This is a genomic window from Amycolatopsis bullii, from assembly GCF_014654205.1.
GTDB classification, from domain to species: domain Bacteria; phylum Actinomycetota; class Actinomycetes; order Mycobacteriales; family Pseudonocardiaceae; genus Amycolatopsis; species Amycolatopsis plumensis.
Genome location: NZ_BNAW01000058.1, coordinates 1 through 56,255 on the forward strand (window position 1 = coordinate 1; position 56,255 = coordinate 56,255).

Here is a 56,255-nt window from a genome sequence, read left to right on the forward strand (position 1 = left end):
GCAGGCCACCGCACAGCTCGACCAGCTCCACCGCGTCCGACAGCTCCGCGGTCACACGGTCCTCGCCGACGAGCGCGGACAGCAGCTCGACGCCCTCCGCCCCGTCCAGGACGTCGAGCTCGGCCACCGCCACCCCCGGCAGCGACGGCACGCGGGCGTGGGTGGTGACGAGCAGCCGGCAGCCCCGGGCATCCGCGACGAAGGGCGTGACGCGCGCCAGGCTCGCCGCGTCCTCCAGCACGGTCAGCACCCGGCGCCCGGCGAGCACGCTGCGGTACAGCGCCGCACGGCCGTCCAGATCCTCGGGGATCTCTCCCGCGGGCACGCCGAGTGCGTGCAGGAACCGCGCCAGGACCTCGGCGGCGTCCTCGTCGGCGAGCCGCGCGTAGAGCACGCCGTCGGGGAACGCCGGCGCGGCACGGTGCGCGGCCTCCGCCGCCACGGCGGACTTGCCCGCCCCGCCGCGTCCGGTGAGAACGGTGACCACGGCAGCGCCGGGCCCGTCGTCGGTGAGGCCGCGCCGCAGTCCCGCCAGCAGGCGCTCGCGTCCGGTGAAGTACGGCAGGCGCGCGGGCAGCATCCGCGGGACCGCGCGGCCGCTCGCGGGCGCCTCGCTCGAACCGGCGAGGATGTCCTGGTGCAGCTCGCGCAGCGCGGCGCCGGGCTCCAGGCCCAGTTCGTCGACGAAGCGGCGGCGCACGGCCCGGTAGGCGGCGAGCGCCTCGACCCGGCGGCCGCACCGGTGCAGCGCGGTCATCAGCTGCAGCACGAACCGCTCGCGCAGCGGGTACTCCTCGGTCAGCACCGAGATCTCGCCGACGACCTCCCGGTGCAGGCCCAGCTCGAGCTCGGCGTCGAGGCAGTCTTCGAGCACCTCCACCCGGCGCTGCGCGATGCGGACCTGGTGGGCGCGCACGACACCGCTGTCGATCCCGGTGAGCGGTTCCCCGCGCCACAGCGCCAGCGCCTCGCGGAACGCCGCGCGAGCCTCCTCCGGCCGCCGCGCCGCCCGCCCCCGCGCCACCAGCGTCTCGAACTCGTGCAGGTCCAGTTCCCCGGGTGCGAGGTCGAGGCAGTAGCCGCTGCCGCGCGCGGAGATCCGATCGCCCAGCCCGGCTTTGGCCAGCGCCCGGCGCAGCGCCGACACGCAGGTCTGAACCTGTGCCCGGGCCGTCGCGGGCGGCTCGGCGCCCCACAGCGCGTCGAGCAGCACTTCCAGGGGCACCACGCGGTTGCCGTTGAGCAGCAGCAGGGCGAGCACCACCTGCTGGCGGCGCGCGGTGACGGCCACCGGCTCGCGGCCGCGGACCTGGAGCAGGCCGAGGACGCGGAACCCGGGTTCGGGCACCTGGTCGGGGACGGCGTGGAGCACGGGGGTTCCGGGTGTCGGCACGGTGGTCTGCACGGTGTTCCCTCCGGGGTCAGACGAGGACTTCGGGCGGCGCCGGGTGCCCGAGGAAGGCGGTGGGACTGGCGGTCAGGCCGTAGGCGCCGGCCTGGAAGATCGCGATCAGGTCGCCGATCGCCGCGCCGGGCAGGGAAACCCGGTCGCCGAGGAGGTCGAGCGGGGTGCACAGGCAGCCGACCACCGTCACCGTCTCTTCGGGACCGCGAGGGGCGGACGCGAGTTCCAGGGGGTAGTTGCGGCGGATGGCCTGGCCGAAGTTGCCGGACGCGGCCAGCTGGTGGTGGAGGCCGCCGTCGACGACGAGGAACGTGGTGCCGCGCGAGACCTTCCGGTCGACCACGCGGGTGAGGTAGACCCCGGCCTCCCCCACCAGGTAGCGGCCGAGCTCGATCACCACGCGTGCCTCGGGCAGCGCGGGCCGCAGCGAGACGTCGAGGAGCTTCGCCAGGTTCTCGCCGACCTCGTCGAGGTCCAGGGCCGTGTCGCGGGCGGTGTAGGGGATGCCGAAGCCGCCGCCGAGGTTCACCGACCGCACCGGGCCGGGCGCCGCCTCGGCGAGCTGCAGCACCAGGTCGACCGTCGCGCGCTGGGCTTCGCACAGGCTTTCCGCGCGCAGGTTCTGGGAGCCGGCGAAGACGTGGAAGCCCTGGAAGTCCAGGCCCGCGGCGCCGACCTCGGTCAGCACCGCGGGGACGCGCTCGGCGTCGATGCCGAACTGCTGCGGGCCGCCGCCCAGCCGCATGCCGGACCCGCGCACCGCGAAGTCCGGGTTTACCCGCAGCGCCACGCGCGGGGTGAGGCCGAGGCGGTCGCCTGCCTCCCGGACGCGGGTGAGCTCGGTGGTGGATTCCAGTTCGACGGTGACGCCGGCGGCGACCGCGCGGGCCAGCTCGGCGGCGGTCTTGCCGGGCCCGGCGAAGCTGATCCGTTCGGGCGGGACGGTCGTGTCGAGCGCCTGCCGCAGTTCCCCGGCGGAGGCGACGTCGAGGCCGTCGACGAGGCCGCTGAGGTGGTGCAGCAGGGCGGGCATCGGGTTGGCCTTGACCGCGTAGCTCAGCTCGACGTCGCCGGGCAGCGCGGCCCGCACCCGCTCGACGCGCGAGGTGACGAGCGAGCGGTCGTAGGCGAAGAAGGGGGTGGTGCCGACCCGCGCTGCGAGCCGGTCCACGGGCACGCCGCCCACGGTGAGCACACCGCCGGCACGGCCGAACGGCGCCGCCGCGGCTTCCGTCGTGTTCGCCATCGCTTTCCTTTTCTTCGAGCACGGGGAAATGGCTATCGGAAAAGCACCACCGGCAGTTCCCGGCGGCACGGGGACCACTGAAGCAACTACCCACCCACCCGGACATGGGTAGTCCTCACCCAGATTCGGTACCCACCTGGGGAAGGGGGCACCCAGGTGTACCTGCTGTGTCCGCGCGGTCACTCCGGTGACACATCCACATCGGACTGGACGGTCATTTCCGCAGGTCAGGGCGATTGACCACACCGTTCGGCGCAGTCACCCGCCGGCGCTGCTCCAGCCGGGTGGCGCGCCGCGGTGGCAGCTTCCTGCCGTCGCCTGCCTGCCACCGCCGGCGCCGGGAACACCCCTTGACGAACGGGGTGCGCAGCCCGCACGATCGGAATCCACCGGCGCCACCCGGAAATTCCCGGGAACCGGTGCCATTCGGTCAGCACCACCGTTTTTCCCGATTTCCGCGCCCCTTCCGACGATGGGTGAACTATGTCTTCCCTGCCTGCTCCCGGTGAGCCGATCGCGGTGGTCGGCATGTCCTGCCGGCTGCCCGGCGCCGCCGGTCCGGCGCGCCTGCGCCGGTTGCTGGCCGAGGGCCGCGAGGCCGTCGGCGAGGTCCCGCCGGGCCGGTGGCCGGACGGCGACGGCACGGGGCGCGGCGGCTTCGTGTCCGATGTGGACGGATTCGACGCGGCCTTCTTCGGCGTCTCCCCGCGCGAGGCCGCGGCGATGGACCCGCAGCAGCGGCTGGTGCTGGAGCTGGCCTGGGAGGCCTGCGAGGACGCCCGGATCGCGCCCGGCACCCTGCGCGGCAGCGGCACCGCCGTCGTGGTCGGCGCGATCAACGGCGACTACGCGCTGCTGCACGACCGCCTCGGCGCCGGGCCGCACACGCTCACCGGCACCCACCGCAGCCTCATCGCCAACCGCGTCTCCTACGTGCTCGGCCTGCGCGGTCCGAGCCTGACCGTCGACTCGGGACAGTCGTCCTCGCTGGTCGCGGTGCACCTGGCGGCCGAGCAGCTGCGCCGCGGGACCGCGGCCGTCGCGCTCGCCGGCGGGGTGAACCTCAACCTCCTGGCCGCGGGCACCGAGACCGTGGATCGCTTCGGCGCGCTGTCCCCGCAGGGCCGCTGCCACACCTTCGACAGCCGCGCCGACGGGTACGTCCGCGGCGAGGGCGGTGGCCTGGTCGTCCTCAAGCCGCTGAGCGCCGCGCTCGCGGACGGCGACCGCGTCCACGCCGTGCTGCTGGGCGGCGCGGTGAACAACGACGGCGGCGGCGCGGGTCTCACCGTCCCGCGGGCGGAGGCCCAGACCGAGGTGATCCGGCTGGCCTGCGCCGACGCCGGAGTCGCGCCGTCCGACGTCCAGTACGTCGAGCTGCACGGCACCGGTACGCCGGTCGGCGACCCGATCGAGGCGGAAGCACTGGGCGCCGCGTTCGCCGGCGAGCGCCCGGAGCCGCTGCCGGTCGGTTCGGTGAAGACCGTGGTCGGCCACCTCGAAGGCGCCGCCGGCGTCGCCGGGCTGCTCAAGGTGCTGGTGTGCCTGTCCGAGCGCCGCCTGAGCCCGAGCCTGAACTTCGCGACGCCGAACCCGGCCATCCCGTTCGAGTCGCTGAACCTCGAACTCGTGCGGGAGGCCCGGGACTGGCCGCGGCCGCAGGACCGGCTCGTCGCCGGCGTCAGCTCGTTCGGCGTCGGCGGCACCAACTGCCACCTCGTCCTGGCCGAAGCCCCGGCTTGCGCGCCGCCCGAAGACGTCGCCGCCGAGGACGTCCCGCTGGTGCTCTCGGCCCGGTCGGCCGCCGCCCTGCCCGCCCAGGCCCGGGCGCTCGCCGGCCACCTGGCCGAGCACCCGGACCTCGCCCACGGCGATGTCGCCCGGTCGCTGCTGCGCACCCGTGAGCTCTTCGAGCACCGCGCGGTCGTGTTCGACGACCTCGCGTCGCTGGCCGCCGGCACGCCGTCGGAGAACGTCGTGACCGGGCGGACCGTCGACGGCACCGACGTGCTCGTGTTCCCCGGACAGGGTTCGCAGTGGCCGGCCATGGCCCGCGCGCTGCTGCGCGACTCGTCCGTGTTCGCCCGCCGGCTGGCGGAATGCTCGGCCGCGCTGGCGGAGTTCGTGGACTACGACCTGTTCGGCGGCCTGCGCGCGGGGACCGCCGACCTCGACCGCGTCGACGTCGTGCAGCCCGCGCTGTGGGCGGTGATGGTGTCGCTGGCCGAGGTCTGGCGCGACGCGGGTCTCACGCCGTCGGTCGTCGTCGGGCACTCCCAGGGCGAGATCGCCGCCGCCACCGCGATCGGCGCGCTGTCCCTCTCCGACGGCGCCCGCGTGGTCGCCTTGCGCAGCCGGGCGATCGCCGGGATGTCGCGCGGCGGCGGGATGATGTCGGTCGGCGCGCCCGAGGACACCGTCGTTCCGCTGCTGCCGGCCGGGGTGTCGGTGGCCGCGGTGAACGGCACCCGGTCGGTGGTGCTGTCCGGGCCGTCCGACGCGCTGGCGGCGTTGCACACCACGCTCACCGGCGACGGCCATCGCGCGAAGATCCTGCCGGTCGGCTACGCGTCGCACTCGGCGGCGGTCGACCCGCTGCGGGCGGAGATCCTGCGGCTGCTGGCCCCGGTGCGGCCGGTGTCCACTTCGGTCACTTTCGTTTCGGCGCTCACCGGGGAGCCGTTCGACACCGCGGGCCTTGACGCCGAGTACTGGTTCGAAAGCCTGCGCCGCCCGGTGCGGTTCGCTTCGGCGACGGCCGGGGCCCTCGCGGCCGGGGGCGCGCGGTTCGTCGAGTGCAGCCCGCACCCGGTGCTGCTGGGCAGCATCGAGGAGACCGCCGAAGCCGAGGACCGCGCGGTGGCCGTCGTCGGGACGCTGCGGCGTGACGACGGTGGCGGCGATCGTCTGCGGCACAGCCTGGCCGAGGCGTTCGCCGCCGGAGCCGGCGTGCGGTGGGAGGTGCCCGGCTCGCGCCTGGTGGACCTGCCGACGTATGCGTTCCGGCGGACCCGCTACTGGCTCGGCGAAGAGGTGGCGGCCGCCCCGGTGGCCGTCGATCCCGCGCAGGTCGCCGACCTGGTCCTCGCCACGGCCGCGGCCGTCCTGGGCCACGCCGACGCCGACGGCATCGATCCCGCGGCGACGTTCAAGGACCTCGGCTTCGACTCGGTGAGCGTGGTGGAGCTGCGCACCCGGCTGCAGGCCGCCACCGGGCGCAAGCTGCCGACCACGCTGCTGTTCGACTTCCCCTCCCCGGCCCACCTGATCACGCACCTGCGGGCGCAGCCGGACGACGTCGCTCCTCCGGAGGAAGTGGAGCCGCGGCAGGACGACCCGATCGCGATCGTCGCCATGGGCTGCCGCTTCCCCGGCGGCATCACCACCCCGGCCGAGCTGTGGGACCTGGTGGCCGCCGGCGGCGAGGCCGTCACGGAGCTGCCCGCGAACCGCGGCTGGGACCTCGACACGCTCCTCGGCGACGCCGGGCCCGGCTCGTGCGCCACCCGTTTCGGGGGCTTCCTCCACGACGCCGACCGGTTCGACCCGGCGTTCTTCGGCCTGAGCCCGCGCGAAGCCCTGGCCATGGACCCGCAGCAGCGGGTGCTGCTGGAGATCAGCCACGAAGCGATCGAGCGCGCCGGGCTCGACTCGCTCGAGGGGACCGACACCGGCGTGTTCGTCGGCGCGATGGCCATGGACTACGGCCCGCGCCTGCACGAACCGACCGGGCTGGTCGACGGCCACCGCCTCACCGGCACCTCCCCGAGCGTGGCGTCGGGCCGGATCGCGTACACGTACGGGCTGCGCGGGCCCGCGTTGACGGTGGACACGGCGTGCTCGTCGTCGCTGGTCGCGATCCAGCTGGCCGCCGACGCGCTGCACCGCGGCGATTGCTCGCTGGCCCTCGCGGGCGGCGTCACCGTGATGGCGGCCCCGGGCAACCTGGTGGACTTCACGCGTCAGAACGGCCTTTCCGCCGACGGCCGCGCGAAGGCGTTCTCCGCGGACGCCGACGGCACGGCGTTCGCGGAGGGCGCGGGCATGCTCGTGCTGGAGCGCCTGTCGGACGCCCGCCGCCACGGCCACCCGGTGCTCGCGCTCCTGCGCGGCGGCGCGACCGGCTCCGACGGTGCCAGCAACGGCCTCACGGCACCCAACGGCCAGGCGCAGCAGCAGGTGATCCGCCGGGCACTGGCCGCCGCCGGACTGTCCACAGCGGACGTGGACGTGGTCGAAGCCCACGGCACGGGAACGGCGCTGGGCGATCCGATCGAGGCGCACGCGCTGCTGGCCACCTACGGACAGGACCGCGAGACGCCGCTGTGGCTGGGGTCCCTGAAGTCCAACATCGGCCACACCCAGGCGGCGGCCGGCGTGGCGGGGGTGATCAAGATGGTCGAGGCACTGCGCCACGACACGCTCCCGCGGACGTTGCACGCCGAGGTGCCGAGCCCGCACGTGGACTGGGCGAGCGGCCGGGTCGAGGTCCTGTCGGAGGCCCAGGCGTGGCCCGACCACGGCCGTCCGAGGCGGGCGGCGGTGTCGAGCTTCGGCATCAGCGGGACGAATGCGCACGTGGTGCTGGAGGCCGCACCGGCCGAAGAGCTCGCGCAGGCCGAGGGGTTGCGAGCTCAGGCACCCGCCACCCCGCCGGCGCCCGCCGGACCGCTGCCCGCCGAGGCCGGAACCGAAGCCGCGGGCTCCGCAGCGCCGGCCGGACCGCCGGCCGCCCAAGCCGGAATCGAAGCCGCCGCTCCCGCAGCGCCGGCGCCCGCCGAGCCGATCGTCTGGCCCCTGCAGGCCCACACCGACGCCGCCCTCCGCACCCACGCCACCCGGCTGCGGGCCTACGCCGAAACCGCCACCGACCACGACATCGCCGCCACCGGAGCGATCCTCGCCCGGCGCCGTCCCGGGGCCTGCCGCGCGGTCGTCGTCGCCGAAGACAGGGCAGAACTGGCAGCTGCCCTCCAATCCCTCGCCGAGGGTGCCCCGCACCCCGCGCTCGTCACCGGCACCGCCGGGGGCGACGCCAACCCCGTCTTCGTCTTCCCCGGCCAGGGCGCCCAGTGGCCGGGCATGGCCGCCGAACTTCTCGCCGCGGACGCCACCTTCGCGCGGCTGCTCACCGAGGCCGCCGAGGCACTGCGCCCGCACACCGGCTGGTCCGTTCTCGACGTGCTCACCGGCGCCGACGGCACGCCGGACCTGGAGGGGACCGAGGTCGTGCAGCCGGTGCTGTTCGCCGTCATGGTCGCCCTCGCCGGACTGTGGCAGGCTGCCGGGGTCGCTCCGGCCGCGGTGGTCGGCCACTCCCAGGGCGAGCTGGCCGCGGCCGTCGTGGCCGGGGCACTGCCGCTCGCCGATGCCGCCCGGATCATCGCCGTCCGGAGCCGGCTGCTCACCGCCGAGCTGGACGGGACGGGCGGCATCCTCGCCGTCGGCCTGCCCGTCGCGCAGGTGCGGGAGCGCCTGGCACCGTGGGCCGGGCGCCTGTGGCCGGCCGTGGACAACGGCCCGGCCGGCACCGTGGTCGGCGGCGAGCTGGCCGCGATCGAGGAGTTCGCGGCCGCCTGCGCGGACGTCCAGATCCGGCGCACGCCGGTGGCGTACGCGGCGCACACCCCGCACGTCGAAGCGGTCCGCGACGCCCTGCTCCAGGAGATCGGCGAACTCTCCCCCGCCGATACCGCGACCACGATCTGCTCCTCCTGCACCGGCGGCTTCGTCCCGGGCTCCGAGCTGACCGCGGACTACTGGTACCGCAACCTCGCCGAGCCGGTGCGGTTCGACGCCGCCGTCCGCGCCTTCGCCGGCTACCGGCGGCCGCTGTTCGTCGAGGTCAGCCCGCACCCCATCCTCGCGGGCGCGGTGCAGGAGATCCTGGCCGACGCGGCCGTCGACGGCACCGCCGTGGGCACCCTGCGCCGCGGGGAAGGCGGGCGCCGCCGGTTCCTGCTCGCCCTGGCCGCGGCGCACGTGCGGGGCGCGGGAGTCGACTGGCCGCGGCTGCTCGGCCCGGTCACCCGCCACCCGGACGTGCCGACCTCGGCGTTCGATCGACAGCGCTATTGGCTCACCGACGGCGAAAGCGGCCTGCTCGGCGCCCCCACCCCGGTCGCCGACGGCGACGGCCTGGTCGCCACCGGAAAGCTGTCCCTCACCTCGCTGCCCTGGTTGGCGGGGCACGCGGTCCGCGGCACGGTCCTGTTCCCGGGCACCGGGTTCGCCGAGCTGGCCCTCGAAGCGGCCGGCGGCGGGAGCGTCGAGGACCTGACGCTCGAAGCGCCGCTGGCGCTGCCCGCGTCGGGCGCGGTCGAAGTCCAGGTCGGTCTCGGCGGCGCGGACGACCACGGCCGCCGCCCGCTGACCGTCCACTCGCGACTCGGCGGCGGACCGTGGACGCGGCACGCGACCGGCACGGTGAGCCCGGCGCAGGCACCCGGCACTCCCCTGCCCGTCTGGCCTCCGCTCGGCGCGGAACCGGTCGACCTCGACGGCGCCTACGCACGGCTCGCCGACCGCGGCTACGGGTACGGTCCCGCGTTCCAGGGGCTCACCGCGTTGTGGCGTGACGGCGACGACCGGTACGTCGAGGTGGACCTCCCGGCCGACGGGGAGTTCACCGCCCACCCCGCGGTGCTCGACGCGGTGCTGCACGCGCTGGTGCTCGACGGCACCGAGCTGCTCCTCCCGTTCTCCTTCGGCGGCTTGCGGGTCACCTCGCCCCTGCCGGGCTCGGTGCGGGCCAGGCTGTCCGGCTCGGCGACCACCGGCGTCGAAGTCGCCCTCTACGACACCGCGGGCACCCCGCTCGGCGGCGTCGAGTCGCTGCTGCTGCGGCCCGCCGCCGAGGCGAAAGCCGCCGCGGAGCTGTACCGCGTCGAATGGACGCCGGCCGCGGTGGGCGGCGGTGCCGATCGCGAGTGGACGGTGATCGGCACCGAGCTGCCCGAAGTCGTGCCGCCGATCGTGCTCACCACCGCGCACGAGCTGCCCGCCGTCCTCGACCTGCTGCAGCGCTGGCTGCTCGACGAGCGCTGCGACGGCTCGAAGCTGGTGTTCCTGCAGGACCCGGGCTCGCCCGAAGGCGCGCCGGTGTGGGGCCTGGTGCGCTCGGCCATCGCCGAGCACCCCGGCCGCTTCGCTCTCGCCGGCGCCCGGCCCGGTGCGTCCCTCGCGGCCGCACTGGAGGCGGGCGAGCCGCAGTTCGCCGTCCGCGACGGCGCGGTGCTGGTGCCCCGGCTGGCGCGGTACGCCACCGATCCCTCCACAGTGGACTTCGGGAGTGGCACGGTCCTGGTCACCGGCGGCACGGGCGGGCTCGGCGCCCTGGTCGCCGAGCGGCTGGTGACCACGCACGGCGTCCGGGACCTGCTGCTGGTCTCGCGCCGCGGCGGCGACGTCCCGGCGCGGCTGGCCGGGCTGGACGCCCGCGTCCGCGTGGTGGCGGCCGACGTCGCCGACCGCAGTGCGCTGGAAGCGGTCCTGGTCGGCGAGACGCTCACCGGAGTGGTCCACGCGGCCGGGGTCCTCGACGACTCGACCGTCACCGGGCTCACGAAGGCACAGCTGGAGACCGTCCTGCGGCCCAAGCGTGACGCCGCCTGGCTGCTGCACGAGCTGACCGAAGGCCAGCCCCTCGCCGCGTTCGTGCTGTTCTCCTCGATCGCCGGGGTGCTCGGCAACCGCGGTCAGGCGAACTACGCCGCCGCCAACGCCGCCCTCGACGCGCTGGCGGAGTACCGGGCGGCCCGCGGGCTGCCGGGCGTGTCGATCGCGTGGGGCCTGTGGGACACGGCCACCGGCATGACCACCGGGATGACCGCCACGGACCGCTCGCGGCTGATCGGCGTCCGGCCGATCACCGAGGCGCAGGGACTCGCCGCGTTCGACGCCGCACTCGGCCTCTCCGGCACGGTGGTGGCGTCCACTTGGGACACCGCGGCCCTGCGGGCGGCCGACGACGTCCCCGCGGTGCTGCGGAGTCTCGTGCCGGTGCGCCGCGCCGTCGCGGCCGCGCCGGTCCCGGGCGGGTTGCCCGGGCAGCTCGCCGGGCTGGACCGCGAAACCGCGGCCGCGACGGTGACCGGCTTCGTCCGGACGGAGGTCGCCACGGCGCTGGGGCACCGGTCGCCGGCGTCGGTCGAGGTGGCGAAGCCGTTCAGCGAACTCGGGATCGACTCGCTGACGTCGGTGGAGCTGCGCAACCGCATCGGCGCCGGGACCGGGCTGCGGCTGCCCGCGTCGCTGCTGTTCAACCACCCGACCGTCGAGCTGCTGGCCGCGCACCTGCTCGGCGAGCTGCTCCCGCCGCCGCCGGACCCCGCGCAGCGGCTGCGCGACACGCTCGGCGAAGTCCTGGCCGACGCCGGCGCCGAGGACCGCGCCCGGCTGGCGGACGTGCTGCGGGAGGCCTTGGACGGGCTCGGCGCGGAGCCCGCGCTCGACCTCGCCTCGGACGACGAGCTCTTCGCCTTCATCGACAAGCTGTGACGTTTTGCGAACGGATAGGGGTTCGATCATGACCGGCGAAGACAAGCTTCGCGACTACCTGAAGCGGGCGACGGTCGAGCTCGCGGGCGCGCGCCGCCGGCTGGCCGAGTACGAGGCCCGCGAGAGCGAGCCGATCGCCGTGATCGGCATGTCCTGCCGGTTCCCGGGCGCTCCCGACGTCGAGGCGTACTGGAAGCTGCTGCGCGAAGGCCGGGCCGCCGAGGTCGGGCCCGTCCCCGGCGGCCGGTTCGACCACGCGCCGGACACCGGCCGCCGCGGCGCTTTCCTGTCCGAAGTGGACGGCTGGGACGCCGGCTTCTTCGGCTACGCCCCGCAGGAAGCACTGCGGCTGGACCCGCAGCAGCGGCTGCTGATGGAGCTGGCGTGGGAGGCGATGGACGACGCCGGCACTCCGGCGCCGCGCTTGCGGGGCAGCCGCACCGGCGTGCTGCTCGGGTTTTCCGACAGTTTCCAGTACGGTCAGGTGGAAGCCGAGCGCGAAGGCACCGGCGTCTACGCGGACCCGTACATGGGCCAGGGCAGCCTCGCCAGCGTCGTCGCCGGACGGCTGGCCTACCACTTCGACCTGCGCGGGCCGGCGTTCTCGCTGGACACGGCGTGCTCGTCGACGCTGGTCGCGGTGCACCTCGCGGCCCGCGCACTGCGGGCGGGCGAGTGCGACTACGCGCTGGCCGGCGGCGGGTTCCTGGCGCTGCACCCGTTCCTGTACGTGTACAGCAGCCGCAACGCGCTGCTGTCGCCGACCGACCGCTGCCACACGTTCGACACGAGTGCCGACGGCTACATGATGGGCGAGGGCGGCGGGATGGTGGTGCTGGCCCGGCTGTCCGACGCCCTGCGCGACGGCCACCGTATCCGCGCGGTGATCCGGGGTTCGGCGGTGAACCAGGACGGCCGCAGCAACGGCCTGACGGCCCCCAACCGCAGCGCGCAGGTCGACGTGATCCGCCGGGCGCTCGCGGACGCTTCGGCCGAACCGGGTGACGTCGACTTCCTGGAGGCGCACGGTTCGGGAACACCGCTGGGTGACGAGATCGAGCTGGGTGCGCTCGGCGACGTGTTCGGCGCGCGCCCCGGTTCCCGCCCGCTGACGGTCGGAGCGGTGAAGACGAACATCGGCCACACCCACACGGCGGCGGGGATCGCCGGGCTGATCAAGACGGTCCTGGTGCTGGAAAACGGTGAGGTGCCGCCGAACCTGCACATGGACGACCCGGCCGAGCAGGTGCTGGCGAGCGCGTCGGTCCGGCCCGCGACGGAACTGGCACCCCTGCCGGACCACGGCCGCCCGGCGGTGGCGGGGGTCAGTTCGTTCGGCTGGTCGGGAACGAACGCCCACCTGGTCCTGGAGGCCGCGCCGGCCACCGACCTGCCGCACCCGGTCGTGAGTGAAAAAGCGGGTTCCAACCCTCCTTCCCACTCACGACCAGGAGTGGTGCCGCCGGTCGCCGAGTTGATCCCCGTCTCGGCCGCGTCGGAAGCCGCGCTCCGCGCCCACCTCACCCGCCTCGGCCGGCTCGCCGCTGATGCCGCTCCAATCACGCGTGATGCCCTTCCAATCACGCGTGATGCCCCTCCGATCACGCGAGATGCCCCGGCGATCACGCGAGATGCCCCGAACGCGGGCCTCACACTCGCCGATCTTGCGCACACCCTTCGGGAGGGGCGGGCGCACCTCGAGCACCGGCGGGCCGTCGTGGCCACCGGCCTCGACGACGCCGCCCGGCAGCTGGCCGCCGCCGCGCAGGCTCCCGGCGTTCACCGCAAGCCGTGCGCTCCGAAGGTCGCCTTCCTGCTCCCCGGTGTCGGGGACCTCTACCGCGGCCTGGCCACGCAGCTCTACCGCGATGAGCCCGTCTTCGCCCACGCCGTCGACGAGTGCTGCGCCATCGCCGCCGAGCGGTGCGGGGTCGACCTCGAAGCCGCCTTCTTCGCGGAACCCCGAGCCATCGAGGCGTCCTTCTTCGCAGCCGCCCCGGAAGACGACCTCCTCGACCGCGCCGAGGTCGCGCACCCGCTCCTCTTCACCGTCGAGTACGCGCTCGCCCGGCTCCTCGCCCACCGGGGCGTCCGGCCGGACCTGCTCGTCGGCTACAGCCTCGGCGAGTACGTCGCCGCCTGCCTCGCCGGCGTCTTCACCCTCGCCGACGCCCTGCACGTCGTCACCGGGCGGGCCCGGCTGATCGGGCAGGCGCCGGCCGGGCGGATGCTCGCCGTCGCCGCTTCCGCGGACCAGGTCTCCGCGGCCGTCCGGGACACGGAGGTCGACGTCGCCGCGCTCAACGGCCCGCAGATGACCGTCCTCAGTGGAGCCCCCGAAGCCGTCGAAACCGCGGCCGGGCAACTCAAGGCGGCCGGGCTCGCGGCGCGGACCCTGCGCTCGGCCCACCCGTTCCACTCCACGCTGCTGGAACCCGCCCTCACCGAACTGGCCGAGCTGGTCGCCTCGGTGCCCAGGCAGGCACCCCGGATCCCCATCGTGTCGAACGCGACCGGCACCGTCCTCACCGACGCCGAAGCCATCGACCCGCAGTACTGGGCCGGCCACCTGTGCCACCCCGTCCGGTTCGCCGACGGCGTCCGGCACTGCGCGGGCGAGAACGTCGACGCCTACGTCGAGCTCGGCCCCGGCCAGACCCTCGGCGGCCTCGTCCGCCAGAACCTCACCGACGCCCGGCCCGCCGTGCTCGGCACCCTGCCCGCGCCCTGGCCCGTCGAGAACCGCCCGGCCGAAGGCACCGCGCTGCTGGACACCCTCGCCCGCCTGTGGGAACTCGGCGCGGACATCGACTTCACCGCGCTGCGCAACGGCGGCCGGACCGTGTCCCTGCCCGGTTACCCCTTCCAGCGCACGAAGTTCTGGCCGCAGGCGACCCGCACGCCGGCCGAACCCGCCGCGGAAACCGGCCGGCTCTACGCCCCGGTCTGGCGCCTCGACCCCACCCGGCCCACGGCCCCGCCCCACGGCTCGCTGATCACCACGAACGACGAACTCGCCACGCTGGCCACGCAGGCGGGGATGACCGTCGGCACCGACCCCGCGAACCTCCCCCAGCCCGTGCACGTCGTCCACGACGGCGGCTTCGACGACCTCCTGCGGACCGTCCAGGCCCTCGACGGCCACGACGTCCGCCTGCTCACCGTCACCACCGGCGCGGCCGAGATCACCGGCGGCGACCTCACCGACCCGGACGCCGCCCTGGTGCACGGCGTCGGCCGCGGTGTCCGGGCCGAGTACCCGGGCCTGCGGTGGCGCGGTGTCGACGTCGAACCCGGCACCCCGGCCGGGCACCTCCTGGCCGAACTGGCCCGGCCGTGGACCGACGACGCCGCCGCCGAACCGGTGCTCGCCGGCTGGCGCGGCGGCCGCCGCCGCGTCCAGGAGTACACCGAGCTCACCCTCGACGACGTCGCGCCGGACTGGGGCGGCACGCACGTGATCACCGGCGGCACCCGCGGCCTCGGCATGATCGTGGCCAAGCACCTCGTCCGCCACGGCGCCCGCAAGCTGGTGCTGATCAGCCGCACGGGCGAGGCCGACCGGAACGACCTCGCGGAACTCCAGGCCGACGTGCTGGTGCTCAAGGCCGACGCGGGTGTCCCGGAGCAACTGGCCGAAGCCCTGACCGAAGCCAAGGCCCGCTTCGGCGAGCTCGACTCCATCGTGCACGCCGCGGGCCTGCCCGGTGGCGGGCTCGCCCAGCGCCGCACCGCCGAGGACATGCACCGCACGCTCGCCCCGAAGGTGAACGCGGTCGGGCCGCTCCTCGACGCCCGGCCCCGGCGGCTGGTCCTGTTCTCTTCGATCGTCACCGTCGTCGGCGGTATCGGCGAAGCCGACTACTGCGCGGCCAACAGCGTCCTCGACGCCCACGGTGCCGCACTGTCCACGGCGGCCACCCAGGTGGTGACCGTCGCCTGGGGCCACTGGCAGCACGACGCCTGGGCCGACGCGGCGACCGGCGAAGCCCGCCTCGCCTACCGCCGCCGCTACGGCTTCACCGCCGAAGCCGGGTGCGCGCTCCTCGACAAGCTGGCCGGTCACGGCTTCCGCGGCACGGTCGTGGCCCTGCGCCAGGACCTGCCCACGGCCCGCCGCGAGCTGGCCGCGCTCAACGACCTCGGCGGGCTGCTCGAAGCCGCACCGGCCCCGAAGGCCCGCTATCCACGGCCGCCGCTGCGCACCGAGTACGCCGCCCCGCGCGGCGAGCTCGAGACCGACATCGCCGGTGTCTGGGGCGAGTTCCTCGGCATCGACGCCGTCGGCGTGCACGACCCGTTCTTCGACCTCGGCGGCAACTCGCTGGTCGGCATGGCCATGGTGGCGGCGCTGGAGAAGCGCCTCGCCCGCCGGATCGCGCCGGCTGTGCTTTTTGGCCACCCCACCGTGGCCGCGTTCGCCGCCGCACTGACCGACACCGACGCCCCCGCCCCGCGGGCGGCCACCACCGGATCCGCGCGGGGCCAGCGCCGCCGCCTGGCCGGCACCCGGAAATGAGGGACACCGTGACCGACCCCAGCAGCAGCGAGATCTCCCCCACGGACATCGCCGTGGTCGGCATGGCCGGCCGCTTCCCGGGCGCCGACGACGTCGGCGCGCTCTGGGAGACCGTCCGCGCCGGCCGCTCCGGCATCACCCGTTTCACCGACGAAGAGCTCCTGGCCGCGGGCGTCCCCGCCGACCGGCTCGGCGACCCCGCCTACGTCAAGGCGGGCGCCGTCGTGCGCGGCGTCGAGGACTTCGACGCGGGCTTCTTCGGCATCAACCCGAAGGAAGCCCAGATCCTCGACCCGCAGCACCGGCTCTTCCTGGAGCACAGCCAGCACGCGCTGGAGGACGCGGCCTGCGACCCGGCGCGGTTCGACGGCGCGATCGGCGTGTTCGCCGGCTGCGCGTGGAGCACCTACCTGACCCACAACCTCACGCCGGCGAACGCGGCCGGGGAGATGGGCGAGATCGCCATCGCCCTCGGCAACGACAAGGACACCCTGGCCACCCGGGTTTCGCACACCCTCGGCCTGTCCGGTCCCGCCTTCAGCATCCAGAGCGCCTGCTCGACGTCGCTGGTCGCGGTGTGCGTCGCGGCGAGCAGCCTGGCCAACTTCGAATGCGACGTCGCCCTGGCCGGCGGCGTGTCGATCGGGGTACCGCACCGCGTCGGCTACCTCTACCAGCAGGGCGGCATCGCGCCGCCGGACGGCGAGTGCCGCGCGTTCGACGCGGCAGGCCTGGGCGCCCCGCTCGGCGGCGGCGTCGGCGTGGTCGCGCTGCGCCGGCTGGAGGACGCGCTCGCCGACGGCGACCGGGTGTACGCGGTCCTGCGCGGCTGGGCGGTCAACAACGACGCCGGCCGCAAGGTCGGCTTCACCGCGCCCGGTGTCGAGGGCCAGGCCACGGTGATCGCCGAGGCCCTCGCCGCCGCCGGACTGGAGCCCGCGGACATCGGGTACGTCGAGGCGCACGGCACCGGCACCGCCCTGGGTGACGCGGCCGAGATCGCCGCGCTGCAGCAGGTGTTCGCGGGCCGGTCGCTGCGGATCGGGTCGGTCAAGACGAACGTCGGGCACCTCGACCGCGCCGCCGGCGTGACGAACCTGATCAAGGCCGCGCTGGCGCTGCACCACGAGGAGATCCCGCCGACGCGCAACCTGGGCACGCCGAACCCGCAGCTCACCGCCGGGGACGCCGAGCTGAGCGTGGTCACCGAGCGCACGCCGTGGCCGCGCACGGACACCCCGCGCCGGGCCGGGGTCAGCGCGTTCGGCATCGGCGGCACGAACGCCCACGTCGTGCTGGAAGAAGCCCCCCTCCCCGTGCCCACCGAAGCGACCGGGCCGGAGCTGCTCGTGTGGTCGGCCCGGTCGGCCGCCGCCGCCGACGCGGCCACCGCGAACCTCGCCGCCCACCTCTCGGGCTCGGGCGACGCGCTCGCCGACGTCGCCCACACGCTCCAATGTGGACGCACGACGTTCGGGCACCGGCGGATGCTGGTCGCCGGCTCGGCAGCCGAGGCCGCGGAATCGCTGCGCGAGGGAGTCGTGTCGGCGTCGAGCGACGCGGGCACCGGCCGCCGCGTCGGGTTCCTCATCGCGGGCACCGGCGAGCAGTACCCGGGCCTGGCCGCGGAGCTGTACGAGACGGCGCCGGTGTTCCGGGCCGAGCTCGACCGCTGCCGCGCGCTGCTGGGGACGTCCGTTCTGGACGAGATGCTCGGCTCGCGCGAAGGCTCCGGCGGGCTGGCCGCGTTGCTGGGCCGCACGGATGGCGGTTCGCGTGCGGGCGACCGCACGGAGGTGCTGCACCCGGCGCTGTTCGCCGTCGAGTACGCGCTGGCGCAGCTCGTGCGCTCGTGGGGTGTCGAGCCGTCGGTGCTGGTCGGGTACAGCCTCGGCGAGTACGTGGCCGCGTGCCTGGCCGGGGTGCTTTCGCTCTCCGACGCCCTCGCGCTGGTGAGCCACCGGGCCGGACTGATCGCCGCGCTGCCCGGCGGCGCCATGGCCGCCGTGCCGCTGCCGGCCGACGACGTGCGGGCCCGGATCGACGGCCTGGACCTCGACATCGCCGCGGTGAACGGGCCGCAGCTGACGGTCGTGTCCGGGACTCCGGCGGCGATCGAGGCGCTGCGCGGGTCACTGGGTGACGTGCCGTGCCGGCCGCTGGCGACGACGCACGCCTTCCACTCGCGGCAGCTCGCCTCGCTGCGGGAGGAGCTGACCGCGTGGGTCGCCGCGAACGTCACGCTGTCCGCGCCCACGATCCCCTACGTCTCCAACGTGACCGGTGAGCTGGTCACCGTCGCACCGGAGCCCGGGTACTGGGCCGAGCACATGTGCGCGCCCGTCCGGTTCGACGACGCGCTGGCCACCCTGCTGGCCGACGAGGACACCGTGCTGCTGGAGCTCGGCCCGGGCCGGTCGCTGGGTGCGATGGTGCGCGGGCACCGGGCGTGCGCGCCTTCGCGCTGGGCCTCGGTGGTCCCGACGCTGCCGGGCGCCGACGACCCGGCCACCGCGACGGTCGCGCTAACCGAGGCGGCCGGGCGGCTGTGGCTGGCCGGGGTGGACCTCGACTGGACGGGGGTCCGTGGCGGCCGCGGGGCCCGGCGCGTGGGCCTGCCGGGCTACCCGTTCCAGCGTTCGCGGTACTGGATCGAGGCGCCGGGGACGGTGACGCCTTCGGTTCCGCAGCTCACTGCGGAGCCCGACGAGCACGTGCAGCTGCTGACCCCGACGTGGCGGCCCGAGCCGGCGGCCGCGGGCGGGACGACGGGTCGCGTGGCGATCCTGCCGGATTCCGGTGGGGTGGCCGAGGCGCTGACCGCGCTGCTCGGTGCCGTGGTGGACGCGGCCGAGGCGGACACGGTGGTCGACCTGTCGGTCCTCGACCTGGACGATGACGTGGCCGCGGTGCACGCGGTGTCCCGCACCCTGGCCGCGGCGGCGGGTGACGGGTCGCGGGCGGTCCGGGTGGTCGTGGCCACCCGCGCAGGCCAGGCGGCCGGAGCGATGCCGCCAGTCGGCCCGGGCCAGGCGGCCGCATCCGCCCCTGCCCACCCCGCAGGCCCGGCCACCCACGCGGGCGTGCCCCGCCCGGCGCAGGCGGCCGTCGCCGTGTTGCCGGTTGTCGCGAACCAGGAGCACCTCAACCTCCACGCGGGGACCGTCGACCTCGACCCCGCGCACACCCCCGCCGAAGCCGCCGCCGTCCTGGCCGCCGAACTGCGCGCGCCCGGCCCCCCGCTCGTCGCCTACCGCGGGGACCAGCGGCTCGTCCCGGACTACCGGCCCGCGGAACCCGGCGGCGCGCCCGCCATCCGCGAAGGCGGCAGGTACCTCATCACCGGCGGCTTCGGCGGCGTCGGGCTCACCGTGGCCGAGCACCTGGTCACCCAAGGCGCGCGACGGCTGGTCCTGGCCGGCCGCAGCGGGGGCAGCGACGCGGCCGTGGCCCGGCTGCGCGCGCTGGGCGCCGACGTGCACGCCCCTCGCGTGGACGTCGGCGACCCGGCCGCGGTGCGGGCGCTGCTCAGCGAACGGTTCGACGGCATCGTGCACGCCGCCGCCGACTCCGACCCGGCCGGGTTCCGCCCGCTGTCCGAAGTGGACGCGTCCGACATCGCCCGGCACTTCGCCGCCAAGGTCGGCGGCGCCCGGAACATCGCCGCGGCCATTCAAACCCTCCCCGAGTCCGACCGTCCCGAGTGGACACTCCTGTTCTCCTCCACCTCGGCGCTGCTCGGCGGCGTCACCTTCGGCAGCTACGCCGCCGCCAACGCCGCCCTGCTCGCCGAGGCCCACGGCCGTCCCGGCTGGATCGCCGCCGCCTGGGACACCTGGCCCGGCACCCTCGACCGGCTCGACGCCAGGCTCGGCGCGTCCATGGCCCAGCACTCGATGACCCGGGCCCAGGCACTGGCCGCGTTCGACCGCCTCACCGGCCCGGCCGTGGTGGTCGCCGCCGGCGGGCTCGACGACCGGCTCCCCGGCACCACGCAACACACGAAGACGACCACCGCGGACCGCTTCCCGCGGCCCGACCTGCCCCAGCCCTACACCCCGCCGATGACCGCGACCGAACGTGGGCTGGCCGAGGTCTGGTCGTCGGTGCTGGGCGTCGAACCGGTCGGCACCCGGGACAACTTCTTCGACCTCAACGGCAACTCGCTGCTCGCCCTGCAGATGCTCGCCCTGGTCAAGGAACGCTTCGGCGTCGCCATCCCCACCGTCACCCTGTTCGAGCTGCCCACCGTCCAGGCCCTCGCCGCCACCCTCGACGACCAAGCACCGGCACCCGCGAAAGCTCCGGCGGTCCAGGAAGCCGATCCCGACGACGACGAGCTCGACCGGCACATCGCCATCGTCGGCATGGCCGGGCGGTTCCCCGGCGCGGGCACGGTCGACGAGTTCTGGCGCAACCTCTGCGACGGCGTCGAGTCGATCACCTTCTTCAGCCCCGACGAGCTCATCGCCGCCGGGGTCGACCCGGCGCAGGTCCGCGACCCGGCGTACGTGCCGGCGCGGCCGGTGCTCGACGACGTCACCGGCTTCGACGCCGCGTTCTTCGGCCTCAGCCCGCGTATGGCGGCGCTGACCGACCCGCAGCAGCGGCTGTTCCTCGAGGTCTGCTGGGAAGCCCTGGAGGGGGCCGGGTACGCGCGGCCCGGCGACGAGCGCGGCCGGGTCGGCGTCTTCGGCGGCTGCAACCTCTCGACGTACCTGCTCGGTATCGCCGGCCAATTCACCTCCGACGCCGACGCCAGCATCTACGAGCTGGTGATGGGCAACGACAAGGACGCGCTGACCACCACCGTGTCCTACCTGTTCGACCTGCGCGGCCCGAGCATGGCGGTACAGACGTTCTGCTCGACGTCGCTGGTCGCGGTGCACACCGCGATGCGCAGCCTGCGGGCCGGGGACTGCGAGATGGCCCTCGCGGGCGGCGTCTCGGTCCGCGTGCCGGACCGGATCGGGCACCTGCACTCCCCCGGCGGCCAGGAGTCGCCGGACGGCCACGTGCGCACCTTCGACGCCCAGGCCCACGGCAGCATGTTCGGCGACGGCGCCACCGTCGTCGTCCTGAAGAAGCTCGGCGCCGCCCTGCGCGACGGCGACCACATCTGGTCGGTGATCCGCGGCTCGGCGATGAACAACGACGGTGCCCACAAGGTCGGCTACACCGCGCCGAGCGTCGGCGGGCAGTCGCGGGTGATCGCCGACGCGATGGCCGACGCGCGGGTCGCCGCCGAGGACGTCGGGTACGTCGAGGCCCACGGCACCGCGACCGAGCTGGGCGACCCGATCGAGGTCGCCGCGCTGACCCGGGCGTTCGGGGACACCGCCGAGAAGCAGTACTGCGCGCTGGGCTCGGTGAAGCCGAACGTCGGGCACCTCGACCGCGCGGCGGGCACGGCCGGGCTGATCAAGGCGTCGCTGGTCGTCCGCGAGGGCCTGATCCCGCCGACGCTGCACTACACCGCGCCGAACCCGGAAATCGACTTCGAGCACAGCCCGTTCCGGGTGGCCGCCGAGCTCGCGCCGTGGAACACCGACGGCGGCCGTCCCCGGATCGCCGGGCTCAACTCGCTGGGCATGGGAGGCACCAACGTGCACGTCGTCGTCGAACAGCCGCCGGACCGGCCCGCACCGCCTCCGGGCGACCCGGACACCGAGCGCCGCTACCAGGTGCTGCCCGTCTCGGCCCGCACCGCGGACGCGGCCGATGCCGCGGCCCGGCGGCTCGGCGAGCACCTCGCCGGGACTCCGGACGCGCGGCTGGCCGACGTCGCGTTCACGCTGCAGGAGGGCCGCAAGACCTTCGAACACCGGCGGGCCGCCGTCGCGTCCGATGTGGACAGTGCGGTCGCCGCACTGGACGCGCCCGCGACCCGGGTGGAACCGGTGCAGGACCGGCCGGTGGCGTTCCTCTTCGCCGGCGTCGGCGAGCAGTACCCCGGTCTCGTGGGCGAGCTGTACCGGCGCGAGCCGGTGTTCCGCGCCCACCTCGACGAGTGCCTGGCCCACCTCGACGCCGACGGCGACCTCGTCACCGGCGCCCGCGGCGGCGGGCCGAGCCTGGCCGCGCTGCTCGGCCGCACCGGTCAGGAGGACCCGCGCGCCGAACGGCTCCAGCGGACGGAACTGGCGCAGCCGCTCATGTTCGCCGTCGACTACGCCCTGGCTCGGACGCTGATGGACTGGGGACTGCGGCCCACCGCGATGCTCGGCTACAGCCTCGGCGAGTACGTCGCCGCCTGCCTGGCCGGGGTGCTCTCCCTCCCCGACGCCCTCGCGCTGGTCGCCAAGCGCGCGGAGCTGATCGCCGCCCTGCCGGGCGGGTCGATGGCCGCGGTGCCGCTGTCCGGCACCGAGCTGGCGGCACGCTTCGACCTCGCGGGCATCGACATCGCCGCGGTGAACGGCCCCGAGCTGGTCGTGGTGGCCGGGGAGACGACCGCTGTCGACCGGCTCGCGCGGGACCTGCGGGCCGCGGATCTCCCGTGCCGTCCGCTGCGCACCAGCCACGCGTTCCACTCGCGGATGCTGACGCCGGCCGCGGCCGGGCTGACCGCGTGGATCGCCGCGAACGTCACGCTCACCGCCCCCGAGCTGCCCTACCTGTCCAACGTCACCGGCGGCCCCGCGACCGCCGAGTTGGTCACCGACCCCGGCTACTGGGCCCGGCACATGTGCGAGACCGTCCGGTTCGCCGACGCGGCCACCGAGCTGCTGGCCGACGAGCACCTCGCGGTCGTCGAGATCGGCCCCGGCCCGTCGCTCGGTGCGCTGCTGCGCGGGCTGAGCCCGGCCAGCCGGTGGCCGATGATCACCGCCACGCTCCCCGCCGCGGACGACCCGCGGCCCGCCGACGCAGTCCTCACCGACGGCCTGGCCCGGCTGTGGCTGCTCGGCGCGGACCTCGACTGGTCGGCCTACCACGGCCGCGGCCCGGCGACGCCGGTCTACCGCGGCACCGCCCCCGGCCGCGTCCCGCTGCCGACCTACCCCTTCCAGCGCCAGCGCTACTGGATCGAGGCGAAGCCGGCCACCGGGACGACCCGGGTCGAGACCCCCGCGGAGGGGCCTCTGGAGGAGTTCGACCGGATCCCGCTGCTGCCGGAGGAGCAGTGGATCAGCCTGCCCACCTGGCGCCAGACCTCCGCCGCGCCCGCCGCACCGCAGCCCGCGTCCTGGCTCGTGTTCGCCCGGCCCGGCCTGGCCGAGGACGTCCTCGACGGGATCCGCCGCACCGGCGACCCGGTGACCGTGGTCCGGCCGGGCGCGGGGTACCGGCCGGGCCCGGACGCCACCGTCCGCCCCGGCGACGTCGACGACCTGCTGCACCTGCTGCGCGACCTCAAGCGCGGCGGGACCCGGCTCGACCGCGTGGTGCACCTGTGGAACCTCGACGACGACTCCCTGCTGCTCGGCCTCCACACGCTCGTCGCGCTGGCCCGCGCCGCCGGTGAGCTCGGCCTGGGCGGCTGGACGCTCGACCTCGCCGCGACCGGCACCCAGCGCGTCCTGCACGACGGCGAGCTCCGGCCCGACGCGGCCACGCTCACCGGCCCCAACCTGGTCATCCCGATGGAGTACCCGGGTGTGCAGACGCGGCTGATCGACGTCGACGCGGCCGCCGGGGCCGCCGCGGTGGTGGCCGAGCTGCACCGCCCGGCGCCGGGCAGGACGGTCGCGCTGCGCGGGTCGCGGCGCTGGCTGCCCGGCTACGAAGTCCTGGCGCCGCAGCCGATCGAGCAGGCGGCGAGCGTGCTGCGCGAGGACGGCGTCTATCTGATCACCGGCGGCCTCGGCGGGATCGGGCTGGCCATGGCCGAGCGGCTGGCCCGCGACAGCCACGCGAAACTCGTCCTGTTCGGCCGCCGCGGCCTGCCGCCGCGCGAGCGCTGGGCCGGGATCGCCGACGGCACCGACGAGGTGCCCGGCACGGTCCGCGACCGCGTCGACCGCGTCCGGGAGATCGAGGCGCTCGGCGGTGAAGTGGTGGTCGTCGAAGGCGACGTCGCCGAAGAGGCCGACGTCCGGCACGCGGTCGCCGTCGCGGTCGAGCGGTTCGGGGCGCTGCACGGCATCCTGCACACCGCCGGGGTGCCGGGCACCGGGCTGATGCAGTTCAAGCAGGCCGGCGACGCCGACCAGGTCCTCGCGCCCAAGCTGCCCGGCTCGCGGGCGCTCAGCGCGGCCACCGAGGGCCTGGGCCTCGACTTCGTCGCGTTGTTCTCCTCGATCACGTCGGTCACCGGCGGTGGTCCCGGCCAGGTCGACTACTGCGCCGGCAACGCGTGGCTCGACGCCTACGCCGCCTCCCATGGCGGCCGCACGGTGTCGATCTCGTGGGGCGAGTGGACCTGGAACGCCTGGGACGACGGCCTTTCCGGCTACGAGGAGGACATCCAGACCTACTTCCGCGAGCACCGCGTCAAGTTCGGCATCGACTTCGAGCAGGGCTGGCGCACGCTGCTGCGGGCACTGGCCTCGGGCGAACCGCACGTCGTGGTGTCCACGCAGGACTTGGACGCGGTGACGGCCGTGGCGGCCCGGTTCAGCGTCGACGCGGTCACCTCGGCCGCGCACGGCGGCTCGACGGCCGACCGGCACCCGCGGCCGGACCTGGTGACGCCGTTCCAGGAACCCGAAAGCGACACCGAACGGGCCGTCGCGGAGGCGTGGTGCGAAATGCTGCGCCTGGACCGGGTCGGCGCGTCCGACAACTTCTTCGAACTCGGCGGCACGTCGCTGCTCGGCATCTCGCTGCTGGCGACGCTGCGCACGGTGTTCCCGGACGCCGAGCTGCCGCCGCACATCATCCACGAGGCCCCGACCGTCGCCGCGCTCGCGAAGATCGCCGCCGGCGGCCCGGAGATCCCCGAACCCGCACCCGACAGCAGCGCGCAGGGACAGCTGCGCCGCTCCGGCATCAAGGCCGCGGCCGCCCGACGGCGCCGGGCCTGAACGACAACTCCGCACAGCAGAAAGGGAACAGTCATGGCAGTCACGGGAGTGGTGGGCGCCGGCGTCATGGGCATCGGCGTCGCCCAGGACTTCGCCGCCGCCGGCCACGAGGTCGTGCTGGTCGACAAGGACGAGCGGATCCTCGAGGAGGCGCGGGCCGCGATCACGCGCAACTGCCGGCTCAGCCGGCTGATGGGCGGCCCCGCGCTCGACGCCGACGAGATCCTCGCCCGGATCACCACCGCGGTCGGCCTGGCCGCGCTGGACAAGACCGAGATCCTCGTCGAGAACGTCACCGAGGACTGGGACATCAAGGCCGCCGTGCACGCCGAGCTCGACGAGGTCTGCGGCCCCGGCACGGTGATCATCGCCAACACTTCGGCCGTGCCGATCACGCGGATCGCGTCGGTCGGCAAGAACCCGGGCCGCGTCATCGGCGTGCACTTCATGAACCCGGTGCCGCAGAAGCCGGTCGTCGAGCTGATCCCCGGCTTCCACACCACGCCGGAGACCATCCTGCGCACCCGCGAGCTGCTGACCAGCATCGGCAAGCGCTGGGTCGACGTGAAGGACGCTTCGGGCTTCGTGTCCAACCGCGTGCTCATGCTGACCGTCAACGAGGCCGCCTACCTGGTGCACGAGGGCGTCGCCACCGCGGAGTCGGTCGACGAGGTGTTCCGCGGCTGCTTCGGCCACCCGATGGGCCCGCTGGAGACCGCCGACCTGATCGGCGTCGACACGATCCTCTACAGCGTCGAGGTGCTCTACGAGCACTACGCCGACTCGAAGTACCGCCCCTGCCCGCTGCTCAAGCAGATGACCGACGCCGGCCTGCACGGCCGCAAGTCCGGCCGCGGCTTCTACACCTACAGCTGAATCCCCTTACCGAGAAGGAGAACCTGCCATGTCCGAGACCACCGGCGACATCCTCGCCTTCATCACCGGCCGCTTCCCGCAGGCCGAGATCACCGCGACCGAGGACATCTTCTCGCTCGGCTACATCAACTCCCTGTTCGCCATGGAGCTGGTGATGCACCTGGAGAAGACCTTCGCCGTCACCATCCCGAACGAGGAGCTGCGGATCGACAACTTCCGCACCGCGGCGGCGATGACCGAGCTGGTCGGCCGCCTGCGCCCGGCCGCGACGGTGGGCTGACCCGTGCCGGAGGTACTCACCGCGGTCCGCGCGCCCGGCCGCGAGGCCGCGCGGGCCTTCGTGGACGAGCACGTCGTCCCCTTCGCCGACGCGTGGGACAAAGCCGGGCGGATCCCCGAGGACCTGCTGAACAAGATCGCCGAGGCCGGGCTGTGGGCGCCGTTCCTGCCGCCCGAGCTCGGCGGGTTCGGCCTCGACATGGTCACCCTCGGCGAGATCCACGAAGAGGTCGGCCGCGGCTGCTCGTCGGTCCGCAGCCTGCTGACCGTGCACACCATGCTCTCCTGGGCGTTGCTGCGCTTCGGCACCGAGGCGCAGCAGCACCGCTGGGGGCCGGAGTTGGCGAGCGGACGCGTCCTCGGCGCGTTCTGCCTGTCCGAGCCCGGCGCGGGCAGCGACACGGCCGCGATCACCACGACCGCGACCCCGGACGGGGACGGCTGGCGGCTCGACGGCCTCAAGAAGTGGACCACCAACGGGCAGCGCGCGGACCTGTTCCTGGTCTTCGCGAAGGGCCCGGCCAGCACGATCGCGCTGCTCGTGCCGCGCGACGCACCCGGCGTCACGGTCACCCCGATCGACGACATCCTCGGGACGCGCTCGTCGATGCTGGCTGAGATCGGGTTCGACGGCGTCCGGCTGGGCCCGGACGCACTGCTCGGGCCGAGCGGGTTCGCGTCCGGCATGGTCCTGACCGGCACGCTCGACCTCGGCCGCTACAGCGTGGCGGCCGGATCGGTGGGCATCATCCAGGCCTGCGCCGACGCGTGCGCCGACTACACGAGCCGTCGTACGGTCGGCGGCACGCCGTTGAAGGACCTGCCGCTGATCCAGGCGAAGCTGTCGGACATGGTCACCGACGTCCGCGCGGCCCGGCTGCTGCTGGCCGAGGCCGGCCGGCTCAAGGACCGCGGCGACTCGGCCACGATCATGGCCACCTGGGTGGCGAAGTACTTCGCGTCGGTCGCGGCCGCTCGCCACGCGTCCGAGGCCGTGCAGGTGCACGGCGCCAACGGCTGCAGCGGGGACTACCCCGTCGCCCGGTTCTACCGGGACTCGAAGGTCATGGAGATCATCGAGGGCAGCACCGAGATCCAGCGGATGACCATCGCCGCCGAGGCCTACCGGAAGCAGGTACCGTGACCAGTCTCGTTTCCCCGGCACCCGCGGTCGGCAAGCCGGTGCAGGGCAAGATCAAGTGCGTGGTGTGGGACCTCGACAACACCGTCTGGGACGGCGTCCTGCTGGAAGACGGCGACGTCCGGCTGCGGCCGTGGGTGGTCGAGCACGTCAAGCGGCTCGACGCGATGGGCGTGCTGCACTCGGTCGCCAGTAAGAACGACCACGAGGCCGCGATGGCGAAGCTGCGCGAGTTCGGCCTGGACGAGTACTTCCTGTTCCCGCGCATCTCGTGGAACGCGAAGTCGGTCTCGATCGGCCAGATCGCGCAGAAGCTCAACCTGGGGCTGGACGCCTTCGCGTTCGTCGACGACCAGGAGTTCGAGCGCGCCGAGGTGGCGTTCGCGCTGCCGCAGGTGACCACTGTGGACATCCTGGAGGCCGACGAAGTGTTGCGGCGACCGGAGTTCGCGCCCCGGTTCGTCACCGACGAGTCGGCCCAGCGGCGCGGGATGTACTTCAGCCAGCTCGCCCGCGACGACGTCGAGGCGGACTTCGCCGGCACCGGCGAAGACTTCCTGGCCAGCTTGGACCTGCGGTTCACGATTGCGCCGGCGCGGCGGGAGGACCTGCAGCGGGCGGAGGAGCTGACCGTCCGCACCAACCAGCTCAACTCGACCGGGCGGACGTATTCCTACGACGAACTGGACGCGTTGCGCTCGTCGCCGGACCACGTGCTGCTCGTCGCGTCGCTGACCGACAAGTTCGGCTCCTACGGGAAGATCGGGCTGGCGCTGCTGGAGAAGGGTTCGCCGGACTGGCGGCTGAACATGATGCTGATGTCGTGCCGCGTGATGTCGCGCGGGGTCGGCACGGTGCTGCTGGGCCACGTGATGGGCCTGGCGCGGGCCGCGGGCGCGGGGTTGCGCGCGGACTTCGTCGAGACCGGGCGGAACCGGATGATGCAGATCACGTACGCGTTCAGCGGGTTCCGCGAGGTGGCGCGGGACGGCTCGAACGTGGTGCTGGCGGCGGACCTCGCCGAGATCCAGGAGCCGCCGGCGTACGTGACGCTCGAGGTGGAGTCGTGACGACGGCCGTCGCGAGCCGCTGGCTGCCGTTCCCCGCGACCGCGGGGAACGTGCGGCTGTACTGCCTGCCGCACGCGGGCGGCTCGGCCTCGGCGTTCCGCGCGTGGATCGGCCGGCTGCCCGGGGTGACGGTGTGCCCGGTGCAGCCGCCCGGCCGGGAAACGCGGCAGAAGGACTCGCCGCACACGTCGATGGCTTCCTACGTTGCCGACCTTGCGGACTTCGTGGCGTCGGGTGAGGGGCCGTACGCGGTCTACGGGCACAGCTTGGGTGCGCTGGTCGGGTTCGAGCTGGTGCGGGAGATCGCCCGGCGCGGGGCGGCTTCGCCGGTGCACCTGGTGGTGTCGGGCTGCCCGGCCCCGCAGTGGCTGACCCCGGACGACCCGATCGTGGCGGGCATGGGCGACGCGGAGATCGTGGCCCTGCTGCGCACGCTGGGCGGCACGCCGGAGGTGTTCCTGAACGACCCCCGCGTCCTGCGGCTCATCCTGCCGCCGATCCGGGCGGACCTGACGGTGAAGAACACGTACGGCTACACCCCCGGCCCTCCGCTGGAGTTGCCGGTCACGGCCCTGGCGAGCACCTCGGACGTCCGCGCGAGTGTCGAGTCGGTGCTGGCCTGGCAGGAGCAGACGGTCCGCCCCTTCCGCGGGCACGTGCTGGACGGCGGGCACTTCGCGGTGCTGGAGCAGGAGAACGTCACCTTGGCCCACCTGGCCGCCGCCCTCCGCCCCTGGTCCTGAACGGGCTCCAGACGTGATTGGCGAGGCATCAAGCGTGATTGGCGGGGCATCGAGTGTGATGCCCCGCCGATCACGGCTGATGCCCGCTGGATCACGCGAGATGCCCGCTGGATCACGCGAGATGCCCGGCCAGTCACGTGTGAAGCCCCGCCGCGCGGGGTACTGAACACCCGGAACGTGGTGGGTCCGCCGCCAATACCCCTGGCGGCGGGCCCATCACCCACATCGAAAGGGCCCCTACCCGATCTCGGGTAGGGGCCCTTTCGATGTGGGTCAGGAGCGTTCTTCGGCGATGCGGGCGGCGAGCAGGCGGACCGTCGGGAGTTCGACGACCGCTGTCGCGGGGAGGTTCCACTCCGCCGCGATGCGGACCGCTCCCGCCGAGCGGCCGCCCAGGTCGAAGAAGTTGTCGTCCGCGCCGATCTCGTCGTAACCCAGTGCCGCCGCCCAGGCGGCCGCCACCTCCTGCTCGAGGCCCGGCTCCGGCTCGACGAACGGCGTCCCCAGCTCCGGCCGCGGTCGGAGGGAAGCCGTCGCCTGGACCGGCTCGGCCGCGGAGACCGGCCGGACCGGGGGCACTCCGGAGAGCACGACTTCGGTGAGGTGGTCGGCCGCCGCCACCGCGGCCAGCACCGACGGCGACGGATCCGAGGCAGACACCACCGTGGTCCAGAGCCCGCGGCCGGCGAGCCGGGCCACCCGGGCCTCGGCGGCCGCCTGACGCCCGGTCGCGCCCGGCTGGACCACGAGAATCCCCCGCCGTCCGCCCAGGTCGGGCAGGACGGCACCGACGGGCTCGCCCCAGCCTGGCCCGTCGGCGGCTCGGTACACCGCGGCCTCCGCGTGCCCCGCCAGGGCGCACGGCTCGTGGTGCAGCCGCCAGGACTGGTCGCCACGGACCGCCAGAGGGGTTTCCCGGCACAAGATCGCCGCCAGGACCTGGTCGACGGCCGCGTCCGGGCCCACGTCCACGTGGCGGGGGGTCAGCGTGGTGAGCGCCGCCTGCGCAGGCGTTGTCAGGTCGGGCCCGAGGACGCCGACCGCACCGGACGTCAGCGTGACCATCCCGGGCCACAGCCCGGCCGCCGTCTCGATCTCGCCCGGGGCGCCGCCCAGGGCGAAGCCGTGCACCACCGTGCGGGGCACCACCACCAGCGAACGCAGCAGCTCGGGCAGGTCGCCCGGGCCCACGACGAAGTCACCGGTGTCCAGCGCCGCGAATCCGGGCCCAGAGCGAACGGTGGTCACTTCCGACCCCGCCAGGGTGATCCGTGCGGCCAGCGCCTCGCCGACCGGATCCCCGGCGAACACCAGCCACGGCCCCGCCGCTCGCACCCGGCGCTCGAGACCGGCCACCGGCTGGGGCTCGAGCCGCCACGACGGCACGTGGGCCGCCGGGCTCGGCGGCGGGTCCACCCAGAACCGCTTGCGCTGGAACGGATACGATGGCAGCTCCACCCGGCGGCCCTCGCCGCGGTGCAGGGCCGCCCAATCCACGCTGCAGCCCGCGAGCCACAACCGCGCCACGGCGGACAGCACCCACGCGGCATCCGAGCCGCCGTCGACGACCAGGGTGTCGGTGGCGCTCTCGTCGAGCCGGACACCCAGCCGGGTCAGGCCGGCGGTCAACGCCGACAGCGCGCCCTCGCGCGTGGCCGCCGGCGCGGGAACCTCGTCCCCGGCCAGCAGGCGGTGCGCGGCCGAGGCCGTCGACGCCCAGCCGGGACCGGCACCCGCGACCAAGCGGAACCTCGGGTCACGCCGACGCGTCTCGCCGTCGATCCACCGGCCCGGATCGGCCAGGGCCGCGACCGCGTCCGGCAGGTCCCGGACCACCACCGCGCGCCGCAGGGCGAAGTGGCCCCGCGACACCTGCAGCGTGAAAGCCACGTCACCGAGCTCCAGGGACGGGTGCGCGGCGAGGTGGGCCCGCAGCCGCGAGGTCGCCTCGTCGAGGGCGGCCGGATCACCGGCGGAGAACGTCAGCAGGTGCGGGCCGCCCGGCGGCCGGGGCGAACGACGAGGTGGCTCCTCCAGCACCACGTGCGCGTTCGTCCCGCCGACGCCGAACGAGCTGACACCGGCGCGCCGCGGGGTGCCGTCGGACGGCCAGGGCACGTCGGCGGGCAGCACGGTGAACCGGTCACCGAGCGCGGGATTGGGCGTGCGGAACCCGGCGGTGCCCGGCAGCACGCCGTCCCGCAGGTTCACCGCCGCCCGGATGAGGGACGTGACACCCGAAGCCCGGTCCAGGTGCCCGATGCTCGGCTTGACGGAGCTGAGCACGCACGGCGAAGCACGCCCCGGCCCGAACACCCGGTTCAGCGCGGCCAGCTCGATCGAGTCGCCCAGCGGTGTCCCGACGGCGTGGCACTCGACGTACCCCACCGTTTCCGGCTTCACCCCGGCCACGGCGAGCGCGGTGTCGACCACCGCGGCCTGCCCGGCGACGCCGGGAGCGGGGTACCCGGCGCGGTCCCGGCCGTCGTTGTTGACCGCCGAGCCGAGGATCACCGCGTGCACGACGTCGCCGTCGGCGAGGGCGTCCTCCAGGCGTTTCAGCGCGACGACGGCGGCGCCGGAGCCCATCACCGTGCCGTTGGCGGCCGCGTCGAGGGCCCGGACCCGGCCGTCGGGCGACAGGATGTCGCCTTCCGCATGAAGGTGGCCGCCGGTCTGCGGCAGCGGCAGCGCGGCGCCACCGGCCAGCGCCAGGTCGCACTCGTAGGTCAGCAGGCTCTGGCAGGCCAGGTGCACCGCGACCAGCGAGGTCGAGCAGTACGTCTGCACGGTGATCGCCGGGCCGCGCAGCCCCAGCTTGTACGACACGAGCGACGTCAGCGAATCGCGCTCCACGCCCGCGGACAACAGGGGTTTGCCGCCCGGTTCCGCGGCGAGGCCGGAAAGGTTGCGGGTCAGGTAGTCGGGGAACGCGCAGCCGGCGAACAGCCCGACGGGCACGCCCGGATCGGTCGGCCGGTAGCCGGCCCGTTCGAGGGCTTCCCACGAGCATTCCAGCAGCAGCCGGTGGTGCGGTTCCAGGGTCTCGGCCTCCCGTGCGGAAAGCCCGAAGGCGGCGGCGTCGAAGGTCTCGACGCCGCCTTCGACGGGCCCGCCGACGCGGACGTGGCCCGGGGTGGCCGGGTCCACGCCCGCGGCGGCGAGCTCGTCGTCGGTCAGTTCGCGCAGGCCGGGGATCCCGGCCGCGAGGTTGCGGCGCAGCTGCTCGACGTCGGCGGCGCCGGGGAACCGGCCCGCCATTCCGACGAGCGCCACGGCCGGTTCGGGTGCCGGTTCCGTCATGGCAGGTCCTTTCGACGACGTCAGAGCAGGTGGCTGCGGCCCCAGCCGTGGGCCAGCCGGTAGGTGGCGAACGCCCCGGTGGCCAGGCCGATCCCGAGCACGATCACCGCCGGGCGCAGCATGGCCTCGGCGTTGCCCGCCATCGCCGCGCGGATCAGCGACAGTCCCCAGTAGCCCGGGGAGAACGGCGCGGCCGCCTGCGCCCACGACGGCATCAGCGACACCGGCAGCAGCGAGCCGCCGAGCGAGCTGATGGTGATCGCGCCGAGGTCGACGGCGACGATCAGGTCGCCGCGGCTGCGGACCACAGTGGACAGTGCCGCGCCCATGGCCAGCAACATGAAGCCCCACAGGCACATCGCCCCGAAGACCAGGCCCGGCGACACCGGGAACGGCATCCCGACGACGAGCCAGCCGTAGATGATCAGCACGCCCTGCTGGATGAGCAGCACGACGAACACCGGGACGGCCTTGCCGATCAGCAGCTCCGCGCGTGCGGCCCGGCTGGCGCGCAGCCGGTCCCAGGTACGCCACTCGCGTTCGACGAAGATCGCGTTGCCCACGATCGCCATGGCGAACACCGAGAACATCACCAGCTGCCCGGTGACGGCCTCGACGGCCCCGGTGCCCAGCGCCTTCACGTACAGCGGCTGGAACAGCACCATGAAGATCATCGGCGTGATCAGGTAGCTGATCAGCTGGGAAGGGTCGCGCAGGCGCAGGATCGCGTTGTAGCGGACGAGGGCGCCGGCCCGGGAGAGGGAGTCAGTGCGCGTCGACATCGGTCACCGCCAGGGAGTGGTAGAGGTCGTCCAGGCTGGGGTTGCGCAGCTCGACGGACTCGACCGGCCGCGTCACGGTGGGCAACAGGTCCAGCAGCGTGCCGGTCGGGTCGGTGGTCGAGACGGTCAGCTGCTCGTCGGCGGTGCGCACGCGGACCTCCCCGGGCAGGCCCGACAACAGCTCGTCCGCGCCGCCGCGCGCGATCACCCGGCCTTCGGCGGCCACCGCGATCGTGGCCTGCAGGTCGGTCAGTTCGGTCAGGTAGTGGGTGGTATAAACCACTGCGGCTCCCTCGCCTGCTCGTTGCTTGACCACGTCGAGCAGCGCCTGACGGGTCTCGGGGTCGGCACCGGCGGTCGGCTCGTCGAGCAGCAGCAGCGCCGGCCGGTGCACCAGCGCCGTCGCGGCCTGCGCCCGCCGCTGCTGGCCGCCCGAGAGCAGGCCGCAGGTGCGGTTCAGGAATCCCTCCAGCCGCAGTGCGGCGGTGAGGTCGTCGATGGCCGTGCGCAGCGCGGCCCGGCGCAGGCCGGCCAGGCGGCCGTACAGCTCCAGGTGCTCGCGCACGGTCAGCGGGCGGTAGAGCGCGATGTGCTGCGGGGAGATGCCGATGCGGTCGCGGGCGCGCGTCGGCGATTCGCCGTCGACGAGCACGGTTCCGCTGTCCGGGCGCAGCAGCCCGGACACCATTTCGACGAAGGTGGTCTTGCCGGCACCGTTGTGGCCGACCAGCCCGACGATCTCGCCCGCGGCGACCTCGAGGCTGAAGCCGTCGAGGGCTTGCACTTCGTCGTAGCGTTTCCGGAGGTCGATTGCTTGCAACATAGGGATCGCTCCTTGCGATTCACGGCTCTTGCAATGTCGCACGGGGACGGCCGGGGCGGCGCTTCCCCGCGGTGGCAGGAAACTGCCGTCATTCGGTGCCGACGGGCACCACGCTCAGCGACTGTCGCAGCGCGACGCGGTCGAACTTGCCGTTGACCGACCGGGGCAGCTTCGGCAGCACCTCGATCCGCCGCGGCAGCATGTACGCGGGCAGTTCCTTCGCCAGCGCGCGGGAAATCGCCTCGGCGTCCCCTTCGGGCGCGACCGCCAGCACGATCCGGTAGCCCAGCACGGGATCCGGCACGCCGAACGCGGCCGCCTCCCCCACCAGGCCCGTCACGTAGGCGGCCTCTTCGACCTCGGCGGGGCTGACGCGGTAACCCGAAGTCTTGATCATCTCGTCGGTCCGGCCGACGAAATAGAGGAACCCGTCCTCGTCGCGGTAGACGGTGTCGCCCGACCAGACGGCGATCTCCGGGCGCACCAGGCCGTCCGGGCCGGGCACCGGGCGGAAGCGCTCCGCCGTGCGCTCCGGGTCGTTCCAGTAGCCGAGCGCCACGAGCGCGCCGCGGTGCACCAGCTCGCCGTGCTCGCCGGGCGGGCAGGGCGAGCCGTCGGGACGCAGCACGAGGACTTCGGCGTTGGGGATCGCCTTGCCGATCGAGCCGGGACGGCGGTCCGCCTCGGCCGGGTCGAGGTAGGTGGAGCGGAACGCTTCGGTGAGGCCGTACATCAGGAACGGCTGCGCCGCCGGGAAGATCTCGCGCAGCCGGGCCAGCGTGGCGCGCGGCATGCGGCCGCCGGTGTTGGCGAAGTACCGCAGCCGCCCGGTCGCCGCGGCGGGCCACTCCTGCGTCACCAGCTGCAGCCACAACGGCGGCACGCAGGTCAGCGCGGTGACGCCGTGCCGGGCGCAGAGCCGGACGATGTCCTTGGGCAGCAGGTAGTTCACGAGCACCACGTGCGCGCCGGCGGCGAACGCGGTGGTGAGCTGGCTGAACCCCGCGTCGAAGCTCAGCGGCAGCGCGGCGAGCACGACGTCGTCACGCGTGTGGCCGAGGTATTCGGCCACGCTCGCGGCGCCGGCGAGCAGGTTGCGGTGGGAGAGCACCACGCCCTTGGGGCCGCCGGTGCTGCCGGAGGTGTACATGATCGCGGCCGGGTCCTGGTCGATCACGGTGGCGGGTACCGCCTCCGGTGCGGCCGCGGTCAGCGCGTCCCACCCCGGGGTGCCGAACACGACGACCGGGGTGCTCTCGGGCACGGCCTCGCGGACCGTCACCAGCCGCTCGGTGGTCGTGAGGACCACCTTCGGCGTGCAGTCGGTGGCGACGTGGGCGATGTGGCGTCCCTTGAACAGCGGGTTCAGCGGCACCAGGACCGCGCTGGCGGCCGAGGCGGCGAACAGCGCGACGACGGTTTCCAGGCGCTTCTCCGCGTACACCGCCACCCGGTCGCCGCGGCGCACGCCGAGCCGGTGCAGGCCGTGGGCGACGCGCGCGACCTGGTCGGCGAGCTCGGCGTAGGTCAGCGTCCGGTCCTTGTACGTCAGGGCCGGATCGCCGGGCGCGCCACGGGTGAGGAGCGCATCGAGCCGCACCGGGGCGGCGGCCTCAGACATCGGCGGGCTCCGGCGCGACGAACTCCGCCACAGCCGCCCACAGGCTGCCCGCGGTGGCGAAGGTGTCCTCGGTGAGCAGCTCGTCAGGCAGCTCGAAGCCGAAGGTCTCCTCCAGATCGGTGACGAGCTGCACGACGCCCATCGAGTCGAGCCCGAGCGCGGCGAGGTCGTCGTCCTCGGCGAGCCGGTCCCCGAGCGCGTAGGGCAGGTGCGCGATCAGGATCTCGAGGAACCTCGGCGGGATGGGGAGTGTGTCAGGCATTTCGTCACCCTGTTTCGCGTTCGGCGGTCAACCGTGTCCCCCCGAGGACACCACCGGCCGGACTCACCCGGCTCTCACGCCGCTCTCATCCCGCCACCGCCGGGCGAGAGCGGCGTGAGAGCCGTCCGAGAACACCGGCTGCGACGGTGGAAAACGCAGAAGCCCGGATCTTTGGAGGCACGATGTCGACGGCCACACTCCCGCCGCCCGGGGCGTTCTCCGTGCCCGAGCCCGACCCCGAAGCCGAGCTGTACCGCTACGCGACCCGCTGCGGCCGGATCGCGTCCGTGGACACCGCCGCAGCGCACCTCGGCCTGCCCGCGGACACGGTCCAGGCGGCCGCGGCCCGGCTCGTGGAGCTGCACCTGCTGCGGGCGGTCGACGGCGCGCTGGTCCCCCGCGAACCCGAAGCGGCCGCGGAGCTGGTCGTGACGCCGCTGGAACGCGCGATGTACGAACGGCGCGAGCTGGCCGACCGCCTGCGCGAGCGCATCGACGGCATCACCCGCGCCCCGGCCGGCGCCGCGGGCACGCTCGACCGCCTGGAGGGCATCGCCGAGATCCGCGGCCTGATCAAGCTGGCGGCCGAGGTCTGCCGCGACGAGCTGGTGGTCCTGCACCCGGGCGAGGCGGCCGACGACCTGGTCGACGAGCTGCTGGACGCGTGCTATTCGGTGCTGGGCGACGGCGTCGGCGTCCGGGTGGTGTGCCCGCACCGCAGCCGCGCGGGGTACGCGGCCCGGGCGCGGTTGACCCAGCTCGCCGGCCGCGGGGCCAACATCCGCACGCTGAGCCGGGTCCCGCAGGCGGCGGTGGTGTTCGACCGTTCGCTGGCGGTGACGCTGGACGTCGCCGACCTGTCCGCCCGCCGGGTCCGCGACCAGGGCATGGTGCGGTTCCTGCTGGGCCTGTTCGACCAGCTGTGGGACGGCGCGACGCCGTTCGCGGCCGAGGAACAGGGCTACAGCGGCGAGATCGCGCACGACCTGCAGCAGACGATCGCGCGCCTGATGGCCCAGGGCCTGACGGACGAGGTCGTGGCGCGGCGGTTGGGGATGTCGGTGCGCACCTGCCGCCGGCACATCGCCGCGATGCTCCAGAACCTCGACGCAGTTTCCCGCTTCCAGGCGGGTGTCCAGGCGGCTTCGCGCTTCACCCTGGCCTGACCCGCGCCCCCGTCCCAAGCGCCCCAAGGCGGCCTTGGTTGCGTCTGACGCACCGAAGGCCGCCTTGGTTGCGCCTCCCATGCCCCCACCGCCACCCTCAACGGAGGCGCTCCGCGCCGCAGTGCTGATTCAACGCACCGAAGGCCACATTGGGGCGCTCGGGCCGTTGCAGGCGAGAAGGGGCCTTCCGCAGCTCGCGGAAGGCCCCTTCTCTCTGCCCGCCCTACCAGCCGGCCGCCTCGGCGACCACACCGTAGGTGCCCGGCAGATCGGTCATCCGGTAGATGCCGGCCTCCGGGACGCGGATGCCGTACCGGTGCTCGATCCGGGCGAGCAGCTCGATCACCACCACCGACGTGACCCCCAGATCGCCCGCGAACGACGTCGCGGTGGCCACCTCGCCGGCGGGGACCGAGAACAGGTCGGCCGCCAGGGCCGCCAGCTCGTCGAAGCGAGCCGGGACCGGGGCGGCGACCGCAGGCGCGGCCGCGCGGCGGAACGGGCGGGGCGGGCGGGCGCAGGCCGCCGCCGCGACCGCGACCACCAGGTCGGCCTGGTGGCTCAGCGTCACCACGATCTCCTCCAGGCCCGCCTCGTCCGCGATCTCCGCCGCGCCGCCGCCGAGGGTCACCAACGGCGCTCCCCAGTCGTCGTTGGTCACCTCGATGTCACGCCAGCGCAGGCCCTGGCCGAAGCCACGGCCCAGCATCTTGCAGGTGGCCTCCTTGACGGAAAACCGCCCGGCCAGCCGTTCCAGGGACCGTTCGGCACCCATCCGGGCGGCCTGCTCGAGCTCCACCGGGGTGAAGACCAGCGTCCGGTACCGGTGGTGCGCCGCGACCTCCGCGAACCGCGGGATCGACATCAGGTCCACGCCGATTCTCATCCACTCCGCCCCCCGAGCAGGCTCGCCGTGGCCGCCGGCACCAGCCGCAGCGCGGAGACGTCGACCGCGAGCAGCGCCAGCCAGCCCTCGCGGAGCGGTCCGCGCGTGTGGAGCAGGACGCGGTCGCCGTCGGCGACCACGCCTTCGGCCAGTGCCGCGCAGAAGGCCAGCCACGCGTCGCACGGGCCGCGGCCGGTGAACCGGTGGCCGCCCGTCAACGCGGGTTTCCCTTCGCCGCAGCCGGAAACCGTCAACGCCGAGGCGCCGCGCCGCACCCGCACCCCGACCGCCGCGAACCGCGGGTGACCGCAGGCCGCGTCGGCGAACAGCGGCTCGTCGCAGACCACCGCCGTCGCCTCGGTCTCGACCGCCCACTCCAGCAGCCCGAAAACCGCCGTGCCGCCGAGCTCGTCCAGGTGCGAGAGGCCGACGTCCTCGCCCTCCCAGCCGCTGCGGTGCACCAGTCCCGCCAGCGCGGCGACATTGGGGTCGCGCAACGGACCCGAGCGCACGAAGAACAGCGGCTGCGGTACGGCGGGCGGCCCCAGCGCGGCGAGGACCTGCGCGGTGACGTCGACGTCGTCGTCCTCCGGGATCCGCACCATCAGACGGGACAGCGGAATGCCGGCGGCGGCCAGCCGCTCCGGCGGCACCAGGTCGGCCGCGCCGGGCAACGCCGACAACGGCACGTACTCCTCGCGCCGGGCCGCGGCGAAGGCGATCGTGTCGATCCCGAGGTCAGGCATCGGCGTCTCCCGCCTGGTACCCGCGCGCCACGTGCAGGCGGTGGATGTTGCCGGTGCCCTCCATGAACTCGAACGCGTGCACGTCCCGCGTCCACTTCTCCAGCAGCGAGTGCTCGATCAGGCCGGCCGGGCCGAGCGCGGCCGACGCCCAGTGCGCCGTCCCCACCGCCAGGCCGACCGCGCCGAGCTTCGCCGCGCTGGAGAGGTAGCCGCGCTCGGGGTCGCCGTCGATCCGCGCCGCCGCCTCGTACACCAGCTCCCGGCCCGCTTCGGCGCGGGCGAGGGCGAGCTGGCCGCCGGGGGCGTTCTTGCGGTGCTCCAGCACGTACTCGACCATCGCCAGCGCGGTGCCCACGGCGGACGCGGCGATCCGGACCCGCATGTGGTTGAACGTCGTGATGGCGGCGAAGATCCCCCGCCGCGTCGCCGGCAGGTGGTCGCCCAGCATGCGCCCGGCCGGAATGGCGACGTCCGAAAAGGACAGCCGGCTGATGTAGGCGCCGCGGAGACCGATCATCTCGAGCTTCTCGCCCTGCCAGCCCGGCGCCGGGACCTCGACCAGCGCCGCGCGGATCGACAGCGCGCCGCGGCCGGTGCGGCCGAACACCACGCCGACGCTGCCGCGGGCGGCGTTACCGACGTAGCACTTGCCGCCGGTGAGCCGCCAGCCGTCGCCGTCGCGGTCGAAGCGGGTCTCCATCGCCGTCGCGTCGTTGCCGCGGCCCTCTTCGGTCATCGCGAAGAACGACCAGCGGCGGCCGCCGTGCATCCGGGTGAAGAACCACTCCTGCTGCTCGGGCGTGCCGAGCAGCTCGACGAACACCCCGGCCAGGCCAGGCGACGGGCAGGCCAGGATGGCGCCGACGTCCCCGCGGGCCAGTTCGATCAGCCCGGCGACGTTCTCCAGGCACGAGCCGCGTTCCATCGCCCGCAGCAACGGCGTCGACGGCAGCGACTCGCGGTACTGCGGCGGCGTGTCGGCCTGCCGGACCATCTCGAACACGGGCGAGTTGTAGTGCTCCTCCATCGCATCCGGGTCGACGTCGATGGCCAGGGCCCGCGACCGCAGGTCCACGGCCGCCTCCCGGCTCAGGTCGCGGACGGCGCGAACGCGTTCGCTCAGCTCGATCATGCCGGTTCTCCTTCCGGTTCCCGGTCCACCCAGGTGCCGGCCACCAGGGCCGAGACGTAGAGCGACCGCGCGGGTGAGGTGGCCAGGAAGCCGGAGGCGCCGAGGTGCTGGGCCACCCGCCAGCCCAGCTCGTCGAGTTCGCGGTGGACGTCGGCCACGGCAGCCGGGTGCCGCTGCGAGCGCACCTGGGCGCGCAGCCGTTCCACCGCGGCCATCACGTCGCCGATCGCGCCGGCGATCAGCTGCTTGCGGATCAGCGGTTCGTCGCCGCTGGTGCGGTTCGACAGGTGCTCGACGACGTGGTCGAGCACCGAGCGCAGCACCCCCAGCCGGACCGCGGCCAGGTGCCGGCCGAAGTCGGCCAGCTCGTGGGCGTCCCGCTCTTCGCGGGGACGGCCCGGGGTGGCGAGGAAGACGATGTCCTCGCGGTCGGCCAGGCTGTGCGTGCGCACTTCGGCACCTTCGGGGACGGCCCCGGCGGGCACGGCCGCGTATCGGCCGGGGGCCAGCCGGTCGGCCGGGGTGGCGGGCAGGGCCCGCGCGAGACCGGCGGCGAGGCCGGCCCTGCGTGCGGTGCGCTCGCATTCGAGCAGGCTGGTGGTCACTTCTCCTCCACGACCTCGACGATCACCGACTGGAAGTAGGCGCCCTGGCCCACGGAGACCAGGGCGCAGCGCTGTCCGGGACGCAGCCGGCCGGCCGCGTCGGCGTGCTGCAACGCGAGCAGGGAGTCGACCCCGAAGTTGTGCCCGCGCTCGGCGACCAGGTCCAGGGGGATCCGGTCGAACGGGAACCCGGACAGCCCGCTGAAGGTGCGCCAGAACATCCGGTTGGACAGGTCCGGCAGCACCCAGTCCACATCGGACAGGGTGAGGCCGGCATCGCGCGCCGCGGCGCCGACGACGGCCACCGCCTGCTCGCAGCAGACCTTGCCGAAGAGCGTGAACTCCTCCTTGGTCATCCGCAGGCTGCGGTGGAACCGGGTGTCGCGGGTGCTCGCGCCGCCGAGGTAGCGGTAGCGGGCGGGCCCCCGTCCGACCACGAGGGCCGCGGCGGTGTCGCCCGCGACGGTGGTGCCCGGGATGTAGCGGCCGCGGTCGCTCGCGCTGCCCTGGTCGCCGCCGAGCACGAGCACCCGGTCGTCGGGGTCCGCGCCGGGCCGGGCCAGGTAGCGCCGGGCCAGTTCGACCGAGCGCAGCACCGACGTGCAGTTCACGTGCGACACCCCGAAGAACGGGACGCCCGGCAGGCCGAGCGCGTCGCGCAGCCGGTCGGGGAACTGCCCGCACAGGTCCAGCTCGGCGATGAGCAGCGTGTGGCCGTAGAGCACCAGGCTCGCCGCCCCGCCGCCGAGCGCGGCCCGTCCGGCCTCGGCCAGGTGGTCCGCCATCCGCTCGCCCGGCGCGAGCACCGGGCTGTCGCGCAGGCCGTAGATGCGGCCGAACATGCGCCGCTCCAGCGGTTTGGCGCCCGACCGCACGAGCACGTCGTCGACGGCCTCGACGCGGCCGGGCAGCCGCACGGCGACCCGGGACAGCCCCGTGTCCATCAGTGCTCCCTCCCCGGAACGAGCAGGCAGCTGCAGAACGTGCCGCTGGCGGGCTCGAAGTCGACCAGCAGTACCGGCTCCTCCAGCGGCCAGTGGCGGGCGAGACCCGCCCACACCCCCGTGCACCACAGATCCGGCACCGCCTCGACCCGCCCGGCGTACGGCGTGCCCGCGAGCCGCTTGGCGAGGCCCGCTCCCGCCAGCACCGCCACGCCCGGGTGCCGGTACAGCACGTCGGCCAGGGCGAGGGTTGCCGTGTGCGGGCCGGTTCCGCCGAGGCGCACCTCCTCCAGCTCGGTCACCGCGACGTCGCCGGTCGCGCCGGCCTGCAGCAGCACCGCCGCGTCGGGGCGGTGGGTGGCCGGGTGGCCGCTGTCCCACAGCACGGCGTTCTGGTCGAACACCAGCAGCGCCGCCGAGGACGCCTCGCCGAGCCGGCACAGGCCATCCAGCAGGCGCAACGCCGTGAAGGCCGCACCCGGGCCCGGCCCGGCGACGGAACACGGCTCCGGGTTGCCCGGCAGGCGCCCGGCCAGGTAGCAGCCGGCGACTTCCGAGTGGTACAGGTCGGGCGAGTGGTAGGCGAGCACCACCGCGTCCAGGGGCGGCAGCGGCGTGGCCGCGTCCGCCAGCAGGGCCTCGGTCATCTCGATGAACCCGTTGCCGGTGCGGGCCAGGAAGTCCTCCTGGTCCGCCGCGGCGCCGAAGGTCTCGACCATCAGCCGGGCCAGTTCCGGGCGCATCCCGAACACCGGCTTGGCGCGTTCGGTGAACACCCGGTGCGTCACGCCGGTCAGGTGCACCCCGGCCGGGCGCGGGGGTACCGCGGCCCGGCCCGGGGGCGCGAGGGTTTGGAGGGACATGGCTCAGACCGCCGCGGCGGACCTGGCGAAGGCCGACTCGATGTAGTCGGTCAGGCTGCCGACCGTGCGGAAGACCTCCGGGCCCAGCTCGTCCGGGTCGATCTCGAGGCCGATCGTGTCCTCGAGGCTCATCAGCAGCTCGATGACGCTGGTGGAGTCGAGCGCCAGGTCCTCGAACAGGCGAAGTTCCGGGGTGACGCCGCCGATCTCCTTGTTGAGCACGGCGGACAGGGCGATCTCCAGGTGGGCGACGATCTCGGTGCGGTTCATCTCGGCTCACTTCCCATGCTGTCGGTGATGTCAGTCGTGTCGGGGTGGAACAAGTGCTGCTTGCGCAGCAGGTCCGCGGGCTCGTCGCGGTCGCGGACCAGGAAGGCCGCACCGCCGCGCACGAGCACCTCGGCGGGGAACCCGTGGCTGAGAAACAGCCCGGGCGAGGCCGACGGCCCGTAGGCGCCGGAGTTCAGGACGCCGACCAGGTCGCCGGGGCGCAGGTCGGGCAGTTTCACCTGCTTGAGCAGGGTGTCGTTGGGCGTGCACAGCGGGCCGGTGACGGTCCACGGGCCCGGCTCGACGGTGTCGTCGGTGTCTTCGCCGGCGGCACGCGGGGTGAGCAGCACGGCCGGGAAGTTCCGCTTGACGAACGACCCGATGCCGACGGCGGCCATGTGGTGGTGGGTGCCGCCGTCCGCGATCGCGAACCGCTCCCCCATCGACTCCTTGACGTACCGGACGCCGAGCACGTAGACCCCGGCGCGCCCGGCCAGGAACCGGCCGGACTCCATGATCAGCCGGGTGGCCGGATGGGCCCGGTGGAAGGCCTCCAGCATCGGGTTGATCTCGGCGGCCACGTCGGCGGCGGCGAGGTCGTCCTCGCCCTCGAAGTACGCGACCCCGAGCCCGCCGCCGATGTCGACGGCTTCCAGGCGGATCCCCGTCTCGGCGGCGACCCGCTCGGCCAGGTCGAGGGCGTAGCGCGTGTTCTTGCCGATGACCTCGGCGTCGAGGATGCGCGTGCCCATGTAGACCTGGATGCCGGCGACGTCGGCGTGGCGGTACTCCGCCAGCCGCGGCCCGGCCGCGAGGACGTGGGCCTCGTCGATGCCGAACTGGCGGGGCTTGCCGCCCATGGTGAGCCGGGAGCCGCTGATCGCGCAGGTCGGGTTGATCCGCAGCAGCACCCGCTGCTGTTTCCCGAGCTCGGCACCAAGCCGTTCGATGTCGTCGAGCTCGTCGAAGGACTCGCAGACGATGGCGTAGACGCCGGTGTCCAGGCAGGCGCGCAGCTCCTCCTGGCTCTTGCCGGGGCCGAGGAAGATGATGTCGCCGGGCCGCGCACCGGCTTTCAGCACGGTCTGCAGCTCCACAATGGACGAAACCTCGGCGCGTGCGCCGCCGTGGTGCAGGGCGGCGAAGACGCTGATGTTCGGGTTCGCCTTGAGCGAGTAGAACACCTCGATCGCCGGGTGCAGCACCGCGCGCAGGCCGGTGATGGTGGCGTGCAGGACGTCGCCGTCGTAGACGTACAGCGGCGTGCCGAACCGCTCGGCGAGGTCCTGGTAGTCGATGTCGGTCATGCGTCCTCTCCTGCCATGGCGGCGAGGCGGCGCTCGGCCTCGGTCCGGACGGCGAGGGCCTCCTCGGGCGAGTCCCCGACGCAGATCGCGTAGAGCCGGCCGTGGAAGGAGCCTTCGCCGGTGTTCGCGGCGTTGAGCGTCGCGAAGTTGTTGACCAGCACGCCGGTGTCGCCGGCACCGGTGAAGAACAGGTCGCCGAGCGCGGCTTCGACCTCGGCGAAGGTGTGCTCGCGCTGCAGCTTCAGCGAGAAGGTCGCCGCGATGGCGTGCCGGCCCTCGGGGATGAACTTCTCGGCGATCCGGCTCTGGTAGGTCGACATGTTGAACCGGGCGTTGATCTCCAGGCACGGGTAGAGCGTGCCGTCGGCGGCGAGCATCGCGTCGACGCCGACCATCCCGAAGAAGCCTTCGTCGTGCAGTGCCTTGCCGATCTTCTCGACGGCTTCGGCCAGCTCCCGCGCCGCGACGGGCGGCAGCTCGACCGGGAAGCGGTGGCCCTGGTGCACGCCGTTCTTGAGCACGGCGGCCTTGACCGTCTCGAAGCGGACGCCGCCGGTGCGGGAGACGACGAACTGGTAGTTGAGGTCCTGGGCGTGCTCGATCCAGGACTCGACGACGAGGTTCGCGGGGGCGTCGGCCCCGCGGCGCTCGATCAGCCGCAGCAGGCGGTTCGCGCCGCGTTCGTCCTCGACGACGACCATGCCGCGCCCGGAGACGCCGAGCGACTCCTTGACCACGACCCGGCCGCCCAGCGCCAGCTGCTCGGTGAGGGCGTCCCGCAGCTCGCCGACGGTGTGGATCACCCGGCCGGGCACCTGGCGCAGGCCGAGCGAGTCGACCAGGCCGCGGCTGAAGACCTTGCCGTTGACCGCCTTGCAGATCTGCGCGGTCGACCCGGCCAGCGGCAGCCCGGACTCCTTGGCCAGTGCCTCTTCCGACGCCGAAATGCCCAGGGGCATCAGGTAGGTGTTGCCGTCGGCCAGCTCCCGCAGCCTGCCGAGGAGTTCCGGCGAGTTGAGGGCGTCCTCGGTCACCATCGCGTCCGGGTCGTTGTGCTCGGCGATCAGCGTCGTGCCGTCGGCCGCGCCGATCCGGGCGAGGTAGCCGGCGAACGCGGCGTCCATGGGGGCTTTGAGCACCACCAGGTCGCCCTCGCCGGCGAGCAGCGCGCCCATCTCCTCCATGCGGTTGACCGTGGCCCCCGCGAACGAGATGCCGGCGCCGGGCAGTTTCGGCTCGCCCACCGCCCAGCTGCGTTCCACCTCGAAGTTGTTGACGAAGACGAACCGCGCACCGGCGTCGCCGGTGAGGTCCTTCTTCAGCCGTGCCACGAAATTCATCCCTGGTTCCCTTCTCCGATCTCGACGACGGCCGCCGCGAAGGTCGCCCCGAGGCCGGCCGAAGCCAGCAGCACGAGGTCCCCCGGATCGACCCGCCCGTCCGCGCGCGCCGCCGCCAGGTTGATGAACGGGTCGGAGCTGTAGCAGTGGGCGTACTTCCCGACGTTGTCGAGGAACACGCGGTCCCGCGGCACGCCGAGCGTGCCGGTGATGCGTTTCCACGACAGCTTGTTGACGTTGTGCGGCAGGATGGCGGCGATGTCCGCGGCCTCGACCCGGGCGTCTTCGAGCGCGTCCTGCATGACCTGGGCGAGCGCGTCCGGGTAGACGTGCTTGTACTGCAGCTGCAGGGCTTCGTCGCAGTCGATGCCGCGGTAGAACTGGCCCAGCACGGTCAGCGCGCGCCCGAGGACGCGGTCGCCGCGCGGGTCCGGGCCGAGCAGCACCGCGGCGGCGCCGTCGCCCTGGATCGTGGTGTCGCGGATGAGGCGGGCCTCGTGCATCAGCACCTTGTCGCCGGTGAGCACGAGCACGCGGTCGCCGGGGGCCGCGGTGGCCAGCAGCGAGCGGGCCACGTGCAGGGCGTGGATGCCGACCACGCAGTTGAGGTGCGACAGGCTGAACGCGGTCGCGCGGTGCAGCCGCAGCCGCGTCCGCACGTCCTCGAGGAGGCCGGGCGTGGCGACGGCGACGTGCTGCATGGTGTGGGCGTGCACCAGGAACCGGACCGAGCCGCGGTCCGTTCCGGCGAGCACGCGCTCCCCCGCGCCCGCCAGCAGGTCGGCCAGCTCCAGGCCGTCGGCGACGGCGACGCGGTCCAGGCCCAGGAAGCGGGTGAAGAAACGCAACTGCGTCGCGTCGAGGCCGAGCGGGCCGGCCAGGTCCGCGACCGGCAGGCTCGTCTCCGGCACGAACGACGCCACCCGTTCCAGCCGGGGTGCTTCGAGCAGGGACATGACTTCCTCCTCTTCGTCCGGCTCAGCCGCGGGCCGGCACGAGCTCGTGCGCGAGTGCGGACAGGGGACGGGCGGTGGTGAACGGGACGAGCCCGGCGCTCCAGCCGCGCTCGTGCAGGGCTTCGACCACGCGGGGCAGGCGCAGGACGCGCCCGCCCGCGCCGAGGTAGCTGCGGGCCGGGTCGACTTCCCCGAGGCCGTTGACCTCGGCGACAACGTCGACGAGCACCCGCTCGGCGGGCGCGGTGCCGGTGCGCTCGGGTTCGGCTTCGGACCGGGTCCGCCGCGGCTCCGGCGGGGCGAACCCGATGAGCGCGGCGGCCTCGCTGACGCGCAGGTCGGTGCCGGGGTCGCGGTGGGCCTCGACGAGCCGGGCGTAGCCGCGCAGGAAGTGTTCGACGGCGTCGGCGTCCATCACCGCGTCCAGGGCCTGCAGAGCGAGGGTGATGCCGTCGGCCCATTCGTAGATGCGCAGGTAGCTGTCGGAGCCGGCGCGCGCCCAGTCGGCGGGAGCCGCGTTGACCGCGTACCGGTCGCGTCGGGTGCGGCACGACCGCGGCGCGTTGTCGAGGAAGTTCAGCTCCGCGGCCACGCGCACGCCCTTCTCGGCGACGAGCTCGTACACGCGGTCGTAGGGCACGTGCGCGTGCGTCATCGCCTGGCTGACGCGGGTCGCAGACTCCTTGACCACGGCCGAGAACCGCGGATCGCCGCCGAGGTCGGCAACCACCGGCGTCGGGTAGGACAGGCACGTGACGGTGCCGCCGATGCCGCTGGCGTCCCGCTGGCTGGTGTACATCCGGTGCGCGACCAGCGTCTGCCCGGTGTAGGCGGCGAGCGTGACGGCATAGGCGGCCAGGTGGACGGCCGAGGGCCACACGTGTTCGCGCGCCGCGATGGCCCGGGAGGCGGACAGCAGCGACGGGACGGTGAAAGAGGCGCTGTGCGCGGCCCCGGATGCGTTGCGACGCTTCGAGAAGACGTCGGCGGGGAGTTTCCGGACGACTTCGCGCCAGTGGCCCAGCGCGGGTTCGAGGTCGGCCTCGGTGCGGCTCTCTTCGAAGCGCGCGAGGTCGACCGGCTGGTGTTCGACCGGGTCCAGCACGGCGGGCCGGCCCTCGGTGCGCGCGGCGAGCAGCTCGTCGAGCTCGGCGGCGATGCGGTCGAGGGCGACGTCGTCGAAGGCCAGGTGGTTGAAGACCAGGTGCAGCCGGACCAGGCGGCCGCCGGCGGTGACCACGCAGGCCCGCAGGGGCCACTCGCGGGCCAGGTCGAACGGGGTGCGGGTGAGCCGCGCGATGACGTCCACGGCGTCCTCGGTGGTCGCCTCGACGACCGGCTGCGGCGACGGCGGCTGCACGAGCTGGCGCGGCCAGGCGTGCCCGTCGGCCGCAGTGCCGGTCAGGTCGTAGACGGTGCGGAGGACCTCGTGCCGGCGCACCAGGTGCGTCAGCGCCGTGCGGACGGCCGCGACGGTGCAGCCCGCGGGCAGCGGGTAGCTGGTGCCGATGTGCGCCTCGTGCCGGGACGGCGCCGGCACCCGCAGGTACCGCAGCAGGTGGTGGTGCTGTCCCCAGCAGAGGTTCGCGCTCTTCGCCACGTGTCCTCCAACCCTGAATCGTCGTACGCCGATGGTGGGCGGCCGCGGCGCAAATGGTTAGCCCCTGGCGGTGGCACGTTCTCCGTGGCACGAACATGACACCGGGAGGCGAACAGTTTTCCTTGACCCGCAACGGTTCGTCGGTGAATCTGGGTTGGCCCCGCCGGAATGCGTTCCGGATCTGCGGGGGAAATCCCATCGAAAAGAATGAGGAGCACCCATGTCGAAGGAAGCCTCGAAGGTCGCCAGCAAGGTCGCGTCGAAGGTCGCCAGCAAGGAGGCCTCCAAGGAGGCGTCCAAGGAAGCGTCGAAGGTCGCGTCCAAGGAGGCGTGACGCCGCGGCGGGACGGCGGCGCGGGTGCGCCGCCGTCCCGCCGATCACGCGGAGCCACCGCGGGCGCGGCACCGCCACCGGCACACGCCGGCCAGGCGGTGCCGTTCCCGCGGCTCCCTCTCCACCACCGGCTCCGCCCGCTCGCCCGCCCCAACGTCAGGAATGAGTCATTCACTGCATCCCACGCCAGGAATGAGTCATTCACTGCACCGCACGCCCGCCGGATGCCAGGAATGGGTCATTCACTGCATCCGCCGTCCGCCCATCAGCCCGGGAGGGGCCATGACCTCGATCGCGCCCGTCGCGCCGCCCGCCGCCGCACCGGTGGACCGTGCGCTGCCGCACTGGTCGGCCCGCGCCTGCGCGGAGGCCGACCGGACCGCCGTGCTCGCGCTGTTCGCCGACCCCGGCTTCTTCTTCCGCACCGACCGGCCGGACACGCGGCCCGAGTGGGAGATCCGGCGGCTCCTCGGCGACGACACCCGCGTGCTCTGCGCCGACGGCGAGCCCGTCGGCCTCTACGCCCTCGAGCACGAAGGCAGCGAACACGGCTGCCACTACGTCCTGCACCTGCGCCTGCGCTCCGACGCCCCCACCCGCTGGTGGCGTGCCGCCTACCGCGAGATCGTGCGGGCGCTGCGGTGGCGCCACGAGCTGGTGCGGCTGTCGGTCCGGTTCCCCGAGTTCGACCCCGCCGGCCTCGCCTTCGCGCGGGAAGCGGGCCTCACCGAAGAGGGCACGCTCGCCGGCGTGACCACCCACGAAGGCCGTCGCCGCGGCACGGTCTTCTTCTCGCAGGTTTGGGCGGAGTCATGAAACTGCGCGGATACCGCGACGCCGACCGCGGGCTGCTGAGCGGGCCGTGGCTCGCCGGTGAGCTGCTCGGGCTGCCCCTCGACGGCTGGCCCGCGCTCGCCGAGCCGACCGAGGTCCCGCCGCCGGACGGCGACGACGAAGAACTGTGCGTCACCGACGGCGCCTTCGTCCGCTACACGGGCATCGACTGGGTGCACCGGCGCGCCCGTGTCGAAATCGGCGTCCACGGCGGACTGTCCGAACTGGACGAATTGCTGGCCGCCGCCGTCGAGCACGGGTTCACCGGGCTGAACCTGCGCCGCCTGCACGGCTGGGTCACCCCGGCCGCCCGGCCCGGCCCGGCCGCGCTGGCCGCGGCCGGCTTCCGGCGCGAAGCGGTCGTCCCGGCCGCCACCTGGTTCGACGGCGCACCCGCCGCACGGGAGATCTGGGGGACGATCCGCCATGACTGAGCTCAGGCCGCTTTCACCCGCCGAGGCCGCGCAGGGGCTGCGCCGCGCGGGTGACGCCGCGCGCGGGTTCCTCGGCACCGACCCGGTGACGCAGAACGACGCCCTGCTCGTGCGCGAGCTCATCCGCCGCGAAGCGCAGGTGTACGCCGCCGGCGGCGCGCTGGTCGGCTGCGTGCCGAACCGGGCGCAGCCGCGCCAGGCGTACGTCTCGAGCACGTCCGCCGGCCCGGAGCCGGTGCGCGCGCTGCTCGGGCACCTCACCACCTACCAGCGCCGGACGTCCTTCGTCGCGCTGGTCCCCGAAGGCGGGGCCGCCGCCTTCCTCGGCGCCGGGTTCGCCCGCGGCGGCGTGCTGCCCGGCCACCACTACGCCGGCCACGCGTTCCACGACGTGCTGGTCCTGGTGAAGGAGGAGTCATGCCGATCGTGACCGTCCGGCACTTCACCGAAGAGGACGTCCCGCTGCGCACGGAACTGCTGCGCGAGGCGCGGTTCACGGCGAACCTCACGGACTTCGCCGTCGGCTCCGACGACGACGGCCTGCAGGCCCGGCAGCTGCGCACCATCACCGACGAGCAGCGCACCAAGCGGATCTTCACCGTGTGCGGCTCGCACGGCCGGGTGATGGGGTTCGCGTGGATCACCTCGATCGACTGGCGCGCGCAGCGCTGCGAGCTGTCCTTCGGCGTGCTGCCGCGCGACCGCGGGCTCGGCGCGTTCGCCGTCTACGCGGTGCACAAGCACCTGCGCGACGAGCTCAACATGCGCGTGATCGTCAACCAGGTGCTCACGCACAACACCATGTTCCTGTCCGCCGAAGCCCTCGAGGCCCAGCACCAGGTGCGCTGCGAGCGGGACTCCTACACCGTCGGCGAATGGCGGACGGCGTGCTACTGGACCCTGTCCGACGAGGACATCCGGCAGCACGAGGCGTCCGCCGAGGAACGCCGCCGCGAGCTGGCCGAGCGGATCCGCGCGCGCATCGAGGCCCGGTCGTGACCGGGCGGGCCGGGTATCTGCGCACGGCCGCGATTTCCGGTGACACCCTGTACTTCGCGTGCGAGGACGACCTCTGGTCGGTGCCCGCCGAAGGCGGCCGGGCGCACCGCCTGACCGCGGGCCCCGGCGAAGCCCGGCGGCCGCGGATCTCCCCGGACGGCACGCAAATCGCGTTCGTCGGCACCTACGACGGCCCGGCCGAGGTGTACGTCATGCCGGCCGAAGGCGGCCCGCCCCGGCGGCTGACCTACCAGGCCGGGCGCTGCGTCACCGTCGGGTGGCACCCGCACACCGGCGAAGTGCTCTACGCGACCGACGCCGAGCAGCCGTCCGGCTTCGGCGCCCGCCTGTTCTCGGTGCCGCCGGCCGGTGGTCCCGCGCGGCCGCTGCGGCTCGGGCCGGCCGACACGATCGCCTTCGGGGACGGCGGCGTCGTCGTCGGCCGCAACACCGCGGATCCCGCGCGGTGGAAGCGTTACCGCGGCGGCGGCACCGGCGAGCTGTGGTACGCCGAAGCCGAGGCCGGCCCGTTCACGCGGCTCGTCGCGCTGCCCGGGAACGTCGCCGACCCGTGCTGGGCGGGCGGCCGCGTCCACTTCATCAGCGACCACGAGGGCATCGGCAACGTCTACTCGTGCCTGCCCGACGGCACCGACCTGCGCTGCCACACCGACCACCACGACCACTACGCGCGCGGGCTCACCACCGACGGCACCCGGCTGGTCTACACCGCGGGCGCCCGGCTGCACCTGCTCGACGCCCGCGGCGCGCGTCCGGTCGAGGTGGACCTCGGCGGCGCGGCACCGCAGCGCGGCCGCCGGTTCGCCCCCGCGGGCGAGTACCTCGACGGCGCACGCCTGTCCCCCGACGGCACCCGGCTCGCGGTGACCGCCCGCGGCAAGGCGTTCACCTTCGAGCACTGGTCCGGTCCGGTCCGCGGGCACGGCCGCGCCGACGGCGTCCGCTACCGGCTGCTGCGCTGGCTGGCCGGCGGGCGGCAGCTCGTCGCCGTGGCCGCCGACGAGAGCCCGGACGAGCGGATCGTGCTGATGGACGCCGAGGGCGGCGAAGACGCCCCGGTGCTGGTCGCCGGCGGCGTCGGGCACATCACCGAGCTGACCGCGTCGCCGGCGTCCGGGCTGGTCGCCTTCGCGACCAGCCGCCAGCGCGTGTGGATCGTGGACACCGCCGACGTGCTCCCCCGGCCCCGGCTGCTCGACGCGAGCAAGCACGAGCGCATCGAGGACCTCGCGTGGTCACCCGACGGCCGGTGGCTGGCCTACACGTTCCCGGAATCGCCGCGCACGTCGTCGATCAAGCTCGCCGACACCGCGTCCGGGCGCACCCACCGGGTCACCGAGCCGGTGGTGCGGGACGCGCGCCCCGCGTTCGACCCGTCCGGGCGGTACCTGTACTTCCTCGGCCAGCGCGACCTCACGCCGGAGCTGGACCAGGTGCAGTTCGACGTCGGGTTCCCGTTCGGCTCCCGGCCGTACCTGATCACACTGCGGGCGGGCGATCCCTCGCCGTTCGAGACGCGGTCCGCGGTGCCCGGCCAGGCGCTGCCCGCCCCGCGCGGCGACGGCCGGGTGGCGGTCGACCTCGACGGGATCTCCCGGCGGGTGGCGGCCTTCCCCGTCCCCGAAGGCCGCTACAGCGACATCGCGGCGCTGCCCGGGCGGGTGCTGCTGCTGTCGGTGCCACTGGCCGCGCCCGACCCGGCGCACCCGGACTCCGGCGCCGAAGGCACGGTGTCGCTGGTGGACCTGGGCACCGGCCGGGTCACCGCGGGCTGCCTCGGCGCGGTCGACGAGCTGGACGTGCGCGGCGACGTCGTGCTGCACCGCACCGACAGCCGGTTGCGGGTCCTGCGCGCCGCCGTCGCCGGAGACCCGCCCGACGGTGAAGAACCGGGCCCGGCGACGGGCTGGGTCGACCTCGGGCGCGTCAAGGTCCCGTTCGACCCGTCCGCGGAGTGGCGGCAGATGTTCCGCGAAGCGTGGCGGCTGCAGCGCGAAGGCTATTGGGACGCGCGGATGTCCGGCCTCGACTGGGACGCGGTGTACGACCGGTACGCCCCGCTCGCGGAGCTGGTGTCGTGCCGTGCGGAACTGTCGGACCTGATCTGGGAGCTGCACGGCGAGCTGGGGACATCGCACGCGTTCGAGCGCGGCGGCGAGTACCGTGCCGGGCCGGACGAAGCGCAGGGCTTCCTCGGCGTCGACTGGGACACCGACGGCTCGTCCTGGCGGATCGCCCGCATCCTGCGCGGCGACCCGTGGAACCCGAAGGCCGGATCGCCGTGCGCCCGGCTCGGCGCGGACATTCGCGCGGGCGACGAGGTGGTCGCGGTCAACGGCCGCCGCGTCGGGCCGCCGGGCCCCGGCGAGCTGCTGGTCGGGCAGGCCGACCGGGAGGTGGAGCTGACCGTGCGGCGCGCCGGGGCCGAGCACCGCGTCGTCGTCCGGGCGTGTGCCGGCGAGGCGCGGGCGCGGTACCTGGACTGGACCGAGGGCAACCGGGCGTACGTGCGGGCGGTGTCCGGCGGCCGGCTGGGCTACCTGCACGTGCCGGACATGACGCGCAGCGGGTACGCCGACTTCGTCCGCGGGTTCTTGACGGAGCTGGACCGCGACGGCCTGATCGTCGACGTCCGGTTCAACACCGGCGGCCACGTGTCGCCGCTGCTGCTCGACCGGCTGGCCCGCCGCCGCACCGGCACCGAGCACGGGCGGTGGAGCGGGATGGCGCCGTACCCGACGGAGTCGCCGCGCGGGCCGATGGCGACGCTGCTCAACGAGCACACCGGGTCCGACGGCGAGATCTTCGCCCACGTCTTCCGCGCGCTCGGGCTGGGTCCGCTGATCGGCAGGCGCAGCTGGGGCGGGGTCATCGCGACCTGGCCGCGGCACCGGCTGGTGGACGGCACGGTGACCACGCAGCCGGAGTTCCGCTACCGGTTCGGCGACGCGGGTGGTTCGCTGGAGAACCACGGCGTGGAGCCCGACCTGGCGGTGGTCCCGGCCCCCGACCGGCTCCTGCCGGGCGAGGACGACCAGCTCGCCGCGGCCGTCGCGCACCTGCTGGCGGAGCTGGGCTCGCCGTCGGACGAGCTGCCCGCGCCGCGGGCGGCCCTGCTGCTGCCGCAGGCGCCATGATCGTCGACGTCTGGCTGGTGCCGGTCCGCCCCCGGCCGGAGTGGCTCGCGCTGCTCTCCGGGGCGGAACGCGCCCGCGCCGCCCGGCTGCCGGCTCCGGTGGCGGACGTGTTCACGGCTTCGCGCGCCCTGCAACGCCTCTGGGGCGCGTCGGCGATCGGGGTCCCGCCGTCGGAGGTGGTGATCGACCGGTCGTGCGAGCACTGCGGCGACCCGGGCCACGGCCGGCCGCGGCTGGACGGCGCCCCGGAGTTTTCGGTGTCCCACACCGACCGGTGGCTGCTGCTGGCGGCGGCGGAGAAGGGCCTGATCGGAGCCGACATCGAGGACCCGGCCGCGGCCGCCGACCCGGCGGGGCTGGCCGGGGTGGTGTTGTCGGCTGCGGAGCACCGGGAGTTCTCGGCGGCGCCCCCGGCGGAGCGGGCGGGCCGGTTGCTGACGGCGTGGACGCGCAAGGAGGCGGCGATGAAGCTGGCCGGACTGGGCCTGGCGGCGGCTCCGGCCCGGGTGGATGTGCGGGGGCCGCTCGCCCGTTCGGACGTACCGGGCTGGCCCCGCGAGCCGGTGCACCTGGGTTCGCTGACGGTTCCGGACGGCCACGTGGCCGCGCTGGCGACGACGGTGCCGGTGGAGGCGGTCCGCCGGCGCACGGTGGCGGAGCTCGGCCTGCCGGTGGCTGCGAGGGTGCGGTGACCGGGCCCGCAAGCGCCGTGAGAGTGCCGCGACCGGACCCGCAGCAACCGTGAAGGTGCCGCGACCGGGCCCGCGGCAGCCGTGAAGGTGCCGCGACCGGACCCGCGGCAGCCGTGACCTGGCCGAACTCGCCGCCCCGGACCTCACGGCACAGCCACGAGCCCCCACGATCGCAGGCAGACCCCAACCCCTGATACCCAATCTGGGTAGCGAGTACCCATGTACGCGCATCTCCGGGAGTGCGAATCTCTTCGGCGTGAGCCAGACAGTAGAGCGCCCCGAGCAGGCCCCCCACGAGGCACCGGCCTGGTGGACCGCCGCTCGCCTTCCCGGCGAGGCCGGCGGCGACCGGCCCGCCTGGGCGCTGCTCGCCGACGAGGTGCTGGCTTCCCTGCCCGCCGAAGGTGACTGGCCCGCCCCCGTCGACGCCGACGGTGACCGGGTCTTCCGCCACGCCGTGCTGCCCTTCGCCGCCGCCACCCGCTCCTTGCTGGTCGAGCGCGAGCCCGCCGCCGAGCGAGTGTGGTCCGGGGTCGAGACCTGGCTGTGCGGGCAGCTCACCGCGCTCGCGGCCCGCACCTTCGTGCTCGAGCTGCACGCGGCGAAGAAGGCCGGCCGGCTGCGCGGCGCCACCGGACGGGACCGCTTTGTCGACTTCCTGCGCCTGCTCGGCAGCCGCGGGTACCTCACCGACGTGCTGGGCCGCCACCCGGTGCTGGCCCGGCTGCTCGCCCAGACCTGCCTGCGCACCGCCGACGCCGTCGCCGAGCTGCTCACGCGGTTCGCCGCCGACCGGGCCGACCTGGGCGCCGGGCTGCTCGCGGGCCGCCCGGCCGAGCTGAGCGAACTGACCCTCGGCGCCGGTGACGTGCACTCCGGCGGCCGCGCGGTCGCCGTGCTCGGGTTCGCCGACGGACGGCAGCTCGTCTACAAGCCGCGTCCGCTCGGGCTGCTCGCCCGGTGGGGCGAGCTGCTGCGGTGGTTCGCCGAAGAACGGCCCGGGCTCGCGCCGCGCCCCGTGGGGGTGCTGGCCCGTGACGGCTACGGCTGGGCCGAGTTCGTGCCCGCGCGGCCGTGCGCCGACCAGGCCGGGGTCGAGCTCTTCTACCGCCGCCAGGGTGCGCTGCTGGCCCTGCTCTACGCGCTCGACGCCACCGACATGCACTGCGAAAACCTCATCGCCTGCGGCGACCAGCCGATGCTGGTGGACGTCGAAACGCTGTTCCACCCCGCTTTCACCTCGCTCACCCGCAACGGGCCCGACCCGGCCGCCGCCGCACTGCACCGCTCGGTGGCGCGCACCGCCCTGCTGCCCACGCTGATGCTCGGCGAACACGGCGCGCTCGACGTCTCGGCCTTCGGCGGCGGCAACGGCGAGCAGAGCCCCGGGGAAGTGCCGCACTGGACCGGCGCCGGGACCGACGACATGCGCCTGGCCCGCGGGCCGCTCCCCTACGCCGGCGGCGCGAACCGCCCGGTGCTCGCCGGGGCGGAGGTCGATGCCGGGACGTACCGGCAGAGCCTGCTGAGCGGCTTCCGCGCCGCCTACGAGTCCCTGGTCGACCGCCGCGCCGAACTGCTCGGTGGCGCGCTCGAAGGGTTCGCGGGCGAAGAGATCCGCCTGGTCATGCGGCCGACGCAGGTCTACGCCACGCTGCTGGCCGACGCGACGCACCCGGCGCACCTCGCCGCGGGTGCCGCGCGGCCCGCGGCGTTCGCCGCACTCGCCGAGGACCACGGGAAAGCCCACCTGCCCGCGCTCGTGCCCCACGAGATCACCGAACTGTGCGAGGGCGACGTGCCGGTGTTCACCACCGCCGCGGGGTCGGTCGACGTCACCACCGGCACCGGTGCCGTCCTGCCCGGCCTGCTGGCCGCGAGTGGTCTCGACCAAGCCCGCGCGAAGATCGCGCAGCTGTGCGCGGAGGACCTGCGCGAGCAGGAGTGGTTCGTGGAGGCCACGCTCGCCACCCGCCGCCCGGAGGTCCGCCACGGCGCGGGTGCCCCGCTGCCCGGCGCGGTCGCCGCCGTCGTGCCCGACAGCCAGCACCTGCTCGCACTGGCCTCCGCCATCGGCGACGACCTCGTCGCCCGCGCCGCCCACGACGAGGTGCGGGCCAACTGGGTCGGCCTCGAACTCCTCGACGGACGCCACTGGCTGGTGCTGCCGATGGGCGCCGGGCTCGCCGAAGGCTACTGCGGCACCGCGCTGTTCCTGGCCCAGCTGGGCGAGCTGACCGGCACTTCCCGGTACACCGAGCTGGCCGCCAAGGCCGTGCGCACGCTGCCGATGCTCGTGGAGGTTCTCGCCGAACACTCCGACCTGGCGCGCGAAGTGGGGTCCGGCGGCTTCTTCGGCCTCGGCGGGATCTGTTACGCCCTGGCCCGCTTGGCCTCCCTCCTCGGCGACCGCACGCTCGCCGGCTGCCTGCCCGCCGCGATCGCCGCGAC

The 56,255-nt window shown here is 74.3% G+C and carries 34 protein-coding genes; 16 read left to right on the forward strand and 18 right to left on the reverse strand.

The window, feature by feature from the left end; genetic code table 11:
* Together IE317_RS38555 and IE317_RS38560 are read right to left on the reverse strand one after the other, a co-directional pair.
* Positions 1–1,405 (reverse strand): AfsR/SARP family transcriptional regulator (locus IE317_RS38555; RefSeq protein ID WP_191316316.1); only part of this gene is annotated, 1,405 nt, incomplete at its 3' end.
* 16 nt (positions 1,406–1,421) lie between these two features.
* A complete protein-coding gene (locus IE317_RS38560) occupies positions 1,422–2,651 on the reverse strand; it encodes a pyridoxal-dependent decarboxylase, exosortase A system-associated (RefSeq protein ID WP_191316317.1) in 1,230 nt (409 codons plus the stop codon).
* 483 nt (positions 2,652–3,134) lie between these two features.
* Between IE317_RS38560 and IE317_RS38565 the strand changes: the two genes are divergently transcribed.
* From IE317_RS38565 to IE317_RS38600, 8 genes are read left to right on the forward strand one after another with little or no spacing between them, the layout of a single operon-like run.
* Positions 3,135–11,150: an SDR family NAD(P)-dependent oxidoreductase gene (locus tag IE317_RS38565; protein WP_191316318.1), complete on the forward strand. Its 8,016-nt coding sequence runs from the start codon at positions 3,135–3,137 to the stop codon at positions 11,148–11,150.
* A 28-nt stretch (positions 11,151–11,178) separates the two neighbouring features.
* Positions 11,179–15,669 carry a type I polyketide synthase gene (locus tag IE317_RS38570; protein ID WP_191316319.1) on the forward strand — a complete coding sequence of 1,497 codons (4,491 nt, stop codon included), beginning with the start codon at positions 11,179–11,181 and terminating at the stop codon, positions 15,667–15,669.
* A gap of 8 nt (positions 15,670–15,677) precedes the next feature.
* Positions 15,678–24,638 (forward strand): type I polyketide synthase, encoded by an 8,961-nt coding sequence (locus tag IE317_RS38575; RefSeq protein WP_191316320.1) that lies wholly within the window; start codon positions 15,678–15,680, stop codon positions 24,636–24,638.
* A gap of 33 nt (positions 24,639–24,671) precedes the next feature.
* Positions 24,672–25,514 (forward strand): 3-hydroxyacyl-CoA dehydrogenase family protein, encoded by an 843-nt coding sequence (locus IE317_RS38580; protein ID WP_191316321.1) that lies wholly within the window; start codon positions 24,672–24,674, stop codon positions 25,512–25,514.
* A 28-nt stretch (positions 25,515–25,542) separates the two neighbouring features.
* Positions 25,543–25,794, forward strand: a complete 252-nt coding sequence (locus tag IE317_RS38585) for an acyl carrier protein (protein ID WP_003066161.1) — start codon at positions 25,543–25,545, stop codon at positions 25,792–25,794.
* 3 nt (positions 25,795–25,797) lie between these two features.
* Positions 25,798–26,937: an acyl-CoA dehydrogenase family protein gene (locus IE317_RS38590; protein WP_191316322.1), complete on the forward strand. Its 1,140-nt coding sequence runs from the start codon at positions 25,798–25,800 to the stop codon at positions 26,935–26,937.
* Positions 26,934–28,004, forward strand: a complete 1,071-nt coding sequence (locus IE317_RS38595; RefSeq protein ID WP_191316323.1) for an HAD-IIIC family phosphatase — start codon at positions 26,934–26,936, stop codon at positions 28,002–28,004. Before IE317_RS38590 ends, IE317_RS38595 begins: the two co-directional genes overlap by 4 nt.
* Positions 28,001–28,747: a thioesterase II family protein gene (locus tag IE317_RS38600; RefSeq protein ID WP_191316324.1), complete on the forward strand. Its 747-nt coding sequence runs from the start codon at positions 28,001–28,003 to the stop codon at positions 28,745–28,747. The genes IE317_RS38595 and IE317_RS38600 overlap by 4 nt, the downstream gene beginning before the upstream one ends.
* Positions 28,748–29,020: 273 nt before the next feature.
* On the opposite strand, the gene IE317_RS38605 is transcribed toward IE317_RS38600, so the two are convergent.
* The 5 genes from IE317_RS38605 to IE317_RS38625 form a co-directional block, all read right to left on the reverse strand.
* Positions 29,021–32,050 (reverse strand): beta-ketoacyl synthase N-terminal-like domain-containing protein, encoded by a 3,030-nt coding sequence (locus IE317_RS38605; protein WP_191316325.1) that lies wholly within the window; start codon positions 32,048–32,050, stop codon positions 29,021–29,023.
* Positions 32,051–32,070: 20 nt separating this feature from the next.
* Positions 32,071–32,832, reverse strand: coding sequence for an ABC transporter permease (locus IE317_RS38610; protein ID WP_191316326.1), 762 nt, complete (start codon positions 32,830–32,832; stop codon positions 32,071–32,073).
* A complete protein-coding gene (locus IE317_RS38615; protein WP_191316327.1) occupies positions 32,816–33,655 on the reverse strand; it encodes an ABC transporter ATP-binding protein in 840 nt (279 codons plus the stop codon). Before IE317_RS38615 ends, IE317_RS38610 begins: the two co-directional genes overlap by 17 nt.
* Before the next feature lie 88 nt (positions 33,656–33,743).
* Positions 33,744–35,276: an acyl-CoA ligase (AMP-forming), exosortase A system-associated gene (locus tag IE317_RS38620; protein ID WP_191316328.1), complete on the reverse strand. Its 1,533-nt coding sequence runs from the start codon at positions 35,274–35,276 to the stop codon at positions 33,744–33,746.
* Positions 35,269–35,538, reverse strand: coding sequence for a phosphopantetheine-binding protein (locus tag IE317_RS38625; RefSeq protein WP_191316329.1), 270 nt, complete (start codon positions 35,536–35,538; stop codon positions 35,269–35,271). The genes IE317_RS38620 and IE317_RS38625 overlap by 8 nt, the downstream gene beginning before the upstream one ends.
* A 182-nt stretch (positions 35,539–35,720) precedes the next feature.
* On the opposite strand from IE317_RS38625, the gene IE317_RS45220 reads away from it, so the two are divergent.
* Positions 35,721–36,704, forward strand: coding sequence for a LuxR C-terminal-related transcriptional regulator (locus IE317_RS45220; protein ID WP_191316330.1), 984 nt, complete (start codon positions 35,721–35,723; stop codon positions 36,702–36,704).
* Between the two features lie 223 nt (positions 36,705–36,927).
* On the opposite strand, the gene acpS is transcribed toward IE317_RS45220, so the two are convergent.
* The 11 genes from acpS to IE317_RS38685 are packed head-to-tail and all read right to left on the reverse strand — an operon-like array spanning position 36,928 to position 47,353.
* Positions 36,928–37,590, reverse strand: a complete 663-nt coding sequence (gene acpS / locus IE317_RS38635; protein ID WP_191316331.1) for a holo-ACP synthase — start codon at positions 37,588–37,590, stop codon at positions 36,928–36,930.
* Positions 37,587–38,336, reverse strand: coding sequence for a hypothetical protein (locus tag IE317_RS38640; protein WP_191316332.1), 750 nt, complete (start codon positions 38,334–38,336; stop codon positions 37,587–37,589). Before IE317_RS38640 ends, acpS begins: the two co-directional genes overlap by 4 nt.
* Complete coding sequence (locus tag IE317_RS38645; RefSeq protein ID WP_191316333.1) at positions 38,329–39,468, reverse strand: acyl-CoA dehydrogenase family protein; 1,140 nt, start codon at positions 39,466–39,468, stop codon at positions 38,329–38,331. The genes IE317_RS38640 and IE317_RS38645 overlap by 8 nt, the downstream gene beginning before the upstream one ends.
* Positions 39,465–40,073 (reverse strand): acyl-CoA dehydrogenase family protein, encoded by a 609-nt coding sequence (locus tag IE317_RS38650; RefSeq protein ID WP_191316334.1) that lies wholly within the window; start codon positions 40,071–40,073, stop codon positions 39,465–39,467. The genes IE317_RS38645 and IE317_RS38650 overlap by 4 nt, the downstream gene beginning before the upstream one ends.
* Complete coding sequence (locus tag IE317_RS38655) at positions 40,070–41,017, reverse strand: 3-oxoacyl-[acyl-carrier-protein] synthase III C-terminal domain-containing protein (RefSeq protein WP_191316335.1); 948 nt, start codon at positions 41,015–41,017, stop codon at positions 40,070–40,072. The genes IE317_RS38650 and IE317_RS38655 overlap by 4 nt, the downstream gene beginning before the upstream one ends.
* Entirely contained in the window at positions 41,017–41,880 is an 864-nt protein-coding gene (locus IE317_RS38660) for a hypothetical protein (protein WP_191316336.1), read from the reverse strand. Before IE317_RS38660 ends, IE317_RS38655 begins: the two co-directional genes overlap by 1 nt.
* A 3-nt stretch (positions 41,881–41,883) precedes the next feature.
* A complete protein-coding gene (locus IE317_RS38665; protein WP_086848245.1) occupies positions 41,884–42,150 on the reverse strand; it encodes an acyl carrier protein in 267 nt (88 codons plus the stop codon).
* Complete coding sequence (locus IE317_RS38670; protein ID WP_191316337.1) at positions 42,147–43,457, reverse strand: type III PLP-dependent enzyme; 1,311 nt, start codon at positions 43,455–43,457, stop codon at positions 42,147–42,149. Before IE317_RS38670 ends, IE317_RS38665 begins: the two co-directional genes overlap by 4 nt.
* Positions 43,454–44,797, reverse strand: coding sequence for an ATP-grasp domain-containing protein (locus tag IE317_RS38675; RefSeq protein WP_191316338.1), 1,344 nt, complete (start codon positions 44,795–44,797; stop codon positions 43,454–43,456). The genes IE317_RS38670 and IE317_RS38675 overlap by 4 nt, the downstream gene beginning before the upstream one ends.
* The gene (locus tag IE317_RS38680; RefSeq protein WP_191316339.1) at positions 44,794–45,753 is read right to left on the reverse strand and encodes a ketoacyl-ACP synthase III family protein; all 960 of its coding nucleotides are present in this window, start codon (positions 45,751–45,753) and stop codon (positions 44,794–44,796) included. Before IE317_RS38680 ends, IE317_RS38675 begins: the two co-directional genes overlap by 4 nt.
* A 22-nt stretch (positions 45,754–45,775) precedes the next feature.
* The gene (locus tag IE317_RS38685) at positions 45,776–47,353 is read right to left on the reverse strand and encodes a condensation domain-containing protein (RefSeq protein ID WP_191316340.1); all 1,578 of its coding nucleotides are present in this window, start codon (positions 47,351–47,353) and stop codon (positions 45,776–45,778) included.
* Positions 47,354–47,969: 616 nt separating this feature from the next.
* On the opposite strand from IE317_RS38685, the gene IE317_RS38690 reads away from it, so the two are divergent.
* From IE317_RS38690 to lanM, 7 genes are all read left to right on the forward strand, one after another.
* Entirely contained in the window at positions 47,970–48,503 is a 534-nt protein-coding gene (locus IE317_RS38690; protein WP_191316341.1) for a hypothetical protein, read from the forward strand.
* Positions 48,500–48,955: a hypothetical protein gene (locus IE317_RS38695; RefSeq protein ID WP_191316342.1), complete on the forward strand. Its 456-nt coding sequence runs from the start codon at positions 48,500–48,502 to the stop codon at positions 48,953–48,955. The genes IE317_RS38690 and IE317_RS38695 overlap by 4 nt, the downstream gene beginning before the upstream one ends.
* The gene (locus IE317_RS38700; RefSeq protein ID WP_191316343.1) at positions 48,948–49,385 is read left to right on the forward strand and encodes a hypothetical protein; all 438 of its coding nucleotides are present in this window, start codon (positions 48,948–48,950) and stop codon (positions 49,383–49,385) included. Before IE317_RS38695 ends, IE317_RS38700 begins: the two co-directional genes overlap by 8 nt.
* Positions 49,373–49,954 (forward strand): GNAT family N-acetyltransferase, encoded by a 582-nt coding sequence (locus IE317_RS38705; protein WP_191316344.1) that lies wholly within the window; start codon positions 49,373–49,375, stop codon positions 49,952–49,954. The genes IE317_RS38700 and IE317_RS38705 overlap by 13 nt, the downstream gene beginning before the upstream one ends.
* Complete coding sequence (locus tag IE317_RS38710; RefSeq protein WP_191316345.1) at positions 49,951–53,112, forward strand: S41 family peptidase; 3,162 nt, start codon at positions 49,951–49,953, stop codon at positions 53,110–53,112. The genes IE317_RS38705 and IE317_RS38710 overlap by 4 nt, the downstream gene beginning before the upstream one ends.
* Positions 53,109–53,804, forward strand: a complete 696-nt coding sequence (locus IE317_RS38715) for a 4'-phosphopantetheinyl transferase family protein (RefSeq protein WP_191316346.1) — start codon at positions 53,109–53,111, stop codon at positions 53,802–53,804. Before IE317_RS38710 ends, IE317_RS38715 begins: the two co-directional genes overlap by 4 nt.
* A gap of 256 nt (positions 53,805–54,060) precedes the next feature.
* A partial coding sequence (gene lanM, locus IE317_RS38720) for a type 2 lanthipeptide synthetase LanM (RefSeq protein ID WP_191316347.1) occupies positions 54,061–56,255 on the forward strand: 2,195 nt, incomplete at its 3' end.

Bases quoted from the DNA above. Each gene is read 5' to 3' on its own strand.
- IE317_RS38560 (WP_191316317.1), bottom strand. From the start codon at position 2,651: ATGGCGAACACGACGGAAGCCGCGGCGGCGCCGTTCGGCCGTGCCGGC.
- IE317_RS38565 (WP_191316318.1), top strand. From the start codon at position 3,135: ATGTCTTCCCTGCCTGCTCCCGGTGAGCCGATCGCGGTGGTCGGCATG.
- IE317_RS38570 (WP_191316319.1), top strand. From the start codon at position 11,179: ATGACCGGCGAAGACAAGCTTCGCGACTACCTGAAGCGGGCGACGGTC.
- IE317_RS38580 (WP_191316321.1), top strand. From the start codon at position 24,672: ATGGCAGTCACGGGAGTGGTGGGCGCCGGCGTCATGGGCATCGGCGTC.
- IE317_RS38585 (WP_003066161.1), top strand. From the start codon at position 25,543: ATGTCCGAGACCACCGGCGACATCCTCGCCTTCATCACCGGCCGCTTC.
- IE317_RS38605 (WP_191316325.1), bottom strand. From the start codon at position 32,050: ATGACGGAACCGGCACCCGAACCGGCCGTGGCGCTCGTCGGAATGGCG.
- IE317_RS38610 (WP_191316326.1), bottom strand. From the start codon at position 32,832: ATGTCGACGCGCACTGACTCCCTCTCCCGGGCCGGCGCCCTCGTCCGC.
- IE317_RS38615 (WP_191316327.1), bottom strand. From the start codon at position 33,655: ATGTTGCAAGCAATCGACCTCCGGAAACGCTACGACGAAGTGCAAGCC.
- IE317_RS38620 (WP_191316328.1), bottom strand. From the start codon at position 35,276: ATGTCTGAGGCCGCCGCCCCGGTGCGGCTCGATGCGCTCCTCACCCGT.
- IE317_RS38625 (WP_191316329.1), bottom strand. From the start codon at position 35,538: ATGCCTGACACACTCCCCATCCCGCCGAGGTTCCTCGAGATCCTGATC.
- IE317_RS45220 (WP_191316330.1), top strand. From the start codon at position 35,721: ATGTCGACGGCCACACTCCCGCCGCCCGGGGCGTTCTCCGTGCCCGAG.
- acpS (WP_191316331.1), bottom strand. From the start codon at position 37,590: ATGAGAATCGGCGTGGACCTGATGTCGATCCCGCGGTTCGCGGAGGTC.
- IE317_RS38640 (WP_191316332.1), bottom strand. From the start codon at position 38,336: ATGCCTGACCTCGGGATCGACACGATCGCCTTCGCCGCGGCCCGGCGC.
- IE317_RS38645 (WP_191316333.1), bottom strand. From the start codon at position 39,468: ATGATCGAGCTGAGCGAACGCGTTCGCGCCGTCCGCGACCTGAGCCGG.
- IE317_RS38655 (WP_191316335.1), bottom strand. From the start codon at position 41,017: ATGGACACGGGGCTGTCCCGGGTCGCCGTGCGGCTGCCCGGCCGCGTC.
- IE317_RS38660 (WP_191316336.1), bottom strand. From the start codon at position 41,880: ATGTCCCTCCAAACCCTCGCGCCCCCGGGCCGGGCCGCGGTACCCCCG.
- IE317_RS38665 (WP_086848245.1), bottom strand. From the start codon at position 42,150: ATGAACCGCACCGAGATCGTCGCCCACCTGGAGATCGCCCTGTCCGCC.
- IE317_RS38670 (WP_191316337.1), bottom strand. From the start codon at position 43,457: ATGACCGACATCGACTACCAGGACCTCGCCGAGCGGTTCGGCACGCCG.
- IE317_RS38675 (WP_191316338.1), bottom strand. From the start codon at position 44,797: ATGAATTTCGTGGCACGGCTGAAGAAGGACCTCACCGGCGACGCCGGT.
- IE317_RS38680 (WP_191316339.1), bottom strand. From the start codon at position 45,753: ATGTCCCTGCTCGAAGCACCCCGGCTGGAACGGGTGGCGTCGTTCGTG.
- IE317_RS38690 (WP_191316341.1), top strand. From the start codon at position 47,970: ATGACCTCGATCGCGCCCGTCGCGCCGCCCGCCGCCGCACCGGTGGAC.
- IE317_RS38695 (WP_191316342.1), top strand. From the start codon at position 48,500: ATGAAACTGCGCGGATACCGCGACGCCGACCGCGGGCTGCTGAGCGGG.
- IE317_RS38700 (WP_191316343.1), top strand. From the start codon at position 48,948: ATGACTGAGCTCAGGCCGCTTTCACCCGCCGAGGCCGCGCAGGGGCTG.
- IE317_RS38705 (WP_191316344.1), top strand. From the start codon at position 49,373: ATGCCGATCGTGACCGTCCGGCACTTCACCGAAGAGGACGTCCCGCTG.
- IE317_RS38715 (WP_191316346.1), top strand. From the start codon at position 53,109: ATGATCGTCGACGTCTGGCTGGTGCCGGTCCGCCCCCGGCCGGAGTGG.